59 protein-coding genes and 1 pseudogene (2 of these 60 running past the window's edge) are annotated in these 55,065 nt (G+C 72.5%); 38 read left to right on the top strand and 22 right to left on the bottom strand.

The window, feature by feature from the left end; all coding sequences use genetic code 11:
- The 3 genes in view from AC5L3X_RS20185 to AC5L3X_RS20175 are tightly spaced (at most 47 nt apart) and all read left to right on the top strand, a layout consistent with a single transcriptional unit that may run on beyond the window.
- Positions 1-34 carry the end of a glycosyltransferase family 39 protein gene (locus tag AC5L3X_RS20185; protein WP_494858751.1) on the top strand. Its footprint begins 1,403 nt before the window's first position, so only the last 34 of its 1,437 coding nucleotides appear in the window; its start codon lies off the left edge, out of view; it ends in the stop codon at positions 32-34.
- A gap of 47 nt (positions 35-81) precedes the next feature.
- Complete coding sequence (locus AC5L3X_RS20180) at positions 82-1,671, top strand: CocE/NonD family hydrolase (protein ID WP_189122896.1); 1,590 nt, start codon at positions 82-84, stop codon at positions 1,669-1,671.
- Entirely contained in the window at positions 1,653-2,711 is a 1,059-nt protein-coding gene (locus AC5L3X_RS20175; protein WP_494858749.1) for a helix-turn-helix transcriptional regulator, read from the top strand. Before AC5L3X_RS20180 ends, AC5L3X_RS20175 begins: the two co-directional genes overlap by 19 nt.
- Here the strand turns inward: AC5L3X_RS20175 and AC5L3X_RS20170 are convergent.
- Positions 2,659-3,576 (bottom strand): SDR family oxidoreductase, encoded by a 918-nt coding sequence (locus AC5L3X_RS20170; RefSeq protein WP_494858748.1) that lies wholly within the window; start codon positions 3,574-3,576, stop codon positions 2,659-2,661. The two genes, AC5L3X_RS20175 and AC5L3X_RS20170, sit on opposite strands and share 53 nt — an antisense overlap.
- Before the next feature lie 77 nt (positions 3,577-3,653).
- Here AC5L3X_RS20170 and AC5L3X_RS20165 point away from each other — a divergent pair, with 77 nt between their 5' ends.
- The gene (locus AC5L3X_RS20165) at positions 3,654-4,202 is read left to right on the top strand and encodes a VOC family protein (protein ID WP_189122899.1); all 549 of its coding nucleotides are present in this window, start codon (positions 3,654-3,656) and stop codon (positions 4,200-4,202) included.
- Entirely contained in the window at positions 4,202-4,834 is a 633-nt protein-coding gene (locus AC5L3X_RS20160; protein ID WP_494858747.1) for a carboxymuconolactone decarboxylase family protein, read from the top strand. Before AC5L3X_RS20165 ends, AC5L3X_RS20160 begins: the two co-directional genes overlap by 1 nt.
- Before the next feature lie 48 nt (positions 4,835-4,882).
- Here AC5L3X_RS20160 and AC5L3X_RS20155 read toward each other — a convergent pair whose 3' ends face one another.
- Positions 4,883-5,257, bottom strand: a complete 375-nt coding sequence (locus tag AC5L3X_RS20155; RefSeq protein ID WP_189122901.1) for a DUF6285 domain-containing protein — start codon at positions 5,255-5,257, stop codon at positions 4,883-4,885.
- A gap of 52 nt (positions 5,258-5,309) precedes the next feature.
- Between AC5L3X_RS20155 and AC5L3X_RS20150 the strand changes: the two genes are divergently transcribed.
- Complete coding sequence (locus tag AC5L3X_RS20150; RefSeq protein WP_494858746.1) at positions 5,310-6,500, top strand: acyl-CoA dehydrogenase family protein; 1,191 nt, start codon at positions 5,310-5,312, stop codon at positions 6,498-6,500.
- The gene (locus AC5L3X_RS20145) at positions 6,497-7,489 is read left to right on the top strand and encodes a phosphotransferase family protein (protein ID WP_494858745.1); all 993 of its coding nucleotides are present in this window, start codon (positions 6,497-6,499) and stop codon (positions 7,487-7,489) included. Before AC5L3X_RS20150 ends, AC5L3X_RS20145 begins: the two co-directional genes overlap by 4 nt.
- A 53-nt stretch (positions 7,490-7,542) precedes the next feature.
- Here the strand turns inward: AC5L3X_RS20145 and AC5L3X_RS20140 are convergent.
- A pseudogene (locus AC5L3X_RS20140) lies at positions 7,543-7,875 on the bottom strand (RNA-guided endonuclease InsQ/TnpB family protein); the annotation flags it as partial.
- Between the two features lie 108 nt (positions 7,876-7,983).
- Positions 7,984-8,412: a hypothetical protein gene (locus AC5L3X_RS20135; RefSeq protein WP_494858743.1), complete on the bottom strand. Its 429-nt coding sequence runs from the start codon at positions 8,410-8,412 to the stop codon at positions 7,984-7,986.
- Positions 8,413-8,566: 154 nt separating this feature from the next.
- Here AC5L3X_RS20135 and AC5L3X_RS20130 point away from each other — a divergent pair, with 154 nt between their 5' ends.
- The 5 genes from AC5L3X_RS20130 to AC5L3X_RS20110 all read left to right on the top strand — a co-directional run bounded on the left by AC5L3X_RS20130 (position 8,567) and on the right by AC5L3X_RS20110 (position 13,950).
- Positions 8,567-9,193, top strand: a complete 627-nt coding sequence (locus AC5L3X_RS20130; RefSeq protein ID WP_225262245.1) for a class I SAM-dependent methyltransferase — start codon at positions 8,567-8,569, stop codon at positions 9,191-9,193.
- Positions 9,194-9,271: 78 nt separating this feature from the next.
- Positions 9,272-10,099 (top strand): hypothetical protein, encoded by an 828-nt coding sequence (locus AC5L3X_RS20125; protein WP_494858741.1) that lies wholly within the window; start codon positions 9,272-9,274, stop codon positions 10,097-10,099.
- Positions 10,096-11,196, top strand: coding sequence for a hypothetical protein (locus AC5L3X_RS20120; RefSeq protein WP_494858739.1), 1,101 nt, complete (start codon positions 10,096-10,098; stop codon positions 11,194-11,196). Before AC5L3X_RS20125 ends, AC5L3X_RS20120 begins: the two co-directional genes overlap by 4 nt.
- A 28-nt stretch (positions 11,197-11,224) precedes the next feature.
- Positions 11,225-12,652, top strand: coding sequence for a hypothetical protein (locus AC5L3X_RS20115; RefSeq protein ID WP_494858737.1), 1,428 nt, complete (start codon positions 11,225-11,227; stop codon positions 12,650-12,652).
- Positions 12,649-13,950 (top strand): AAA family ATPase, encoded by a 1,302-nt coding sequence (locus AC5L3X_RS20110; protein ID WP_494858736.1) that lies wholly within the window; start codon positions 12,649-12,651, stop codon positions 13,948-13,950. Before AC5L3X_RS20115 ends, AC5L3X_RS20110 begins: the two co-directional genes overlap by 4 nt.
- Positions 13,951-14,036: 86 nt before the next feature.
- Here the strand turns inward: AC5L3X_RS20110 and AC5L3X_RS20105 are convergent, their stop codons facing one another.
- Positions 14,037-14,975 (bottom strand): GNAT family N-acetyltransferase, encoded by a 939-nt coding sequence (locus tag AC5L3X_RS20105; protein WP_494858734.1) that lies wholly within the window; start codon positions 14,973-14,975, stop codon positions 14,037-14,039.
- Between the two features lie 69 nt (positions 14,976-15,044).
- Here AC5L3X_RS20105 and AC5L3X_RS20100 point away from each other — a divergent pair, with 69 nt between their 5' ends.
- The gene (locus AC5L3X_RS20100) at positions 15,045-15,365 is read left to right on the top strand and encodes an STAS domain-containing protein (RefSeq protein ID WP_494858732.1); all 321 of its coding nucleotides are present in this window, start codon (positions 15,045-15,047) and stop codon (positions 15,363-15,365) included.
- Between the two features lie 12 nt (positions 15,366-15,377).
- Here the strand turns inward: AC5L3X_RS20100 and AC5L3X_RS20095 are convergent, their stop codons facing one another.
- The gene (locus tag AC5L3X_RS20095; protein ID WP_494858730.1) at positions 15,378-16,949 is read right to left on the bottom strand and encodes an MDR family MFS transporter; all 1,572 of its coding nucleotides are present in this window, start codon (positions 16,947-16,949) and stop codon (positions 15,378-15,380) included.
- 108 nt (positions 16,950-17,057) lie between these two features.
- On the opposite strand from AC5L3X_RS20095, the gene AC5L3X_RS20090 reads away from it, so the two are divergent.
- Both AC5L3X_RS20090 and AC5L3X_RS20085 read left to right on the top strand, forming a co-directional pair.
- Positions 17,058-17,603 carry a TetR/AcrR family transcriptional regulator gene (locus AC5L3X_RS20090; RefSeq protein ID WP_494858729.1) on the top strand — a complete coding sequence of 182 codons (546 nt, stop codon included), beginning with the start codon at positions 17,058-17,060 and terminating at the stop codon, positions 17,601-17,603.
- Positions 17,604-17,665: 62 nt separating this feature from the next.
- Positions 17,666-18,109 carry an ATP-binding protein gene (locus AC5L3X_RS20085; RefSeq protein ID WP_189122915.1) on the top strand — a complete coding sequence of 148 codons (444 nt, stop codon included), beginning with the start codon at positions 17,666-17,668 and terminating at the stop codon, positions 18,107-18,109.
- Here AC5L3X_RS20085 and AC5L3X_RS20080 read toward each other — a convergent pair.
- Positions 18,084-18,239 (bottom strand): hypothetical protein, encoded by a 156-nt coding sequence (locus AC5L3X_RS20080; protein ID WP_494858728.1) that lies wholly within the window; start codon positions 18,237-18,239, stop codon positions 18,084-18,086. The genes AC5L3X_RS20085 and AC5L3X_RS20080 overlap by 26 nt on opposite strands.
- 56 nt (positions 18,240-18,295) lie before the next feature.
- Positions 18,296-19,246, bottom strand: a complete 951-nt coding sequence (locus AC5L3X_RS20075; RefSeq protein ID WP_494858727.1) for a Ppx/GppA family phosphatase — start codon at positions 19,244-19,246, stop codon at positions 18,296-18,298.
- Between the two features lie 118 nt (positions 19,247-19,364).
- Between AC5L3X_RS20075 and AC5L3X_RS20070 the strand changes: the two genes are divergently transcribed.
- Both AC5L3X_RS20070 and AC5L3X_RS20065 read left to right on the top strand, forming a co-directional pair.
- Positions 19,365-20,294, top strand: a complete 930-nt coding sequence (locus AC5L3X_RS20070; RefSeq protein ID WP_494858856.1) for a formylglycine-generating enzyme family protein — start codon at positions 19,365-19,367, stop codon at positions 20,292-20,294.
- Between the two features lie 4 nt (positions 20,295-20,298).
- The gene (locus AC5L3X_RS20065) at positions 20,299-21,432 is read left to right on the top strand and encodes a UDP-N-acetylglucosamine--N-acetylmuramyl-(pentapeptide) pyrophosphoryl-undecaprenol N-acetylglucosamine transferase (protein WP_189122919.1); all 1,134 of its coding nucleotides are present in this window, start codon (positions 20,299-20,301) and stop codon (positions 21,430-21,432) included.
- A gap of 48 nt (positions 21,433-21,480) precedes the next feature.
- Here the strand turns inward: AC5L3X_RS20065 and AC5L3X_RS20060 are convergent, their stop codons facing one another.
- From AC5L3X_RS20060 to AC5L3X_RS20035, 6 genes are all read right to left on the bottom strand, one after another.
- Positions 21,481-22,368: a hypothetical protein gene (locus AC5L3X_RS20060; protein WP_494858725.1), complete on the bottom strand. Its 888-nt coding sequence runs from the start codon at positions 22,366-22,368 to the stop codon at positions 21,481-21,483.
- 54 nt (positions 22,369-22,422) lie between these two features.
- Positions 22,423-23,313 (bottom strand): hypothetical protein, encoded by an 891-nt coding sequence (locus AC5L3X_RS20055; RefSeq protein WP_494858723.1) that lies wholly within the window; start codon positions 23,311-23,313, stop codon positions 22,423-22,425.
- A 48-nt stretch (positions 23,314-23,361) separates the two neighbouring features.
- The gene (locus AC5L3X_RS20050; RefSeq protein WP_494858722.1) at positions 23,362-25,416 is read right to left on the bottom strand and encodes an MMPL family transporter; all 2,055 of its coding nucleotides are present in this window, start codon (positions 25,414-25,416) and stop codon (positions 23,362-23,364) included.
- Positions 25,417-25,539: 123 nt separating this feature from the next.
- Positions 25,540-26,190, bottom strand: coding sequence for a response regulator (locus AC5L3X_RS20045; RefSeq protein WP_494858720.1), 651 nt, complete (start codon positions 26,188-26,190; stop codon positions 25,540-25,542).
- Positions 26,187-27,287 (bottom strand): sensor histidine kinase, encoded by a 1,101-nt coding sequence (locus AC5L3X_RS20040; RefSeq protein WP_494858718.1) that lies wholly within the window; start codon positions 27,285-27,287, stop codon positions 26,187-26,189. The genes AC5L3X_RS20045 and AC5L3X_RS20040 overlap by 4 nt, the downstream gene beginning before the upstream one ends.
- Complete coding sequence (locus tag AC5L3X_RS20035; RefSeq protein WP_494858717.1) at positions 27,284-28,705, bottom strand: hypothetical protein; 1,422 nt, start codon at positions 28,703-28,705, stop codon at positions 27,284-27,286. The genes AC5L3X_RS20040 and AC5L3X_RS20035 overlap by 4 nt, the downstream gene beginning before the upstream one ends.
- A gap of 174 nt (positions 28,706-28,879) precedes the next feature.
- Between AC5L3X_RS20035 and AC5L3X_RS20030 the strand changes: the two genes are divergently transcribed.
- Together AC5L3X_RS20030 and AC5L3X_RS20025 are read left to right on the top strand one after the other, a co-directional pair.
- Entirely contained in the window at positions 28,880-29,536 is a 657-nt protein-coding gene (locus AC5L3X_RS20030; RefSeq protein ID WP_189122921.1) for a response regulator transcription factor, read from the top strand.
- Positions 29,533-30,675 (top strand): sensor histidine kinase, encoded by a 1,143-nt coding sequence (locus tag AC5L3X_RS20025; RefSeq protein ID WP_494858715.1) that lies wholly within the window; start codon positions 29,533-29,535, stop codon positions 30,673-30,675. Before AC5L3X_RS20030 ends, AC5L3X_RS20025 begins: the two co-directional genes overlap by 4 nt.
- Positions 30,676-30,749: 74 nt before the next feature.
- Here the strand turns inward: AC5L3X_RS20025 and AC5L3X_RS20020 are convergent, their stop codons facing one another.
- On the bottom strand, positions 30,750-32,606 hold the full coding sequence (locus AC5L3X_RS20020; protein ID WP_494858714.1) for a propionyl-CoA synthetase: 1,857 nt from the start codon (positions 32,604-32,606) through the stop codon (positions 30,750-30,752).
- A 62-nt stretch (positions 32,607-32,668) separates the two neighbouring features.
- Here AC5L3X_RS20020 and AC5L3X_RS20015 point away from each other — a divergent pair, with 62 nt between their 5' ends.
- The 3 genes from AC5L3X_RS20015 (at position 32,669) to AC5L3X_RS20005 (ending at position 35,382) form a co-directional block, all read left to right on the top strand.
- Positions 32,669-33,307 carry a nucleotidyltransferase domain-containing protein gene (locus AC5L3X_RS20015; protein ID WP_494858712.1) on the top strand — a complete coding sequence of 213 codons (639 nt, stop codon included), beginning with the start codon at positions 32,669-32,671 and terminating at the stop codon, positions 33,305-33,307.
- Between the two features lie 61 nt (positions 33,308-33,368).
- Complete coding sequence (locus tag AC5L3X_RS20010; protein WP_494858710.1) at positions 33,369-34,094, top strand: nucleotidyltransferase domain-containing protein; 726 nt, start codon at positions 33,369-33,371, stop codon at positions 34,092-34,094.
- Between the two features lie 184 nt (positions 34,095-34,278).
- A complete protein-coding gene (locus AC5L3X_RS20005) occupies positions 34,279-35,382 on the top strand; it encodes an ABC transporter substrate-binding protein (RefSeq protein ID WP_494858708.1) in 1,104 nt (367 codons plus the stop codon).
- Positions 35,383-35,655: 273 nt separating this feature from the next.
- Here AC5L3X_RS20005 and AC5L3X_RS20000 read toward each other — a convergent pair whose 3' ends face one another.
- Complete coding sequence (locus AC5L3X_RS20000) at positions 35,656-36,582, bottom strand: GNAT family N-acetyltransferase (RefSeq protein ID WP_494858707.1); 927 nt, start codon at positions 36,580-36,582, stop codon at positions 35,656-35,658.
- A 136-nt stretch (positions 36,583-36,718) separates the two neighbouring features.
- Between AC5L3X_RS20000 and AC5L3X_RS19995 the strand changes: the two genes are divergently transcribed.
- Together AC5L3X_RS19995 and AC5L3X_RS19990 are read left to right on the top strand one after the other, a co-directional pair.
- A complete protein-coding gene (locus AC5L3X_RS19995; protein ID WP_494858705.1) occupies positions 36,719-37,780 on the top strand; it encodes a hypothetical protein in 1,062 nt (353 codons plus the stop codon).
- A 10-nt stretch (positions 37,781-37,790) separates the two neighbouring features.
- Positions 37,791-38,312 (top strand): hypothetical protein, encoded by a 522-nt coding sequence (locus AC5L3X_RS19990; protein ID WP_494858704.1) that lies wholly within the window; start codon positions 37,791-37,793, stop codon positions 38,310-38,312.
- A 373-nt stretch (positions 38,313-38,685) separates the two neighbouring features.
- On the opposite strand, the gene AC5L3X_RS19985 is transcribed toward AC5L3X_RS19990, so the two are convergent.
- A complete protein-coding gene (locus tag AC5L3X_RS19985) occupies positions 38,686-39,474 on the bottom strand; it encodes a class I SAM-dependent methyltransferase (protein ID WP_494858702.1) in 789 nt (262 codons plus the stop codon).
- 145 nt (positions 39,475-39,619) lie between these two features.
- Between AC5L3X_RS19985 and def the strand changes: the two genes are divergently transcribed.
- From def to AC5L3X_RS19965, 4 genes are all read left to right on the top strand, one after another.
- Positions 39,620-40,144, top strand: a complete 525-nt coding sequence (gene def, locus AC5L3X_RS19980; RefSeq protein ID WP_494858700.1) for a peptide deformylase — start codon at positions 39,620-39,622, stop codon at positions 40,142-40,144.
- Between the two features lie 74 nt (positions 40,145-40,218).
- A complete protein-coding gene (locus AC5L3X_RS19975) occupies positions 40,219-40,635 on the top strand; it encodes a CBS domain-containing protein (protein ID WP_494858698.1) in 417 nt (138 codons plus the stop codon).
- A 9-nt stretch (positions 40,636-40,644) separates the two neighbouring features.
- Positions 40,645-40,983 (top strand): MmcQ/YjbR family DNA-binding protein, encoded by a 339-nt coding sequence (locus tag AC5L3X_RS19970; protein WP_494858696.1) that lies wholly within the window; start codon positions 40,645-40,647, stop codon positions 40,981-40,983.
- A 168-nt stretch (positions 40,984-41,151) separates the two neighbouring features.
- Complete coding sequence (locus tag AC5L3X_RS19965; protein WP_494858694.1) at positions 41,152-41,703, top strand: RICIN domain-containing protein; 552 nt, start codon at positions 41,152-41,154, stop codon at positions 41,701-41,703.
- A 125-nt stretch (positions 41,704-41,828) separates the two neighbouring features.
- On the opposite strand, the gene AC5L3X_RS19960 is transcribed toward AC5L3X_RS19965, so the two are convergent.
- From AC5L3X_RS19960 to AC5L3X_RS19950, 3 genes are all read right to left on the bottom strand, one after another.
- Positions 41,829-42,491, bottom strand: a complete 663-nt coding sequence (locus AC5L3X_RS19960; protein ID WP_494858692.1) for a response regulator — start codon at positions 42,489-42,491, stop codon at positions 41,829-41,831.
- Between the two features lie 6 nt (positions 42,492-42,497).
- Entirely contained in the window at positions 42,498-43,640 is a 1,143-nt protein-coding gene (locus tag AC5L3X_RS19955; protein WP_494858690.1) for a sensor histidine kinase, read from the bottom strand.
- Positions 43,641-43,800: 160 nt separating this feature from the next.
- Complete coding sequence (locus tag AC5L3X_RS19950; RefSeq protein WP_494858689.1) at positions 43,801-44,988, bottom strand: cytochrome P450; 1,188 nt, start codon at positions 44,986-44,988, stop codon at positions 43,801-43,803.
- A 74-nt stretch (positions 44,989-45,062) separates the two neighbouring features.
- Here AC5L3X_RS19950 and AC5L3X_RS19945 point away from each other — a divergent pair, with 74 nt between their 5' ends.
- Together AC5L3X_RS19945 and AC5L3X_RS19940 are read left to right on the top strand one after the other, a co-directional pair.
- Positions 45,063-45,758, top strand: a complete 696-nt coding sequence (locus tag AC5L3X_RS19945; RefSeq protein ID WP_494858687.1) for a TetR/AcrR family transcriptional regulator — start codon at positions 45,063-45,065, stop codon at positions 45,756-45,758.
- Entirely contained in the window at positions 45,751-46,356 is a 606-nt protein-coding gene (locus AC5L3X_RS19940; RefSeq protein ID WP_494858685.1) for a class I SAM-dependent methyltransferase, read from the top strand. Before AC5L3X_RS19945 ends, AC5L3X_RS19940 begins: the two co-directional genes overlap by 8 nt.
- Here the strand turns inward: AC5L3X_RS19940 and AC5L3X_RS19935 are convergent.
- The gene (locus AC5L3X_RS19935) at positions 46,353-47,396 is read right to left on the bottom strand and encodes a D-alanyl-D-alanine carboxypeptidase family protein (protein WP_494858683.1); all 1,044 of its coding nucleotides are present in this window, start codon (positions 47,394-47,396) and stop codon (positions 46,353-46,355) included. The genes AC5L3X_RS19940 and AC5L3X_RS19935 overlap by 4 nt on opposite strands.
- Positions 47,397-47,483: 87 nt before the next feature.
- On the opposite strand from AC5L3X_RS19935, the gene AC5L3X_RS19930 reads away from it, so the two are divergent.
- The 5 genes from AC5L3X_RS19930 to AC5L3X_RS19910 are packed head-to-tail and all read left to right on the top strand — an operon-like array spanning position 47,484 to position 51,203.
- A complete protein-coding gene (locus AC5L3X_RS19930) occupies positions 47,484-48,245 on the top strand; it encodes a DeoR/GlpR family DNA-binding transcription regulator (RefSeq protein ID WP_189122938.1) in 762 nt (253 codons plus the stop codon).
- Positions 48,242-49,225 (top strand): 1-phosphofructokinase, encoded by a 984-nt coding sequence (gene pfkB / locus AC5L3X_RS19925; RefSeq protein ID WP_494858682.1) that lies wholly within the window; start codon positions 48,242-48,244, stop codon positions 49,223-49,225. The genes AC5L3X_RS19930 and pfkB overlap by 4 nt, the downstream gene beginning before the upstream one ends.
- A 55-nt stretch (positions 49,226-49,280) precedes the next feature.
- Entirely contained in the window at positions 49,281-50,474 is a 1,194-nt protein-coding gene (gene mtlA, locus AC5L3X_RS19920) for a mannitol-specific PTS transporter subunit IIC (RefSeq protein WP_189122940.1), read from the top strand.
- 2 nt (positions 50,475-50,476) lie between these two features.
- Positions 50,477-50,785 (top strand): PTS sugar transporter subunit IIBC family protein, encoded by a 309-nt coding sequence (locus tag AC5L3X_RS19915; protein ID WP_358472371.1) that lies wholly within the window; start codon positions 50,477-50,479, stop codon positions 50,783-50,785.
- Positions 50,778-51,203, top strand: a complete 426-nt coding sequence (locus tag AC5L3X_RS19910) for a PTS mannitol transporter subunit IIA (RefSeq protein WP_494858679.1) — start codon at positions 50,778-50,780, stop codon at positions 51,201-51,203. The genes AC5L3X_RS19915 and AC5L3X_RS19910 overlap by 8 nt, the downstream gene beginning before the upstream one ends.
- Positions 51,204-51,216: 13 nt before the next feature.
- Here AC5L3X_RS19910 and AC5L3X_RS19905 read toward each other — a convergent pair whose 3' ends face one another.
- A complete protein-coding gene (locus tag AC5L3X_RS19905; protein ID WP_494858678.1) occupies positions 51,217-52,164 on the bottom strand; it encodes an RNA-guided endonuclease InsQ/TnpB family protein in 948 nt (315 codons plus the stop codon).
- Positions 52,165-52,319: 155 nt separating this feature from the next.
- On the opposite strand from AC5L3X_RS19905, the gene AC5L3X_RS19900 reads away from it, so the two are divergent.
- The 3 genes in view from AC5L3X_RS19900 to ptsP are tightly spaced (at most 12 nt apart) and all read left to right on the top strand, a layout consistent with a single transcriptional unit that may run on beyond the window.
- On the top strand, positions 52,320-53,324 hold the full coding sequence (locus AC5L3X_RS19900; protein WP_494858676.1) for a zinc-dependent dehydrogenase: 1,005 nt from the start codon (positions 52,320-52,322) through the stop codon (positions 53,322-53,324).
- 12 nt (positions 53,325-53,336) lie between these two features.
- Entirely contained in the window at positions 53,337-53,618 is a 282-nt protein-coding gene (locus AC5L3X_RS19895) for an HPr family phosphocarrier protein (RefSeq protein WP_189122944.1), read from the top strand.
- Positions 53,611-55,065 carry the 5' portion of a phosphoenolpyruvate--protein phosphotransferase gene (gene ptsP, locus AC5L3X_RS19890; protein WP_494858674.1) on the top strand. It continues 171 nt past the right edge of the window, so only the first 1,455 of its 1,626 coding nucleotides appear in the window; its start codon is at positions 53,611-53,613; its stop codon lies beyond the right edge, outside the window. The genes AC5L3X_RS19895 and ptsP overlap by 8 nt, the downstream gene beginning before the upstream one ends.

The raw sequence follows: 55,065 nt of genomic DNA, 5'->3' as shown, positions 1-55,065 counted from the left end.
CGACCTCTGGCCGCACTACCGGCATTTCAGCTGAACACCCCCGGCTATCGCATCCCCGCAGGCATCTGTTAGTGGTAGGACATGCGACGCGTACGGCTCCAGCGTGACCTGCCCGTGCCGATGCCCGACGGCGTGATCCTGCTGGCCGACCGCTACGCCCCCGAGGGGGTGGAGCGGCCGCCGACCATCCTGGTCCGCTCGCCGTACGGCAGGCGCGGCCTGTTCGGCTGGATGTACGGCCGGGGGTTCGCGCGGCACGGGTTCCAGGTGGTGATCCAGAGCTGCCGGGGCGGTTTCGGCTCCGGCGGGCGGCTCGACCCGCTGGGCGACGAACGCGACGACGGCCTGGCCACCCTCGCCTGGCTGCGCGGGCAGCCCTGGTACGGCGGATCGCTGGCCATGTTCGGCCCCTCCTACCTCGGCTACACCCAGTGGGCCGTGGCGGCCGAGGCCGGTCCCGAGCTGAGGGCGATGGCCACCCAGATCACCGCCTCGCAGTTCAGGGACGCCGCCTACGTGGGCGGCGCGTTCGCCCTGGAGTCGGTGCTGAGCTGGACCACGCTGACCGACGTCATGTCGCGCCGGTTCGGCGGCACCGCCGTGCTGACCGCGCCCCGGCTGACCCGCCGGGCCGTGCTGTCGGGGCGGCCGATGGCGGAGCTGGACCTGGTGTCGGCCGGCCGGCCGCTGCGCTTCTACCAGGACCTGCTGGCCCACCACGCCGATCCGGCCGCGCCGTACTGGGACAGGCGGGACTTCTCGCCCAGGGTGGGTGAGGTCCACGCGGCGGTCACCATGCTGGGCGGCTGGTACGACGTCTTCCTGCCGTGGCAGTTGAAGGACTACCTGGCGATGCGGGCCGCCGGGCACCGGCCGTACCTGACGATCGGCCCCTGGTACCACATCGACAGGCGGCACGGGCGGCCGTCGATGGCCGAGGCGCTGGCCTGGTTCCGGGCCCACCTGATGGGCGACGACTCCGGGCTGCGCGAGCAGCCGGTGCGGCTGTACGTGACGGGAGCCGAGGAGTGGCGCGACTACCACGACTGGCCGGTGCCGGGCGTGCGGACCCAGCGCTGGCACCTGCGGCCGAGGTTGGGGCTGGGCACCGGCGATCCCGTCGAGTCGGAGCCCGACCGGTTCCGCTACCACCCGGAGCATCCGACGCCGGTGGTCGGCGGGCCGGTGCTGCTGGCCGACTCCCGGCCGCGCGACCAGCGCCGCCTGGAGGCCCGGCGCGACGTCCTGGTCTACAGCTCTTCCACGCTGGACGCCGACGTGGAGATGATCGGCCCGGTCTCCGCCGAGCTGTTCGTCCGCTCCAGCACGCCGTACGTGGACGTGGTGGTGCGCCTGTGCGACGTGCACCCGGACGGCAGGTCGTTCAACCTGGCCGAGGGCGTGCGACGGCTCGGCCCCGGCGACGCCGCCGACGCCGACGGGGTGCGCCGGGTCACGGTGGACCTGTGGCCGGTCGGGCACCGGTTCCGGCGCGGCCACCGGATCCGGGCGCACGTCGCCGCGGGCGCCTACCCGACGATCGCCCGCAACCCCGGCACCGGGGCTCCGTTCGCCGACGGTGGTCCGATGGTGCCCGCCGACGTCGAGGTCTTCCACTCTCCCGCCCATCCGTCCGCCGTGCTGCTGCCGCTGTGCGCGCCGCGCGGCTGATGTCGCTGGTCCTGCTGCTGCAGGGCCGGGGCGGTATGACGGCGGCGGAGCTGGCCCGGGAGCTGGAGGTGTCGGAACGCACCGTGCACCGCGACGTGCTGGCGCTGGCCGAGGCGGGCGTGCCGGTCTACGCCGACCGGGGACGCGGCGGCGGTTACCGGCTGCTCGACGGCTACCGGACCCGGCTGACCGGGCTGGACCGGGCCGAGGCCGAGGCGTTGTTCCTGTCGGGGGTGCCCGGGGCGCTGCGCGAGATGGGGCTGCGGGAGGTGGCGGCGACCGCCCGGCTGAAGGCCGCCGCCGCGCTCTCGCCCGGCCTGCGCGACGCCCCCGCGACGGCCGCGCAGCGCTTCCACCTCGACGCCCCCGGCTGGTTCGCGGCCGGCGACCCGCCGCCCGCCGCGCTCGCGCCGCTGGCCAGGGCCGTCTGGAAGGACCGCCTGGTCACCGCCGTCTACAAGGAGCGGGCGCGGACGCTGGAGCCGTACGGGCTCGTGCTCAAGGCGGGCGCCTGGTATCTGGCCGCCCGTTCGCGGTCGAGATTCCTGATCTTCCGGGTGGACCGGTTCGGCCCGGTCGAGGTCGGCGACGCCGGCTTCGACCGGGACACCGGTTTCGACCTGGCCGCGTTCTGGGCCGAGCAGGCGAACTGGTTCACCCGGTCGCTGCTGCGGACCGAGATCACGCTGCGGCTCACCCCGCGCGGGGTGCGGCTGCTCCGCCACATCGCCGACCCGGCCGCCCTGACCGGCGCGCTCGGCTCGCTCCAGCCCGACGGCACCGTACGGCTCGCGGTCGAGTCGGACGAGGTGGCCTTCGGGCAGGTGCTGAGGTTCGGCCCGGAGGCCGAGGTGCTCGCGCCGCCGGAGCTGCGGGCCGCGGTCGCCGAGGCCGCCACCCGCATGTCCGGCCTGTACGGGACCGGTCAGGCCCGCACGGCGGGCTGGCGGTGGTCGTCCCGATCGCCGGGCCGGCCGGCTCCCGGCCTCATCGGTAGTCCGCCGGGTCGGGGGCGACGCCCTTGTCCGCGGCGTCCGTGAGGTAGCCGACGTCCGTGAGGTATCTCCACACCTGGGGCCGGCTGCCGTCCACGTCGGTGAACCCGTACGCCAGGGCCAGCTCCTCGCTGGAGACCGACCGGCCCGACCAGCGCCGCCGGTCGGGGTCGGCGGCGAGGGCGGCGACCGCGCGGCCGGTGTAGGCGGGGGTCTCGGAGACCGCGAACGCGGCGTCGGCGCCCTTGGCGACCGCCTCCCGCCAGGTGTCCTCGGTGACGCCGAAGTGCTCCAGCATCGCCTCGGAGCGCAGGAAGCCGGGCGAGACGGCCACCGCGGTGCCGCCGTGCGGGCGCAGCTCGTGGGCCTGGGCGAACGCCAGCCGGTTGACCGCCATCTTGGCCAGGTCGTAGACGAGCGACTCGCGGTAGCGGGTGACGTTGAAGTCCCAGGTGCCGTCGGTCACCTCCACGACCAGGCCGTCGCCGCCCTTGATCAGCAGCGGCAGCAGGTGGTGGCTGGTGATGATGTGGGTGTCGATGCCCAGCCTGAGCAGCCGCAGCCCCTTGTCCAGATCCTGCTCCCAGATCGGCGTGTTCCAGCTCCACAGGGAGTCGGCTCCCCAGACGTCGTTGACCAGCACGTCCAGGCGCCCCTGCTCGCTGTCGATCCGCTCGGCCAGCGCCTTGACCTGGTCGCTCTCCAGATGGTCCACCTGGACCGCGATGCCGGTGCCGCCGGCCGCGGTGACCAGCTCGGCGGTCTCCTCGATCGTCTCGGACCGGTTCATCTCCGACCGCCGCTCGCGGGTCGTCCTGCCGGTGCAGTAGACGGTCGCGCCGATCGCGCCCAGCTCGCGTGCTATTCCTCGTCCCGTGCCGCGGGTCGCTCCCGCCACCAGTGCAATCATGCGGCGAGCCTGCCCGGTAAAGAGGACATCTCATGTCATGTTTTTTGGCTGAACCCTGTGATAAGTACGTAGTTACTATGAACAGCGAATTCGAGCTTCGCGGGGTCAACCACATCGCTCTGGTCTGCTCCGACATGAAGCAGACCGTCGACTTCTACTCCGGCGTCCTGGGCATGCCGCTGATCAAGACGATCGAGCTGCCGATGGGCTGGGGCCAGCACTTCTTCTTCGACTGCGGCGGCGGCAACGCGCTGGCGTTCTTCTGGTTCCCCGACGCGCCGGAGGGCGTGCCGGGCGTCTCCGCGCCGAAGAACCTGCCCGACCGGGGCGAGCTGGTGTCGGCCGTCGGGTCGATGAACCACATCGCCTTCGACGTGCCGCCCGAGCGGATCGAGGAGTACCGCGACCGGCTGCTCGCCAAGGGCATCGACGTGGGCGTGCTGCTCAACCACGACGACAGCGAGTTCGGGGTGGCGCCGAAGATGCACGACGGGGTGTTCGTCCGGTCCATCTACTTCAAGGACCCCGACGGCGTGCTGGTGGAGTTCGCCGCCTGGACCCGCCCTGTCGGGCAGCCGGGCGACGTGCGGCACGAGCCGAGGACCGCCGCCGACAGGACCGTCTGATGCCGAGGCTGCGGCAGGTGCCGCGCGAGGAGATGACCGACCCGGTGGTCACCTTCTTCAACGACCGGCTGCTCGAGCCCGGCAGACAGGGCACGGCGACCGGCTCGCCCGGCGACTGGTGGACGGTGTTCGCGCTCGACCCGGCGATCTTCCGGCACTGCGTCAAGGGCTTCCAGCTCTACCGCGAGTCCAGCCTCGACCCGGTGCTGCGCGAGCTCGGCCAGACCAGGGCCGGATGGGCGCGGCAGAGCCAGTTCGTCTACTCCCAGCACTGCAAGCAGCTACGAGCCCTCGGACTGCCCGAGGAGAAGATCGAGGCGATCGCCCACTGGGCGGTCAGCGACCTGTTCGGCGAGCTGGAACGGGCCGTGCTCGCCTACACCGACGCGCTCGTGCTCGACGGCGGCCGGGTGCACGACGAGGTGTTCGCGGTGCTCAAGCGGCACCTGCCGGACGAGCAGATCCTGGAGCTGACCTACATCACCTGCCTGTACGAGATGCACGCCACGATGGCGCGGGCCCTGCGGCTGGAGTTCGACGACCGCCCCGACCCGATCGTGGAGGTGCCGGCGCCCGACGGATACGGCACCCGCGACATCTCCGAGGACCTGACCGGCCGCCCGGCGACCTGACGCGCCAGGGGCCGCGGAGTCGAGGTGACCCGATCCGGGCCCGGCTCGTCAGGGGCGCCCGGAGTCGAGGTGGCCGGGATTGGCGACCAGCAGCTTGGCGCGGACCGCCTGCTTCAGGAGCGGGGCGAGCGTGTCGTCGCCGTCGAGGCGGCCCTCGCGGACGGCGGCGGCCAGCTCGGCGTCGGAGCCCACGCCGAGCGCCTCCAGACGGGCGGCGTGCTCCCGCGCCTGGGCAGGCCCGAGTTCGAGCTCCCGCTCGACCATGCCCAGGACGTTGATCGCCACCCGGGCGTGGAAGCGCACCCGGCCGTCCACCGCCGGCAGCACGTCGGCGGCCAGGAAGTCGCGCACCGCGGCCACCAGCTGCGCGGCCGTGGGCACGTCGTGCGGCCCGCTCGCCGGGGACTCCTCGTCCAGCGCCATAAGGGACCCCTTATCCGTTGACCCGGCAACGATTTTCGGCTGAGATCCTCTCATGAGCTTCGCCGTTCCCGACAGCGTCCGCCCGATCCGCGACGCCGTCCACACGTTCATGACCGAGCGGGTCGAGCCGGCGGAGGCCGTGCTGCACGAGGGCGGCCCCGCGGCCGCCGAGGCGCTCGGCGAGCTGCAGCGGGAGGCGAAGAAGGAAGGCCTGTGGGCGCTCGGCCACCCGCGCGAGCTCGGCGGCGGCGGGCTGCCGTTCCTCGACTACGTGTACGTCAACGAGGTGCAGGGCCGCAGCGAGTTCGGGCAGCTCGCGCTCGGCACGTTCACCCTGCAGGACTCGCTCATGCTGGACGAGCACGCCTCCCCCGAGCAGCGCGAGCGCTACCTGGAGCCGCTGGTGCGCGGCGACATCTGGCCGAGCTTCGCGATGACCGAGCCGACCGTGTCGAGCAGCGACCCCACCCAGCTCCGGACGTCCGCCGTGCTCGACGGCGACGAATGGGTGATCAACGGGCACAAGTGGTTCACGACCGGCGCGTCACGGGCCGCGTACACGACCGTGATGTGCCGCACCGAGCAGGACGCGCCGCCGCACCTGGCCTTCTCCATGATCCTGGTGCCGACCGACACCCCGGGCTACACCATCGTGCGTGACACCCCGGTGCTCGGCCTCGACGGCGCCCACTGCGAGGTCCGCTACGAGGACGTCCGGGTGCCCGCGGCCAACCTGCTCGGCCCGCGCGGCCAGGGCTTCGTCATCGCGCAGAAACGGCTCGGGCCGGGCCGGATCTTCCACTGCATGCGCTGGCTCGGGCAGGCGCAGCGGGCCTTCGACCTGATGTGCCGCAGGCTGCACGAACGCACCGCCTTCGGCGAGCCGCTGGCCAGGAAGCAGCTCATGCGCCAGCACGTGTTCGACTCCTACACCGAGATCCAGGCGGCCCGGCTGCTCACCCTGCACGCCGCGCAGGCCGTCGACGCCGGCTCCGACGCCCGCGTCGAGATCGGCGCGATCAAGGTGGTGGGCGCGCGCACGCTGCACAACGTGATCGACCGGGCCATCCAGGTGTACGGCGCCATGGGGCTGACCGGCGACACCCCGCTCGACCGGATGTACCGCCACGCGCGGGCCGGCCGCATCTACGACGGCCCGGACGAGGTGCACGTCGACTCGGTGGGCCGGCGCGTCCTCGGCGTCTACGCGGCGGGCGGCAACTGGGAGTTCGGCCTCCGATGACCACCGCGCGTGCTCACCCGTTCGACACCTTCGACACCGAGGCGCTGGTGCGCGAGGTGTTCGGGACGGAGGCGACGGTCGCCTTCAGCGCCCGGCTGCCCGGCGGGGCGTCCCGCGAGACGTGGGCGCTGGACGCGGTCACGCCGGACGGCGAGCGGCACGAGCTGATCCTGCGTCTCGACTCCCCCGGCACGCCGCTCGACGCGGGCGCGCCGCTGGCCGCCGAGGCGACGCTGATGCGGGCCGCGCTGGACGCCGGGGTGCCGGTCCCGCGGATCGTCGCGGCGGCGGGGCCGTACATCCTGATGACGCGCGTCGCGGGTGAGACCATCCCGCGCCGCATCCTGCGGGACGAGGCGTACGCCGGGGCCCGGCCGAGGCTGGCGGCGCAGTGCGGGCAGGCGCTGGCCGCGATCCACCGGATGCCCCTGTCGGCCCTTCCCCCACCCCCGCCGGGGACGCTGGAGGAGGATCCGCTGCGGCAGTGGCGGGACCTGCTGGACCTGACGGGTGAGCCGCATCCGGTGTTCGAGCTCGCGCTGCGGCGGCTCGCGGCGAACCGGCCGCCGGGCGGGCGGCGGACGGTGGTGCACGGCGACTTCCGCAACGGCAACCTGATCGTCGGCCCGAACGGCGTCAGGGCGGTGCTGGACTGGGAGCTGGCCCACGCCGGCGACCCGCTGGAGGACCTCGGCTGGCTGTGCGTGAAGGCGTGGCGGTTCGGCTCGCCGCTGCCAGTGGGCGGGTTCGGCGGCTACGACGAGCTCGTCACCGCGTACGAGAAGGCGGGCGGGCAGCCCGTGGACCGCGAGGCGCTGCGCTGGTGGGAGACGTTCGGCGTGCTCAAGTGGGGGATCATCTGCGTCATGCAGACCATGCGGCACCTGCGCGGCGGCGCCGGGTCGGTGGAGCTGGCCGCGATCGGGCGCCGGGTCTGCGAAAACGAGTGGGACCTGCTGGAGATGCTCGGGTCAGCTTCTCAGCCTTGAAGGGCTGAGCTTGCAGCTCCTCGCCGTCGGTGGTTTCGACGGTTTGGTCCGCGTCAGGCAGCGTGACTCACTGCCCAGCTTGTGACACCGCGTGCGGCGATGTTACGAGCTGCGTTGACGTCGGCGTGCTCAGCGAAGCCGCACGACGTGCAGGCGAAGCAGGCCTGGCCGGGCCGGTTCTTCTTGTCCATATGCCCGCAGGCCGAGCAGGCCTGCGACGTGTAGGCCGGGTCCACGTGGACCACAGCGACACCGGCGCGGGCCGCCTTGTAGGCGATGAACTGGCCGAGTTGGTGAAACGACCATGAATACAACGTGACCCGCTGGGGCTCGCGGAGCCGTACCCGGTCGCGGATGCCCTGGAGATCTTCCAGGGCGATGCCGCGGCGGCGCGGCAAGCTGTCCCGCTTCGGCGGCTGAGGGCGGTGAGGCGGCTGAGCGCGGCTCGCAGGGCGCGGCAACCGCGCCGGGCGGCGACCGGGCCGGGCGGCGTTTCACTTCTTCCTGATCGCTCTCAGGCGGTGCGGCGCCAGTGCCGAGAGGACCAGCGACACCCCGATGACGGCGTACAGGCCGGTCGCGCCCGCCAGGGTGCCCGGCGGCTCGCCGGTGGACGCCGCCAGCCGCGGCAGCGCGCCCGCCAGGCCCGTCGCGGCGTCGAGGTCGAGCGCGAACAGACCGCCCGCGACGGCCAGCGGCAGCCCGCAGGTCAGCGCCGCCAGTGGCGACAGCCACGGCCAGGCGGCGAGCACGGAGACGACGGCCGCCACCACCATGAGGTGGCCGAGCCCCTGCGGTCCCGGGCTGAAGGCGGCGTGGGCGGCGCGCAGCCCACGGGCGCCGGCCTCGGTCAGGTAGTAGACGAGGGGCAGCGCGGCCAGGCCTGTCACGACGCCGATCAGATGGCGGATCTCACGGGACACGGCAGCATCGTCCCCCCTGCCGGGCCCTCGCGTGTCGCGATCCGGAGACCTGATGCGGGTGCCACCAGGACGTGGGGATGATATGTGTCGCTATATGGGGATCACACCGAACAGTGGTACAGGTTCCGGCGCCATCACCCGTGATGGCTCCGCGGTGGAGTTCTACAGACTGATGCGGCCCGACGGCGAGCCCGAGGTCGTCGCCGGGGTGGTGCCGGCGGGGGGTTCGATCCTGGAGTTCGGCTCGGGGGTGGGCCGGGTGACGCATCCGCTGGTCGAGCTCGGCTACCGGCTGGTGGCGGTGGACGAGTCGGCCGAGATGCTGGCGCACGTGCGCGGGGCCGAGACCGTTCGGGCCCGGGTCCAGGAGGTGCGGCTGGATCGCCGCTTCGACGCCGTCATGCTGGCCTCGCAGCTCGTGCAGACCGCCGACGAGCGGGACCGGCGGGGGTTGCTGGACGCCTGCGCCCGCCACGTCGCGCCGGACGGTTCGGTGCTGATCCAGTGGATACCGCCGGAGCGGCACGACGCCTGGCAGGCCGGTCAGTCCCGGACCGACGGTGACCTGACCATCGAGATGGCGGCGGTGGAGGAGGTCTCGCCCGGCCTGGTCAACGCGACCATGCGCTGCGTGTACGGCGACCGGGTGTGGACCCAGTCGTTCGCGTCGCGGCGGTTGTCGGACGAGGAGCTCGCCGACGCCCTGGCCCTGTCGGGGCTGCGGTTGGAGCGCTTCCTCACCGAGGACCGTACCTGGGTGCTGGCCGTGCCGGCCGGGTAGCGCCCTTTACGTTGTAGATTAACCGGTGTTTTTGCCGAATTACTGGTAAAAACTGGAACTCCTGTTACGCTCGCGGCCATGAGTGACCGGCTGGACGAGCTCGAGCGGCGGATCGACGGGCTCCGAGCCGGCGTGCGTAAGGCGATGCGGGTCAGGGACACCGTCACGGCCAGGGCGCTGCGGGCCGAGCTGCGGGGGGCCGAGCGGGCGTGGGACTCGCTGGTGGGCGGCGTGCCGGAGTCCGGGCCGGATGATCAGGGCGGCCCGACCGGCCGGGACGCGGGCTCTTCGCGGGGAGAAGAGTCCCGGCTCGTCACCGTGCGCGAGCAGGTGCACCAGGCGCTGACCCTGCTCGGCGCCCCCGCCCAGCCGAGGCTGATCGTCGCCGTGGGCGAGGCGTTCTTCGGCGGCGCGCTCCGGAGCAACCAGCTGACCAGCCTGCGCCGCGACGAGGAACGCTCGTTCCGCGCCTCGCCGTACGGCAGGCCCTACTACCTGTGCGCGGCGCTGACCGACCGCCTCTCCCCCGCCCGGGGGCTGCTCGCGGTCAGCACGTGGCCGCTGGCCCGCCGGATGGTGGGCCCGCTCAGCCCCCGCGTCGACTTCCTGACCTGCGCCATCGCGGTGGCGCGACGGCTGAACGACGATCCGCGGGCGGCCCGGCTGCTGACCAGGATGGCCCGCAACATCCCCGGCGGCGGCCAGGGCGACCTCGGCCCGCCCGATCCCGGCCGGGTGATCGAGGCGGCGGCCGGCGAGCTGGCCGTGCACGCCGAACGCGACACGCGGGACCGCGACACGCTGGCGAAACGCGCGACCTCGCAGCTCGGTGACACGGCCCGGCTGTTCGGCGCCGCTACGCTGAGCACCGTCGCCAGGGACACGATCACGAAGGGTGGCCGATGAACCGGCTCGACGTGTTGCGGGGCACCACGCCGCAGAAGCCGCACGACGCGCGGGCGATCGCCGCGCTCGCGGCCAACCCCGGGTGCACGCGCCGGGCGCTGATGGACGGCGCCGGCATCGACAAGGACGCCGCCGCCCGGCACCTGGGCTTTCCCGCGCCGTTCGGCCAGTCGCCGTTCGCGATCACGCGCGGCAACGTGTTCGAGGCGCTGGTGAAGGCCGACGGGTGCGCCGAGCTGCTGAGGATGCTGCGCGAGGTGCTCGGCCTGCCGATCGCCGAGGTGGCCTACCACGACGTGGAGAACGTCGGCGCGCACCTGCGCCACGCCCACACGCGGGCGCTGTTCGACCGGGCGGCCCGCGACGGGCTCGACGCGGGCACGGTCTACGACCATCCGCTGCTCAGCCTGGAGATCGCCGGGCACACCGCCTACCTGGAGCCCGACGTGGTCGCGTTCCAGATGGGCGGGAGGTTCCACATCGTGGAGATCAAGTCGTTCGCGGTGATCGACGGGCAGGCCGACCCGGCGGCGGTGGCGGCCGCGGCCCGGCAGGCGGCCGTCTACGTGCTGGCGCTGCGGCGGCTGCTCGAGGAGCTGGGCCACGACCCGCTGCGGGTGGCGCACGACGTGGTGCTGGTCTGCCCGGAGAACTTCGCCAACCGCCCCGTCGCGACGCTGGTCGACGTGCGCAGGCAGCTGGCGGTGCTGCGGCGGCAGCTGTCCCGGATGACCGGGCTCGACGGGCTGGTGGCCGAGCTGCCCGGCGACCTGTCGTTCGACCTGCTGCCGGGCGAGGACGGGCTGCCCACGCGCCCGGCCGCCGAGCTGGCCGACGCGCTGCGCCGGGTCACCGCCCGCTACGCGCCCGACTGCCTGTCCACCTGCGACCTGTGCTTCTTCTGCCGTGACGAGGCCCGGCAGGAGGGCGCCTCCGACCTGCTGGGCCGCCAGGTCCGCGACGAGCTGGGCGGCGTCGCCTCGGTCGCCGAGGCGCTTGGGCTGGCCGACGGCACCCGCGACCCGGCCGAGGGTCAGGAGGAGATCGCTCGCCTGCTGCGCAACGCCGAGCGGCTGCGCCGGGAGTGCCTGGCATGACGGTCGCGAGCGTCCGGGGGCGGCGCCCGTGAGCCTGCTCACCTCCCTGGCCCGGCTGCGGGCCCTCGACGAGGGCGTGGCGCAGCCGATCGCGACCGTCCGGCACTGCCACCTGTCGGCGCGGCCGATGGTGTTCATCCCGCTGAAGCTGTCCGGGGAGGCCGCCGCGCCGCTGGCCGCGATGCTCGGCACCGACCGCGCCGCGCCCCACCTGCTCGTCGTGACCCAGCCGCGCAACCGCGACCTGCGCTTCGCCTGGGCCGCCGAGCTGGCCGGGCTGCTGCTGCCGTACATCGAGGGGTTCCTGAGCGGCACCGAGACGGTGGAGCGCCGGGGCGCCGACCCCTACGAGCGGGTGCTGGACGCGCCGCAGCTGGTCGTGCCGAACCCGGCGGGTGTGGCGTTCACCCGGCTGCTCGGCCGGTCCACGCGTTTCCGCCGCCCCGACGGGCCCTATCCGGTGCCCGAGGGGGTGCCGGTGCTCGGCCGCTGGCTCACCTACTTCGCCGAGCGCGCCGCCTACCCGGGTTCGTCGCTCACGCTGGCGGCGACCGAGGAGCTGGGGCGGCACTGGGCGAGCGGGCAGAGCGGGCTGGAGGACGCCAACCTGGCCGCGCTGACCGGCTGGATCACCGACGGGCCGAGCGACGAGGCGGAGGACCCGCTGATCTGGCCGCCGGCCGGTCCGGCGACGGATCCGGGGTTCGACGCCGAGGTGCTGGCGCCGGCCATCGAGAGCGGGTCGGCCGAGCGGGTCGCCGAGGCGCTGCGCGGCCAGCTCGAACCCACCTGGCGGCTCATGTGGCGAGCGATCGACCTGCTCGGGGCCCTGCCCGCGGGCGCGGGTGTGGCGTCGCGGTGGGAGCAGGACCGCGGTTCGTTCAGCGGCATGGCCGCGCAGCTCGCCGAGGGCGCGCCGCCGCAGGCCCGGCGCGACGGCGCGATCGCCGCCGCCTCCCGGCTGGCCCGCATGGAACGCGCCCAGGCCGCCTACGACGTGCAGCGCGCCTACGACGACCCGCTGGTGATGGCCGAGCACCGGCTGACCGGTGAGGCGTTCGCCGGTGAGGTGGTCGAGACCGACGCCGATCGGGTCGAGGGCGAGGGCCGCTCGCGCAAGCTCCGCCCGCTGGTGGTGATCAAGACCGACGATCCCGTACGGCTCGCGCCGGGCACCGCCCTCGGCACCCCGCAGCGGCGCGAGCAGGGCGCCGAGCTGGTGTCGGCCCGCGACGGGCTGGTCACCGTGAAGATCACCAAGGGCATGGGCCGGTCGAAGACGCCGGCCCCCGGCTCGGTGCCCGAGGTGGGCGAGCGGGTCTGCTACACGTCGCTGACCGACGACTTCAAGGGCTCCCCCGGGCTGCCCGAGGCGGAGGCGACGCCGTGGACGCACGGCGGGCCGCCACCGGAGTACGTGCCCGCCGACGAGGACGCCGTGGAGGAGTGGTCGTGACCGCCGGACCCGCCGAGGAGGCGCCCCGGAGCCCCGAGCAGGTGATCCGGGACGTGCTCGCCGACCTGCCCCGGCACCGCGGCGTGGTCGTCGACTCGCCGCCGGGGGCGGGCAAGTCCACGCTGGTGGTGCGGGCGGCGGCGCATCTGGCGGCGACCGGCGAGCCGCTGATGATCGTGGCGCAGACCAACGAGCAGGTCGACGACCTCATCTCGCGGATCTCGGCCGGGCACCCCAGGCTCACCGTGGGGCGCCTGTCGGCGAGCGGCTACGTCCCGCCGCTCCGGATGCTGGAGCTGCCCGGCGTCACGGTCGGCACCCGGGTCCAGGACCTGGGCGATCCCGACATCGTCATCGCGACGGCCGACAAGTGGGCGTGGATCTCGGGCCGGACCTGGCCGTGGGCCATCGTGGACGAGGCCTACCAGATGCGCTCCGACAAGCTGCTGCGCATCGCGGGGCTGTTCGAGCGGGCGCTGTTCGTGGGCGACCCGGGGCAGCTCGACCCGTTCTCGATCGTCGACGGCGACCGCTGGTCGGGGCTGTCGTGGGATCCGCTGCAGAGCGCGGTGTCGGTGCTGCTGCGGCACAATCCCGATCTGCCGGTGCACCGGCTGCCGGTGTCGTGGCGGCTGCCGGCCTCGGCGGCTCCGGTGGTGTCGCGGGCGTTCTACCCGTTCACCGGGTTCCGTTCCGGCACCGGGCCGGGCGATCGGCGGCTGGAGCTGACCACGGGCGGCATGGGCACCGTGCACGACCGGGCGCTGGAGGAGGCGGCGCGTTCCGGGTGGGCGCTGCTGGAGCTGCCCGACCGGCACACCGTGCGGACCGACGGCGAGGCCGTACAGGCTGTGGCACTGCTGGCCGCGCGGCTGCTGCAGCGCGGCGCGGTGGCGGGCTCGGAGCAGGGCGAGCGGCCGGTGACGGCCGACCGGATCGCGGTCGGCGCGGCGCACCGCGACCAGGTGGCCGCGATCAGGGCCGCCGGGCTGCCGCCGGAGATCACCGTCGACACCGCCAACCGGCTGCAGGGGCGCGAGTACGACGTGACGATCGTGCTGCACCCGCTGTCGGGGCGGCGCGACGCGACGGCGTTCCATCTGGAGTCGGGGCGGCTCTGCGTGCTGGCCTCGCGGCACCGGCACGCCTGTGTGGTGGTGGCGCGGGCGGGCATCGCCGAGCTGCTCGACGCCCACCCGTCGGCCGAGACGGTGCAGCTGGGCGTGCCGGTGAAGTTCCCCGACGGCTGGGAGGCCAACCAGTCGGTGCTCGACCACCTGTCCGCCCACCGGGTCTAGCGGATCTCTGGCGGTCATCCGTCCGTCTCACTCGATGAAGGGATGACTCCGGAACCGAACCCCGGTCGCCTCTTGGATGAGGCCGGCTAGACGCGGCGGCGCCAGATGTCGATGACCATGACCAGGCGCATGCCCGCCGACAGGTAGAGGCCGAGGGCGGGTGTGGTGTTGTTGGAGTCGACGTGCAGGATCGTGCCCTTGCGGCCGCGCGCGGCGTCGGCGGCGAAGGCGTGCAGCAGCAGGAACCGGCCGAGGCTGCGGCCCCGGAAGGCGGGCAGCACGGCCAGCGTGTCGACGTAGCCGCAGCCCTCGTCGGGGACGAACTGGTTGTTGCCGATCACGAGTGCCGCCGGCCGGCCGTCGATCCTGGCGACGGTGAGCTGGCTCCAGTCGGTGGCGCTCTGCGCCTGCTTGCGCTCGTGCCACTGGTCGTAGCCGATCGGGACGAAGCCGAAGTGCTCGGCGAACCCCTCCTGGTGGATCCGGTGGGCCTCGCGGCGCACGTCGTCGGTCTCGCCGGTGTGCAGGGTGAGGCCGGGCGGCGGGGCGGGCGGGTCGAGCGGGCCGTCGTGGTCGATGCGCAGCCGATGGTAGCTGGTGCCGGGCTCGAATCCGTGCTCCCTGGCCACCGCCCGCCTGACCTCATCGGCCCGGTAGAGGCCGATGTCGACGGTGGCGCCGGCGTGGCCGCGTTCGCGCGCCAGCTCCCCCGCCCGGTCGAGCACGGTGCGCCACAGCTCGCCGGTCAGGTCGCCGGAAGGGTCGGCGCCCGGCCGGACGAGCACGTCGACGTCGACCAGATCGCTGTCGCCGTTGCGGCACGCCCAGGCCCACGCGATGAGCCGGCCGTCGTCGTCGTGGCTCAGCCAGGCGTCCCGGTCGAGGTCCAGCGCCGGGTCGGCGAGCTGGTCGGCGATGTCCTCGATGGGAGTGTCGACCGTACCGAGGACATCGAGGTCAGTGGCGGCCACGAGGTCGTGGATGGCGGGGGCGTCCTCGGCCCGTGGCCGTCTGATTGATTCCATGGTGGGAATTTTGCACAACACTCGACCGGAACGCCGCTGGTTTTCCCGTCGGTCGTTAGGCTGGGGGGCGTGCCTGACGAACGGCCACTGCACATCGAGATCGCGACACCGGACCCGACGACCGTCCGGGCCGCGTTGCGAGGCGATCTCGCCTATGACACGGTGGCGCAACTGGCGGCGCTGACGCCGGCCGCCGGCTACCGCCTGCTCGAGCTCGACCTGTCGGAGCTGTCGTTCGTCGACTCCTCCGGCCTGGCGGCGCTGATCCGGCTGCACCAGCAGGCCGAGCTCGCCGACGCGGCCCTGCGCGTGGTGGCGCTGACGCCCCACCTGCGCGGCATGCTGCGCATCACCGCGCTCGACCAGTTGCTGGCGCTGCCGCCGCCCTGACCGGGCCGCCGCTCAGCCGGCCGCGGGGGTGACCCGCTCCTCCTCGCCGGGCGGCGCGACCGGCGCGCCGCGCAGCGGGATCTCCTTGACGAACACCGCCAGCAGCGGCACCGCCACGGCGAACAGGATGGCCCAGCCGAAGACGCCCGAGATCGACGAGGCCAGCGATTCCAGGATGCCGGTGCGTACCTGTGGCCGCATCTGCGCCAGCGCGGCCGGGTCCATCCGGCCGCCGCCCTTGACGGTCTCCTCCGCCGCCTGGGCGCCGAACCTGGTGGTCAGCTCCCGCTGGAAGCCGTGGTTGAAGATCGCGCCGAACAGGGAGACGCCGAACGAGCCGCCGATCGACCTGAAGAACGTGCTCGCGCTGCTGGCGACGCCGAGGTCCTTCTGCTCGACGCTGTTCTGCGCGATCAGCATCGTGGTCTGCATGAGGAAGCCCATGCCGAGGCCGAGCACGGCGATGTGGACGCCGGTCAGCCAGCTCGGCGTGCTGGCGTCCATGGTGGACAGCAGCCACATGCCGAGCGTCATGACGACGCCGCCGATGATCGGGTAGATCTTGTACGTGCCGGTGGCGGTGATGGCCCGGCCCACGAAGAGTGAGACGACCATGGACGCCGCCATCATCGGCAGCAGCAGGAGGCCGGAGTTGGTGGCGGTGGCGCCCTGCACGGTCTGCTGGAACAGCGGCAGGAAGTTGATCACGCCGAACATGGCGAAGCCGAGCAGGAAGCCGATGGCCGAGATCAGCGTGAAGTTGCGGTCGCGGAACAGGTTGAGCGGCATGATCGGCTCGATCGTCCGGCGCTCCACCTGGACGAACAGCGCCATCGTGACCACGGAGACCGCGACCAGGGTGAGGATCTGCCAGGAGCCCCACGGGTACTCGTTGCCGCCCCAGGTCGTGACCAGCACGATCGCGGTGATGCCGATCGACAGCAGGATCGCGCCCAGCCAGTCGATGCGCACCCGGTCGCGACGCCGGGGCAGCTTGAGCCGGACCGCCAGCAGGGCGATCGCGATGGCGCCGATCGGCAGGTTGACGTAGAAGGCCCATCGCCAGTCGAGGTAGTCGGTGATGAAGCCGCCGACCAGGGGGCCGGCGATCATGGCCAGCGACATGACCGCCGCCATGATGCCCTGGTACTGGCCGCGCTCGCGGGGCGGGACCAGGTCACCGATGATGGCCATGACGTTGACGATCAGGCCGCCGGCGCCGAGGCCCTGCAGGGCACGGAAGGCGATCAGCTCGGCCATGCCGCCGTCGGGGCCGCCCAGCAGGGCCGAGCCCGCCATGCCGCAGAGCGCGGAGCCCACCATGAAGATGACGATGGAGACCATGAAGATGGTCTTGCGGCCGTAGAGGTCGCCGATCTTGCCCCAGATCGGCGTGGAGACGGTGGTGCCCAGCACGTAGGCGGTGACGACCCAGGACAGGTGTGACAGCCCGCCGAGCTCGCCGACGATGCGCGGCATGGCCGTGCCCACGACCATGTTGTCGAGCATCGCGAGGACCATCGCGAGCATCAGCGCGGGTAAGACGACCATGACTTCGCGGCGGCGTCCGACTGCCTCGTCCACGACTTCCCCCCTGTGAGACGGCTGTGAGATGGCGCTTACTTGCCGACCGGCAAGCCCCCGATAAACTAGATACTTACTTGCCGGCCGTCAAGTCGAAATAGGTGCACAGTGCGGGAAGACACGCGGACCCGAATCCAGGAGATCGCGCTCAGGCTCTTCACCGAGCAGGGCTACGAGGCGACCTCCTTGCGGGAGATCGCCGAGGAGCTCGGCGTGACCAAGGCCGCGCTCTACTACCACTTCAAGACCAAGGACGACATCGTGGCCGGCCTGGCCGACCAGCGGGTGGCCGAGATCGAGGAGTTGCTGGCCTGGTTCAAGGAGCAGCCCCGCACTCCGGAGGCGCGCCGCGAGCTGCTCCGGCGCTACGCGGCCCAGCTGAAGCGGACCCGCTTCGTGGAGGTCAACCGGTTCCTGGAGCGCAACCAGACCGCGATGCGCGACCATCCGAAGCTCCTGCGGATGCGCGAGGCCATGCTGGAGCTGACCGGGCAGCTCAGTGGGCCCGGTGATCCGCTCGCCACCCGGATCAGCCGGTCGATGGCGCTGTTCACGTTGCACGCCGGCAAATGGCTGACGCACGACGAGACCGTGTCCGAGGACGAGATCATCGAGGCCTCCATGGAGGTGGCGCTCCGGCTGCTGGAACCGTGACCGTGATTCGAATAGCCGATCGTGGGCAGGCTGTTTCACGCATCCGAACGGGAGGAGAGGCAGTGGAGGCGACGATAGCGCTCCGGCTACCCAGGGATGCGGCGAGCGTCCCGCTGATCAGGCAGATCTTCGAAGGCGCACTGCGCACTCTGGGGGTCGATCCGGCGGTCCGCGACGACATCGAGCTCATGCTCACCGAGGCGTGCGCCAACGTGATCAGGCACGCCGCACCCAGCGACGAATACACCGTGAGCGCCGGAGTCTATGACGATCTGTGCGTGATCAGGGTCATCGACACCGGGGGCGGCTTCGACCCCGGCAAGATCGGCGAGGCGCTGGCCGGCGCCGAGCACGGCAGGGGGCTGCAGATCATGCGCGCGCTGGCCGACGACGTCCGTTTCACCAGCAGGCCCGAGCACGGGGCGATGGTCTGCCTGGAGAAACGGCTGACCTTCGTGCCCGGTGCCGCGGGGCCACACCTCATGACGAGCGACCACTCCGCATGACGCCCTGCCGGGTCGTCCCCGCCACCACGGCGAGCGCGACCAGCACGACGACCGCGACGACGAAAAGGGCCATGAACATCAGGGAGAAGGCGATCGCCAGCGAAGCGATCATGCCGAGGATGGCCAACATCAGCCCATCACTTCCCCACGACCAGGACTTATACCTCTTTTGAGGATATGTCAGGGTTACCGGGGGGCGAGGTCGAGACGGCTCGGCAACAGGTCCAGGCGGCGCAGGATGACGCCCTCGCGCAGGGCCCACGGACACACCTCGAGCCGGTCGACCTCGAACAGGTCCATGGCCGCGTCGGCGACCACGGCCCCGGCCGCGAGCTGTGCGGCCCGCCCCTCGGACACCCCTGGCAGCGCGGCGCGCTCGGCCGCGGCCATCGTGGTGAGCTTGGCGGCCCAGTGGGCCATGTCCTGACGTGACAGCGAGCGCGAGACGTAGAAACCGTCGCCGGACGGGGCGGCCCCAGCGATCCTGGCGAGCTGCTTGAAGGTCTTGGACGTGGCCACGGCCCGGGTAGGCCGGCCGAAGCGCACCACGTCACCGACCTCGCGGGCGACCTCCGCCCGCACATGCCTGCGCAGGCCGCGCACCTCGTCGGGCGTGGGCGGGTCGCCGGCCAGCCATTCGCGGGTCAGCCGCCCGGCGCCCAGGGGCAGCGACACGGCGACGTCCGGCTCCTCGTCGTAGCCCGCCGCGATCTCCAGCGAACCGCCGCCGATGTCGAAGGCGAGCAGCCGTCCCGCGGACCAGCCGAACCAGCGGCGTACGGCCAGGAAGGTCAGCCTGGCCTCGTCACGGCCCGACAGGACCTCGATGTTCACCCCGCTGCGCTCGTCGATCCGGGCCAGCACCTGCTCACCGTTGGCCGACTCGCGCACAGCGGAGGTGGCGAAGGCCAGGAAGTCCTCGACGCCCTTGTCCTCGGCGATGCGCACGGCCTCCTCGACGAACGCGCCGAGCAGGTCGATGCCCTCGGCGGACAGCGCGCCCGCCGCGTCGAGGTGCTCGGTCAGCCGCATCTCCTCCTTGTGGGAGTAGGCGGGGATGGGGCGGGCGCCGCGGTGGGCGTCGACGACGAGGAGGTGGACGGTGTTAGAGCCGATGTCCAGCACGCCGAGTCGCATGGGACGACGCTACCGGTCAGCGGACGGCACGGCGAAACCGGGCATGACCGGCATCGAGGGGGACGACGTCATGGCCGAGCGACTACCCTTCCAGGTGGTCACCACACATAAGGGGGGCATGGTGGGCGCGTGCTGCGGTCCGAGCAGGAGCACCGCCGCTCCGCCGTACCCGGGCGGGGAGCAGTCGGATCCGCCGGTGCCGGGCCCGGAGCGGCGGGAGCCACCGCGCGGGATGGCCCGGGTGCCCGGCGGGACGTTCCTGATGGGCGGCGACGACCCCGACGGCTGGCCCGAGGACGGCGAGGGGCCGGTGCGCGAGGTTCGGTTGACGGCGTTCCTGATCGACCCGGTCTGCGTCACCAACGCGCGGTTCGCCACCTTCGTCAAGGAGACCGGCTACGTCACCGAGGCCGAGCGGATCGGCTGGTCCTTCGTGTTCCGGCGGTTCGCGGGGCGCGGCGTCATGGACGCGAGGGTGCCGGGGGCGCCCTGGTGGGTCGGCGTGGAGGGGGCGACCTGGCGCTCTCCCGAGGGGCCGGGCTCCTCCGTGGGTGACCGGCAGAACCATCCGGTGGTGCACGTGTCGTGGCACGACGCCCACGCCTACGCCTCCTGGGCGGGCAAACGGCTGCCGACCGAGGCCGAGTGGGAGATGGCGGCGCGCGGCGGGCTGGAGCGCCGGAGATACCCGTGGGGCGACGAGCTGACGCCGAAGGGGCGGCAGCGGTGCAACATCTGGCAGGGCCCGTTCCCGTCGGCGCCGAGCAGGGGCACGATGCCGGCCAAGTCGTTCCAGCCCAACGGCTACGGCCTCTACAACGTCGCGGGCAACGTCTGGGAGTGGACCGCCGACTGGTGGGGCACGACGTGGGAGGCGTTCGCCGAGAACCCGGCCGGGCCGGCCGAGGGCGCCGCCAAGGTGCTCCGCGGCGGTTCCTACCTGTGCCACGACTCCTACTGCAACCGCTACCGGGTCGCCGCGCGCACCGCCAACACCCCCGACTCGTCGACCGGGCACACGGGTTTCCGCTGCGCGGCCATACCCTGATCGCATGTCACGAACTCTGCGACTGTTGATCACCGGAGGCGGCACCGGCGGTCACACCTATCCGGCCCTGACCACCCTGTCGGCCATCCAGCGACGTCAGGTGGCGCACGACGTGCTCTGGGTGGGCACGGCCGGCGGCCTGGAGGCCAGGATCACCGCCGAGCACGGCATCCCGTTCAAGGCGATCACCACCGGCAAGCTGCGCCGCCGGCCCAACCTGCGCGAGCTCGGCACCAACCTGGCAGACGTGTTCCGCATCCCCGTGGGCGTGATCCAGGCGGTGGTCCACGCCGCCCGCTACCTGCCCGACGTGGTGCTGTCGACCGGTGGGTACGTGGCGGTGCCGATCGGGGTGGCGGCCAAGCTGATCCGGCGGCCACTGGTCATGCACGAGCAGACCACGGTGGTGGGCCTGGCCAATCGGATGCTGGCCAGGCTGGCGACCCGCATCGCGCTGTCGCACGAGTCGTCGCTGGAGCACCTGCCGGCCTCGGCCAGAGGCAAGGCCGTCGTGACCGGCAACCCGATCAGGCCCGAGCTGCTGCACGGCAGCCAGGCGGCGGCCTACGACCTGTTCGGGCTGACGTTCGAGGTGCCGCTGATCTACGTGACGGGCGGCGCCCAGGGCAGCAAGCAGATCAACACGCTGATCGCGGAGATCCTGCCCGGACTGCTGCCGCACGCCCAGGTGGTGCACCAGTGCGGGCCCGCCTGGATCGACCAGATGCGCGCCATCCAGCTGCCGCCCGAGCTGGCCGACCGCTACCACCCGGTGCCCTACGTCGGCGCCGAGCTGGCCGATCTGTACGCCGCCGCGGACGTGGTGATCGCGCGCAGCGGCGCCGGCACGGTGTCGGAGCTGACCGCCATCGGCCGGCCGTCGGTGCTGGTCCCGCTGATCCCGACGGGCGGCGACGAGCAGCGCAAGAACGCCGCCTACCTGGTCTCGGCGGGCGCGGCGCGGGCGTTGCTGGAGCCGCGTCCCACCGCGGACCTGCTGCTGGCGGAGCTGATGCCGCTGCTGGCCGATCCCGGGCTGCGCGGGTCGATGGCCGACGCGGCGCGCAAGCTGGGCCGGATCGACGCGGCCGACGTCCTGTGCGACGTGCTGCTCGACGCGGCCGACTGGCCGCGCTAGCAGGAGGCTCGGAGGGCGCGACGGCTCGGACCGCCTCGTGGGCGTAGCTCAGGGGGCGAGGTGGCGGAAGGCCTCGTGGGCGGAGCTGACGCTGTCGCGCAGCGCCCGCTCCAGCAGGTCGGCCTCCTCGCCCAGCCTGCCCAGCTCGGGGACGGCCGCGTCCCCGGCCCCCGACTCGGCCAGCAGCTCCTCGTAGCGCGGCAGCCTGACGTTGAGCTGCTCGATCTGGTGACGCGCCCGATAGGCCCGCTCGGCGTCGGCGACGTGCCCGGCGTAACGTTCCAGGGCCTCGACGCGCGCCAGCACCGCGCCCTCGCTGCTGTCGAGGGCCCTGGCCAAGGGATCGGCCACGGCGGCGACCTCGGGCGTCACCCCCTCGGCGACGACCTCCTCGTGCTCGGCCCGCAACGCCGACAGCTTGGCGAGCAACCGGGCGATCTCCCACTCCTGCTCCGGCAGCATCACCGCGTTGCGCGCCTGGTCCAGCAGCCCTTCGGCGTTGACCCGGGAGACCAGCACCGACTCGATCGCGGTCTGCGCGCGGTTCATGAGCGCGCGGGCCGCGTCGTCGAGCTCCTCGCGCAGCACGAACCGTCCCGTCAGCCGCCGCGCGTTGTCGTAGACCTTGAGCTCGGCCAGGCGCCGCCGTTCCCGTTCCGCGTCGGGGCGTGGTCTGAGCAGCACGGTGACGACGAGCAGCGCGGCGCACATCATGATCAGCACGAACGGGGTGTACAGTCCGCCGCGGAAGAAGTCGAGCGCGGTGGCGGCTGCCGCGAGCGCCACCGCGACGGCGGTCAGCGGCGCGGCGGGGCCGAGGACGGGCACGTGCCGCCGGTGCGGGGGCGCCCACCCCGCGCGCATCCTCAGCAGGACCTTGCGATGGTCACGTAAGAGCTCGGCGATCTCGTCGGGCACCGCCGGATCAACTACCACCTTCGCATGACGGCCGGGCACATTACGGATCCTATGTAGCGGTCTGTCCCGGTGTCAGCCCTCCAAGTAACGGAACGCCTCGTGCGCGGAGCTCACGCTGCGCCGCAGCACGCGTTCCAGCGCGTCGGCGTCCTCGGCGAGCCGTTCGATCTCGGGCACGGCCAGCGCGTCGGCGCCGGACTCGGCCAGCAGCTCCTCGTAGCGCGGCAGCCGGGAGCGCAGCTCCTCGATCTGGCTCCGGGCGTGAAAGGCGCGCTCGGCGTCGGCGACGTGGCCGGCGTAACGTTCCAGCGCCTCGACCCGGGCCACGACGGCCGCCTCGCTGTTGGCCAGGGCCCTCTCCAGGGGCTCGACCACGGCGGCGACCTCGGGGGCGACGCCCCGGGCCAGCAGCTCGCGGTGCTCGGCGCGCAGCGCGGACAGCTTGGCGAGTAACCGCGCGATCTCCCACTCCTGCTCCGGCAGCATCACCGCGTTGCGGGCGCCGTCGAGCAGGCCCTCGGCGTTGACGTGGGAGCGCAGCACCGAGCCGATGGCCTGCTGCGCCCGCGAGAGCACGGCCGCGGCCTCCGCGTCGAAGTCCTCCGGCAGCAGGTAGCGGCCGTCGTACCAGCGGGCCTGCTCGTAGACGCCGCGCTCGCGGGGCCGGGCGGTCACGGGCAGCTCGTTGAGGGAGGCCATCTTGACCAGGACGACCAGGACGAACATGCCCAGCAGCACGAACCCGACCGGGGCCGCCGGCGACTCCAGCAGCACCGCCATCACGGCGAGCACCAGGGGCGTGGCCGCCAGCAGCATCACGCTGGAGGTGCCGCGCCGCCGGCGCTCGGCGGGCGGCGCGGCGGGCGGCACCCAGCCGGCGCGGAACCTGGACAGCAACGGGGCGTTGGCGCGCAGCACTCCGGAGACCTCCCGGGGCACTCCGGGATCCACCACCACACCCACGCTCTGCCCTGGCACCCTGGCGCCCCCAACGCTCGCGATGTCCGGATCCTACGGAACATTTCGCTCGGGCGTCAGCCTCCTGGAGGACACTCCGGGAAACCACCAGTTGCGCTCGCCGAGCACCTCCATGGCGGCGGGCACCAGGACCAGGCGGACCACGGTGGCGTCGACCAGCACGGCGGCGGCGAGCCCGACCCCCATGATCTGCAGCGCGCGGTCGTCGAACGCGCCGAACGCGGCGAACACGCAGAACATGATCGTGGCGGCGGCGGTGATGACCCGGGCCGTCCTGGCCAGCCCGGCCGTGACGGCCCGCCCGTTGTCGCCCGTCCGCTCGTACTCCTCCCTGATCCGGGAGAGCAGGAACACCTCGTAGTCCATCGACAGCCCGAACGTGATGACGAACAGCATCATCGGCACCCAGGCGTCGACGGGACCGGCGGTGCCGCGGCCGAGCACGTCCCACTGGAAGACCGCGACGATCACCCCGTACGCGGCGCCGATCGACAGCAGGTTCACCACGATGGCCTTCACCGGCAGCAGCAGGCTGCGGAACACCGCCATGAGCAACGCGAACGAGGCCAGCAGCACGGCGGCCACAGTCCACGGCAGCCTCCCGGCGGAGAACTCCGCGAAGTCGCCGGCGGCCGCGGTGGAGCCGGTCACCAGCACGGGCGCGGGCAGTTCGGCGCGCAGGCGGTGGATCAGCCCGGTGGTGGCCTCGTCCTGCGGCCCGCCGGTGGGCACGACCAGCGCGGCCCGCTCCCCCACGGCGTACGCGCGCGCCACCCCGGGCGTCCGGCGTGCCTGCTCGACGACCTGCTCGACGGCGATGGCGCCGCCGTCCGGCACCGCGTCCGGGCCGGCGATCGCCAGCACCAGCGGGCCCTGCGCGCCGGGGCCGAAGCCTTCGGCCAGCAGGTCGTGGGCGCGCCTGGTGGTGTCGGTGACCGGCCGGTCGCCCGCGTCGGACCAGCCGGCGCGCAGCTGCGTCGCGGGCAGGGCCAGCACGAGGAGCAGGCCGAGCGCCAGCAGGCCGGCTGCCCACGGCCGGCGTCGCACGACCCTGCTCCACCGCGAGGACAGCGGCTCCTTCCCGGTACGGCGAGGCAGCGCGAATCTGTCGATCCCGGTGCCGACCATCCGCAGCAGCGCGGGCAGCAGGGTCAGGGAGGCGAGCATGACCATGAGCACCCCGCAGCCCGCGGCCAGGGCGACGCCGCCACCGAGGGAGGGGCCGAGGAACAGGATGCCCGCCCCGGTGACGATCACGATGATCCCGGCGAACAGCACGGACCTGCCCGCTGTGCGCATGGCCTGTTCGACCGCCTTCTGGACGCCGAGCCCCTCGTCGAGGCAGGTGCGGAACCGGGTGACGATGAGCAGCGCGTAGTCGATGCCCACGCCGAGTCCCAGCATGACCGTGAGGTAGACCGCGAAGCCGGGCGCCGGCACGACGTTCCGCAGCACGCTGAACAGGGCGACGCCGCCGGCCACGCCGATGACGCCGATGATCAGCGGAAGGACCGCGGCGACCAGTGACCGGAACGCCACCAGCAGCACCACCGCGGCGGCCACCAGCCCGACGCCCTCGACGGCTCCTCCGGGCGTGAAGTCGGCCAGGTCGTCGCCGGACAGCTCCGCGGTCACCCCGGGCGCGCGGAAGCCGTCCCGCAGCTGCCTGATCCGCTCGGCGGCGCCGGTTCCGGAGAAGGTGAGAGGGATGGTGCCGATCGTCCCGTCTGGGGAGATCCGCTGGTACAGGTCGTCGTCCCCGTAGGGCCTCTCGGCCGGCGTGGCCGGCCGGTCGGCCGTGCCGGCGCGGACGCCGGGGACGCTGTTCAGCCGGTCGGCCAGTCCGGCCACCGCCTGGCGCACCAGCGGGCCGCCGACGCCGGACGGGGCGGAGATCACGAGCGTGCCCGGTGGCTCGGCCGGCAGGTCGCCGAGCAGCTCGGCGGCCCGATGGCTCTCGAAGGCGGGGAGCGTGAAGTCGTCGTTCGCCGGGCCGGGCCAGGCGGTCGCGGCGGCGACCAGCGCGGCCGTCAGCGTGAGCCAGAGCATCAGGACGAGGCGCCGGTGACGGGTACAGAAGGCGATCATGCTGCCGACGGTAGGAACCAGGAACCCGCCGGGTCGTCCACCCACCGCGGGTGACGCCGTACACCGTGCGCGGTATCAGACGCCGTATCAGGCGCGGTGTCAGGCGCGGCGTCAAACGCCGTGTCAGGCGCGGCGGCCGGGGCGGACGAGGCCGGTCTCGTAGCCGAGCACCACGAGTTGCGCCCGGTCGTGTACGGCCAGTTTGCTCATCATGCGGTTGACGTGCGTCTTGACCGTGGCCGGGCTCATCACCAGCCGCTCGGCGATCTGGGCGTTCGTGAGCCCCTGGGCGACCCGGGTCAGCACTTCGCGCTCGCGGCCCGTCAGCGGGGCCAGGCGGTCGGCGCCGACCGCGCCGGGCCGGGCGGCGAACTCCTCGATGAGCCGTCGCGTGACGCCCGGGGAGAGCAGCGCGTCGCCGCGGGCCGCGACCCGCACGGCGTGCCGGATCTCGGCCGGTTCGGCGTCCTTGACCAGGAAGCCGCTGGCCCCGCAACGGAGCGCCTCGTAGACGTACTCGTCGAGGTCGAAGGTGGTGACCACGACGACCCGCGTGCGGCCGGAGGCGATCCGGCGGGTAGCCGCCAGGCCGTCGAGGCCGGGCATCCGGATGTCCATGAGCACCACGTCCGGCGAGAGCCCGCCGGCCAGACGCACCGCCTCGACGCCGTCCGCCGCCTCGGCCACGACGCTCAGGTCGTCCTCGGTGTCCAGCAGGGCCCGTAGCCCGGCCCTGACCAGCGGCTGGTCGTCGGCCAGCAGGATCGTGATCACGCGGGCAGCCTGGCCACGACGCGGAACCCGTGCGAGGGGCCGTCGCCGGTGGTGAGCCGCCCTCCGACGGCGGCCACGCGTTCGGCCATCCCGGTCAGGCCGTGGCCGTACAGGTGGCCGTCCGGGGCGTCACCGTCTCCGTCGTCGTCCACCTGTACGGTCACGGCGTCCGGCTCGTAGGTCAGGGTGACCACCGCCCGGGTGGCGGCCGCGTGCCGGATGGCGTTGGTCAGCGCCTCCTGCACCACCCGGTAGACGACCAGGTCGACGGCCGGCGGCAGCGGGCGCCGGTCACCGACGACGGACAGGCCGACGGGCAGCCCTGCCGCGTCCAGCAGGCCGGGCAACCGGCCGGTGCCGGGCGGCGGCTGCCGCGAGCCGGGGCGCAGGACGCCGAGCACGCCCTTCATCTCGGCCAGGGCCTGGCGGCTGGCCGTGCGGATGACCTGGAGGGCGGCGCGTGCCTCCGGCGGGCCGCCCGCGCGCTCGACGGCCTCGGCGGCGACGGCGGCGTGCAGCGCGATCACCGACACCGTGTGGGAGGTGACGTCGTGCAGCTCTCTGGCGACGCGCAGCCGCTCCTCCTGGGCGCGGCGCAGCGCCTCCTCCTCACGGGTGCGTTCGGCGTCGGCGGCCCGCCGCTCCACCTCGGCCGTGTAGGCGCGCCTGGCCCGCGAGACCTCGGCGGGCTGGGCCACGACGAGCACGAGCAGCGCCCAGATGACCACCCCGGCCACCCGGTCCGCCTCCGGGTGCGGCGCCACCGCGACGGCGGGCAGGCCGATGAGGAACGCCGCGCCCGCCCAGCCGGCCGCCCGCCTGCCGGCGGAGATGGTGGCGAACATCGCGACCAGGGCGGGCGCGGGCCAGAGCGCGTAGGCGTAGCCGCGCGCGAAGCAGACCGCCGCCACCCCCGCGCTGACGGCCAGGGCGAGCTCGGGCCGCCCGGGCAGCCAGGCCAGCCCGAGCGCCGACAGGACCAGCAGCGCGTGGCCGGGCAGGTCGAGGGCCGTGGCGGACGGCTGATTGCCGTACGCCAGGAACGTCGAGTAGACGACGATCACGGCCATGCCGCATACCAGCGCGAACGTTCTCACACCGGCACACGGTAATCCGCTCGCCTCCCTGGCGCGATACCGCCGGCGCGGTACCCGTGTACGGCGAGCGCGGCAGCGACGCAGGCGAACGGGATGGCGGGCAGCACGTATCGGTGGTCGAAGTCGAGCGCCGCCACCGGCGCGACGAGCAGGAACATGGAGAACGTCCACGGCAGCAGCGCCGCGCGGCGCCGGCCGATCGAGCCCGCGCCGCCGGCCAGCAGCAGCACGCCGAAGAGGGTCCCGTGCAGGAACCACGGATAGGGGTAGGCGGCCAGGATCGTGCCCCACGGCTCGACCGAGCTCATGCCGCGGATGCCGGTGTCGTACTCCCGGCGGACCTTCCCGATGAGCCCGTGCTGCTCCGGCAGCGTCCACGAGCCGTGCGGGAAGGTGGACATGGGGGTGACCCGGTCCGGGTGCGGCACCGGCTCCCAGGTGAAGGCGAGCGAGGTGTTCACGGCCACCTCGCGCAGGTAGTCCAGCGGCTGGGCGGCGATGGCCCGCAGGGCGAAGCTCCTGGCCAGGTCGTTGTAGGCGAACCGGTCGCCGGGCAGCCGGTTGAGGGAGGCGCCGGGCGCCCAGACGTACTCGGAGGCGGCGTCCACCACGGTGCCGTTCGGGCAGAGCACGGCCTCCTTCGCGGGCGGGCGGATGATCGAGCAGTCGGCGAAGGTCATGGTCCGCGCCCACAGCGCGACGCCGTCGGAGCCGCTGAGCGCGAACCTGCCGTGGTGCTGGGCGTACCAGCCGCCGTAGGCGAGCAGCGGCAGCGCCCCTGCGAGCGCCGCGGCCACGATCCTGCGCCATCCCGTCCTCCGGAGGAGCAGGTAGAGCACGAGCAGCCCGAGCAGCGGCACCGCGGCCGTGCGGGTGAGACCGGCCAGCGCGAGCAGCAGCCCGGCCAGCGCGGCGGCCCGGGTGGAGACCCGCTCACGCCACATCACGACGAGCAGCGCCGCCACGACCAGGAAGATGACCTGCAGGTCGGACAGGATGGCGTGCTCCAGCCGCACGAACGACGGGTCGAACAGCACCGGCACCGTGGCCAGGCTCGCGCCCCAGCCGGGCAGCGACCGGCGGCGCAGCAGCACGTAGATCATCACGCCGATGCCCAGCCCCATCGCGTGCTGCACCCCGGCGACCACCTCCACGCTGTGGAAGGGCCGCAGCAGCCACAGGAACCAGGAGTAGCCCGCCGGGTGCAGGGCCCCCTGCGGTCGCATATGGACGGCGGTGTCGAGGTAGGTGAAGGAGTCGTACCAGTAGAGCTGCGCGGTGTCGTACCCGAGCATGACGAGCACGCGCAGCGCGGCGGCCAGTGCGAGCACGATCGCGAACAGCCGGTGCCCCTGGCGCTCGCGCGCGGTCACGCCGCGCGTGCGTGAACGGGCGAACGCCGTGAGGGTGGTGGCCATGGTGGTCCCCCGGTGACGGGGCCGGGCGGATCCCGGCCGTAGGGGACGAAGTCCAGCGAGTTCGCGATAACGTCGGCGTCACCGATTGTGGTTATGCCCGCGTTATGTCGGTGTGGGCACACTGGCGGACTCATGATCTTTGGGGCCAGGTTGTGTGTTCTGTTGGGGGGCCAGGTGCGCGTTCTGATCGCCGAGGATGAGCGGATGCTCGCCGACTCGATCGCCGAGGGGCTGAGAGGTGAGGCGCTGGCCGTCGACGTCGCCTACGACGGTGAGGCGGCGATCGAGCGGCTCGGCGTCCACGACTACGACGTGCTGATCCTCGACCGCGACCTCCCGCTGGTGCACGGCGACGACGTGTGCGGCACGGTCGTCGAGCGAGGGTGGCCGGTCAGGGTGCTGATGCTGACCGCCGCGGGCGACGTGCGTTCCAGGGTGGCCGGGCTGTCGCTGGGGGCCGACGACTACCTGCCCAAGCCGTTCGCGTTCGAGGAACTGGTCGCGCGGGTGCACGCCCTCGGCCGCCGGGCCAGGCGGGCCGACCCGCCGATGCTGGAGCGGGCGGGGGTCCGGCTGGACTGGGCGCACCGGCAGGTGTTCCGCGAGGGCCGGTACGTGCCACTGGCCCGCAAGGAGTTCGGCGTGCTGGCCGAGCTGCTGCGCGCCCAGGGCGCGGTCGTCTCGGCCGAGGAACTACTGGAGAAGGTATGGGACGAGCACATCGATCCGTTCACCAACACGGTCCGGACCACGATGACCAAGCTGCGCAAGAAGCTGGGCGAGCCGCAGGTCATCGAGACCGTGCCCGGATCCGGTTACCGGATCCCATGAGCCTGCGCCTGCGGTTCGCGCTCACCTGCGCCGTGGTCTTCCTGTTCGTCGGGACACTGCTGCTCGCGGCCCTCTATCTCGTGGTGCGGCAGAGCCTCGAACCCCGCCGGGGGCTCGGCCAGCCGGAGTACATCACGCTGGACATCGGACAGTACTGGCGGGGTGATCTCGGCTACGCGGTGGCCCAGCAGCGGGTCAGCCAGGTCCGCGGCATCTACCAGAACGACACCCTGCACACCGTGCGCACCCTTGGCTCGTTCGCGGTCCTGGCGGGCGCGGCGGGCGCCTTCGGGCTCGGCTGGCGGACGGCGGCCTGGGTGACGCGGCCGATCAAGGACGTCACCGAGACCGCGCGCCGCGTGGCGCAGAGCCACGACCTGACCGAGCGCATCGGCTACGACGGGCGGCGAGATGAGGTGAAGGAGCTGACCGACATCTTCGACACCATGCTCGACCGGCTGGCCCGCTCGTTCGACGGGCAGCGGCGGTTCGTCGCCAACGCCTCCCACGAGCTGCGCACGCCGCTGACCATCAACAGGACGCTGGTGGACGTGGCGGTGCGCCGCCCCGACGCGACCGACGACGTCAAACGGCTCGGCGAGTCGCTGCTGCTGGTCAACACCCGGCACGAACGGCTCATCGACGGGCTGCTGGCGCTGGCGGAGGGCGAGCAGGCGGTGCTGGACCGGCGGCCGTTCGACCTGACCGACGTGGCCGAGCACGTGCTGGACCAGGTGGCCGCAGAGGCGGCCGAGCGGGAGGTGACGATTCACCGGCTGCTCGACTCGGCGCCCACCACCGGGGAGGCGGTGCTGGTGGAGCGGCTGGTGCAGAACCTCGTGGAGAACGCGATCCGGCACAACCATCCCAAGGGCGAGGTGTGGGTGACGACCCGGCAGCGGGCCGAGCGGGTGGAGCTGGTGGTGGCTAACACCGGGCTGCAGGTGCCGCCGTACGAGATCGAGGCGATCTTCCAGCCGTTCCGGCGGCTGCACGGCGACCGGCTGCGGTCCGACCGGGGCAGCGGGCTCGGGCTGTCGATCGTACGGGTCATCACCGAGGCGCACGGCGGCACGGTCACCGCCCGGCCCCGTGACGAGGGCGGGCTGACGATCACCGTGGAGCTCCCGGCCGCCTAGCGATCTTCGGCCCGGGCGCGCGCCCGGGCGGCGTCGCGTCCGCCGCGTCCGCCGTCGCCGGTGCGCGCCACATGTCAGAGCGCGTCGGCGATCTCCGTCAGCGCCGCCGGGTCCTCGATCGTGGACGGGGCGCGGTAGTCGCGCCCGTCGGCGATGTCGCGCATGGTGCCGCGCAGGATCTTGCCGGACCGGGTCTTGGGCAGCCGGCCGACCACCACGGCCCGGCGGAAGGCGGCGACCGGGCCGATCCGCTCGCGGACCAGCGCGGTCAGCTCCCGCTCCACCTCGGCCGGGTCGCGGTCGGCGCCCGCCTTGAGCACCACGAAGCCGACCGGGAGCTGCCCCTTGAGCTCGTCGGCGACGCCGATCACCGCGCACTCGGCCACGTCCGGGTGGGCCGCGATGACCTCCTCCATCTGGCCGGTCGACAGCCGGTGACCGGCCACGTTGATGACGTCGTCGATGCGGCCCATCACGTAGAGGTAGCCGTCGTCGTCGAGGTAGCCGCCGTCGCCCGTCAGGTAGTGACCGGGGAAGCGCGACAGGTAGGACTCGGTGAAGCGGGCCTCGTCGCGGAACAGGGTGGGCAGGTTGCCGGGGGGCAGCGGCAGCCTGATGGCGACCGCTCCCTCCGTGCCGGGCGGGCACTCCTGGCCGGAGGAGTCGAGGATGCGCACGTCGTAGCCGGGGACGGGCCTGGTGGGCGAGCCGGGTTTGATCGGCAGCGCCTCGATGCCCACGCAGTTGGCGGCGATCGGCCAGCCGGACTCGGTCTGCCACCAGTGGTCGATGACCGGGATGCCGAGCAGGTCGCTCGCCCAGTGGTAGGTGTCGGGGTCGAGCCGCTCCCCGGCCAGGAAGAGGTAGCGCAGCATCGACAGATCCCACTTGCGCGCGAAATTTCCGGACGGATCCTCTTTCTTGATTGCCCTGATCGCGGTCGGCGCGGTGAACAGGGTCCGCACCCCGTGCATGGCCACCACCCGCCAGAACGACCCCGGATCCGGCGTGCCGACCGGCTTGCCCTCGTACAGCACGGTCGTGCAGCCGGCCAGCAGCGGCCCGTAGACGATGTAGGAGTGGCCCACGACCCAGCCGACGTCGGAGGCGGCCCAGAAGACCTCTCCCGGGGCGGCGCCGTACACGTGGGACATGCTCCAGTGCAGCGCCACCGCGTGACCGCCGTTGTCGCGGACCACGCCCTTGGGCGCGCCGGTGGTGCCGGAGGTGTAGAGGATGTAGAGCGGGTCGGTGGCGGCCACGGCCACGCAGCCGGCGGGCTCGGCGTCACGCACGGCCGACGCCCAGTCGAGGTCGCGCCCCTCCACCAGCGCCGCCGGCGCCTGGGGCCGCTGCAGGATCACGCAGCGCCCGGGCCGGTGCCCGGCCTCCTCCAGGGCGGCGTCCAGCAGCGGTTTGTACGCGACCACCCGGGACGGCTCGATGCCGCACGACGCCGACAGCACCACCACGGGCCTGGCGTGGTCGATCCGCACGGCCAGCTCGCTGGCGGCGAATCCGCCGAACACCACCGAGTGCACGGCGCCCAGCCGCGCGCAGGCCAGCATGGCGATCACCGCCTCGGGCACCATCGGCATGTAGATCACCACGGTGTCGCCGGTGCCGACGCCCAGGTCGCGCAGCAGGCCGGCGGTCCGCGCCACCTCGTCGAGCAGCTCGGCGTAGGTGTAGGCACGGACGGTGCCGGTGACGGGGCTGTCGTAGATCAGCGCCGTCCGGTCGCCGTGGTCCGCCTCGACATGCCGGTCGAGGGCGTTGAAGCAGGTGTTGAGCCGCGCGTCGGGGAACCAGCGCCCGTCACGCAGGACCGTCGCGGGCGCCACCTCCCAGTCGATGCCCGTGGCCGCCTCCGCCCAGAAACGCTCGGGCTCGTCGATGCTGCGCCGGTAGACGGCGTCGAAACCGCTCACATGTCGATCAGACCAGCGCCGCCGCGGTACGCGCAACCCCCCGCGCCTGCCAGGGTGAGAGGGTGAGCGATGATCTGATCTTGTCCGTGGTGACGGGCTCGCGGGCGTACGGCCTGGAGACCGGCGGCTCCGACACCGACCGGCGCGGGGTGTTCGTGGCGCCCACGCCGGACTTCTGGCGGCTGACCAAGCCGCCGACGCACCGCGACGGCCCGCTGCCCGAGCAGTTCTCGTGGGAGGTGGAGCGCTTCTGCGTGCTCGCCCTCGACGCCAACCCGACGGTGCTGGAGTGCCTGTGGTCGCCGCTCGTGGAGGTCGTCACCCCGTCCGGGGAGCGGCTGCGGGAGCTGCGGGGGGCGTTCCTGTCGCGGCGCGCGCACGAGACGTTCGCGGGCTACGCCGACGCCCAGTTCCGCCGCCTCGACCCGGCGGCGCCCAGGTGGAAGCAGGCCATGCACATGATCAGGCTGCTGCTCGGCGGGCTGCACCTGGTCCGGCACGGCGACCTGGAGGTGCGGGTGGGCCCGCACCGCGACCGGCTGCTCGCCATCAGGCGCGGCGAGGTGCCATGGGCCGAGGTCGACGCCTGGCGCCGCGCCCTGAACGCCGAACTGGCCGCCGCCGACAGCGTGCTGCCGGCCGCGCCCGATCGGGCGCGGGTGGAGGATTTTCTCGTCGACGTTCGCCGGGACCATCTGTGACCCTGCCTGCCGGGCTGCCCGCCCGGCCGCCCATCGGTTGCCCGGCTCGTTGCCCGGCTGGTTGGCTGAGATCCCCGGCGAGCAGCCGCATCCCCTGGTGTTCGCGACGGTCAGCGGGGCGCACCTGTACGGCTTCCCGTCCGCCGACTCCGACGTCGACCTGCGGGGCGTCCACCTGCTGCCGGTCGAAGAGGTCGTCGGGCTGCGCACCGGCCCCGGCACGCTCGACCGCACGTGGACCCGCGACGGCGTCGAGGTCGACCTCGTCACGCACGACCTGGCGAAGTTCTGCGGGCTGCTGCTCAACCGCAACGGCTACGTGCTGGAACAGCTCCTGTCGCCGCTGGTCGTGGCCTCGTCGCCGCTGCACGAGGAGCTGATCGCCCTCGCGCCCGCCTGCCTGACCCGCCACCACGCCCACCACTACCTCGGGTTCGCCCGGACGCAGTGGCGGCTGTTCGGGAAGACGGGCGAGCTGAAGCCGTTGCTCTACACGTTCCGGGTGCTGGCGACGGGCATCCACCTGATGCGCACCGGCGAGCTGGTCGCCGACCTGACCCGGCTGTTCCGGTACGGGCCGCCGTACCTGCCGGAGCTGGTCGTCGCCAAGCGTGAGGCCGAGCACGGGCGGGCGCCGCGCGTGCCGGCGGCCGATGACGACGTGGCGCGGCTGACCGCCGAACTGGAGGCGGCCAGGGACGCGTCCCGGCTCGCCGAAACGGGCACGGCCACCGGGGCGCTGCACGATCTGGTGGTGCGCGCCCGGCTCGGCCGGTCCGCTACCTGACGTGGCGTCCCGAATCCGGTGCGGGCCATCCATGACGTGACGCGATGTCCGGGCCGGATCTGTCGCGGCGTCCGGGCCCGACCTGACGCCCGCGTCCGGGCCCGACCTGACGGACCGCCGTTGGGCAATACGCTGCGATTCGGGCAAACGGCCACCGAATCGTCACACGGGAGAACGCCAACGCATGGATACGCCACCTGGAGCCGAGCGGACCGACGGATCATCCGTCCGAATCGGAGCTCTCGTTCCGTTGACTCGGCCCGGCTGGGTCGAGGCGGGCCGGCACGTGCTCGCTGGACTCGAACTGGCCGTTCGCGACGTCAATGACGCCGGCGGGATCGTCGGAAAACCAGTCGAACTGGTGGTCCGAGACACCGCGGCCGATCCGCGGAAGGCCGCGGCGGCCGTGGACGAATTGGCTCGCCTGGGCGTGGCCGCCTTGGCGGGGGAATACCACAGTGTCGTCGCCCGCGCCGCCGCCGCCAGGGCCGACGCTCTCGGCCTGCCGTTCCTCTGCTCGTCGGCGGTGCTCGACGCGCTCACCGAACAGCCCACGGAATGGGTCGCGCGCCTCGCCCCGGCGCAGTCCCACGGCTGGCAGATCTACGCGGACTTCCTCCTCCGCGCGGGCCACAGCCGGATCGCCGTAGCGGCCGAGCCGAGTGTCTACTGGGCGTCCGGGGCCCGTATTCTGCGGGACTATCTCGCCCCACGCGGCGGCACCGTCATCGAGCTCGACATGCGCGCGCTCACCCCCACGGCCGTGTGCGACGAGCTCGTCGGCGAGCGCGCGACAGCCCTCCTGCTTCTGGTCGGCCTCCCGGAGCCGGCGGTGTCGATCGTCAGGTCCGTCCGCCGCGACCGGCGTCTCGCCGAGATCATGATCGGTGCTCCGGCCGGGCAACCGGAGTTCGCCGAATGGGCGAGGTCGCTGGGCGACGAGGGCGCCGCGATCCCGTTCCTGCGCTACCTGCCCGAGCGCCTCAGCCCACTCGGCGCACGAGTCGAGACCGCCCTCCGCGAGCGGCTGGGCGAAGCGCCCTCCTTCGTCGCCTTCGAGGGCTACGACACGGTCGCCGTCCTCGCCGACGTCCTGCGTTCGCACGGCGCGGACCATGCGCGGATCGCCGAATCCTGGCCGCGCGTCGCGGTCGAAGGCACCCGTGGGCGGATCCGGTTCTCCCGGACGCCGGGCATCAGCGTCTGGCAATGGGCTTGGACCCCGGTCCAAGTCGTTGATCGGGATCCGGCAGAACCCGGTCGCTTTCGGATCCTCCACTCCGGCTGAGAGCGTGGAGGTCTGACCGCCCGGATCTGTCCGAACGTGATACCAGGGTCGTGGCGCCCGTGCCGGTCTTGGCCGCTCGTTGATGGCTGCGACCGGCACGGGCGGGTGATGGCGAACGGCGAGCTTGGCGGGCCGTGTGGCGGCCGGCGCCGGTGGCGCCTGAGCCGGGTGATCCCGCACTCGTGATCACCTACGGCCCTGATCCGCTTTCGCGGCAGGCTCTCCAGTCCGCTCCTAGTGGGCGTGATGGTCCGTGGTCACGACTGTGGACCTTCACGGCTGTGCGGACAGGACCAGTCTGATGGCGAAGATGTCGTAGCCGGCTCGGTCGAAGGCCCGGGCCATCGGGACGTTGGTGACATCGGTGTCGGCGACGATCCGGGCGGCGCCGCGCTCGGCGTGGAAGCGGGTGATCTCGGCCAGCAGGTCGTCCGCGTAGCCGTGGCCGCGATGTTCCGGCACCACGCCGAGGTAGCCGACGACCGGGCCCTGGTTGTTCGCGGACGGCAGCGCGACGCCCACGAGCTCGCCGTCGAGGGTGCAGGCGAGCCGCCACCACGCGCGGTCGCCCGGCATGCTCCGGTAGTCGGCCACGTCCGCACGCGCCTGCGCGTCGCCGTCCATCGTGATCAGCGCCTGCCGGGTGTGCGCGTCGAGCGAGCCGACGGCCACCCGGCGGAACGCCGCCACGAACGCCTCGTCGTCGGGGTCCGGACGGAAGACGAGCCGGTCCGCCGGCCCGGGCAGCGGCGCGCCGGTCGTCCACTGGTAGCGGAGCCGTTCCAGCTCCTCGGTCAGCCCGGCCCGGTGCCCGGCCTCCTGACGCCAGGCGATGGCAGCCGACGACCTCGGGTCGTCCCGCCAGCCCGTCCGCAGGAACACGTGGTACGCGGGCGCCTCGCCGTACGCCTCATGGGCGTGTCGCAGCAGGTCGGCGGCGAGGCCGACGCGGTCCTCGACCGACGGGTGGACGTAGAGGCAGTCGAGCGCGAGCGGCCGGTCACCGTCGGGGAAGCCCCACCAGACGGCGCGGGCCCTGATCTCGCCGTTCTCCTCGGCGATCCAGACCCGCTCGTGCCGGTACTGGCGGTCTTTCAGGAAGGTGAGCAGGCGGTCGGGGTGGGCCCAGCTGATGGACTCGTCGACGACGCAGCCGAGCAGGCGGTCGAGGTCAGACTCGACCGTGGGACGGAAAAGCACGGTTCCTCCGAAGAGTGGAAACGGACGCGGTGAGCGTCCGGTCGTTGCGGGACATCTCAGCGCCTCCTTTCTTCCGACTTTTCGGGTACGGCCGACTTTAGGCTAAACCCGGCAGGGGTGCGACAGGATAAGTGCCGTGGGCACCTATGACGACACCCTCCCCCTCCAGCCACCCATTCGCCTGCCGGCCACGCCGGAACTGGCCGCGGCCGTTCGCGCCACTCCCCTGGCCGAGGCTCTGCTCCGCTCTGCCGATCCCGCCGCCTCGGCCTCTGGGCCCGGACTGCCTGACACCGTGGAGGTCGACGAGCTGGGTGGGGCCGAGATGATCGAGGTCCTGCGGCACGGGGACGACGAGGAGGTGCTGCGGGTCTGGGAGGACGTTCGCCGACGGGTGCTCGGCGAGGCGCACCTGGTGCGGGTCGTCCGGCTGTTCCTCGGCCGCGAGGCGGCGAGTGAGACGGGGAGTGAGGCGGCCGGCGAGACGCCGGGCACCTCGGCGGGCGGGGTGCCCGGCGAGCTCGTCTCGCTCGGCCTGGCACGGCCCGCGGAGCCGCCCACGCTGACGCCGCTCGGGCTGTGGGCCGGGAGGCAGGTGATCGCCGAGGTGACCGGGCAGGAGATTCCCGTGATGGGGTCGCTCGCCACCGAGGACGCCGCCGCGCTGCTGCACTGCCTGCGCTGCTACCCCGAGCGCGAACGCCTCGAAGAGCTCACCGGCTGGCTGGCCACCCGCGAGAGGGGCAAGGCGGCGGAGGAGATCGGCGCCGCGCTCGTCGAGGCGAGCCCGCTGGGCCGGGCGATCGGCGTGGAACTGCTCGCCACCGACCTCGGCGACGAGGGCCGCGAGGTGCTCGACCGGCTGCTCGGCACGCCCCGGGTGGGAGCCGTGATCGGCGCCCGGCTGGGCCGCGACGATCGCCACCCGGCGCCCGACGAGATCGCCTGGGTGCTGGTGGACATGGCGGCGACGCTGCTGGAGTTCGGCGGGGAGTCGGACGAGGTCGTCGAGTCGGTCGGCATGGGCATGGCGCCCGAGGACCAGGCCGGCACCATCGCGCTGCTGGCACTCGGCGATCATCCGTGGACCGGGCAGGTGCTGCGCGTGTTCATCGACCGGCATCCGGACGCGCAGGTGTCGGCCGCGGCCCGCAAGGCGCTGCGCCGGCTGCACGGACTCGCCCAGGCTCGCGGGTAAGGTCGGCGAGATGACAAAGCACACGATCACCCCGCAACCCGGCGTCATCCTCGGCGACACGTACACCTGTGACTGCGGCCTCCACCTGGCCGACCGCATGACGGCCGAGGTGCACGCCGCCGAGCACCAGCAGTGCACGGTCTGTCTCGGGTCGGCCGAGGAGCTGCTGGCGCCGGATCTTTCGCGTGGCTGTACCGCCTGTGCCGGGACCGGTGGCCGGCGTGAGCAGATCACCTGGCAGCTGGCCTACACCGAGGCCGAGCAGCTGATCACCATGAGTGTCGTGCGGGGTGTGGTGGGTGAGCTCGACGGGCCCTTCCATCTGTCGCAGGTCGCCGATCTGGTGCGGGCCGGGCTCGGGCTGCCCGCCGGGCGGTTGCCCGTCGGGCCGCGGGTGCGGGATCTGTTGCTGGAGTTGCAGGCTGCCGGTGAGATCGCCATGTTGTCCGCGCCTGATGAGCTCATCGACGGCACCGATGTCGTGCTTTATCGGGATCCGCAGTGGCAGCGGGTGCGGTCCTTGGGGGTTTGACGGGGTTGTGCGGGCTTGTGCGGGCTTGTGCGAGTGCCGCGGAGGCGGGTGGGCGTTCCGGCCGACCGCGATTGCCCGGGGTCTGGTGATGTTCGCCTTCGGCCTTGTTCCGGGCGCGGGGGTACCTGGCACGGTCTTAAGTCGGCCGGAACGCCCACCCGCCTCCGCTTCACTGCCCCCGCCGTCCTGTCTGCCCGCCGCAGAACGGGCCGGGGTCCGTCGCCTGGCTTCTCGCCGATGCTGAAGCGCCCGTTTCCGGCCCTTGGCCTGCTCGCCGTAGCTGAAGCCGTCACTTGCCGGCACAGTGCGGGCCGGGCGCCGTATTTCTACGTTTGATGACATCCTCAGAGCGCAGGTCGATCCAGCGAACAGGTCAGGCCGTGCAGAGGATCTCGCCGTGGAGGATGGAGAGCCAGCCGTCGGGAGTCTCGGACCACTGGAGCCAGGCGTCGGAGATGCGGCGCAGGGTGGCGGGGGTGGCCGCGCCGGAGGCGAGGGCCTGATCGGCCAGGGCGGAGTGCAGGATTCGGTCGGCCCACATGCCGCCCCACCATGCCCGGTCTTCCGGAGTGGCGAAGCACCAGGTCGATGAGGTGGCGGTGGGGTCGGTGAAGCCGGCGGCACGGGCCCAGGAGAGCAGTCGCCGACCGGCGTCCGGCTCGCCGCCGTTGGCCCGGGCGAGCCGCTGGTAGAGCGCCATCCACTCGTCCAGCGCCGGGAGGCGGGGATACCAGGCGAACGCGGAGTAGTCGCTGTCCCTGGCCGCGACCAGGCCACCCGGCCGCGTCACGCGGCGCATCTCGCGCAGGGCCAGGACCGGGTCGCCCAGGTGCTGCAGGACCTGGTGGGCGTGGACCACGTCGAAGGTGTCGTCGGCGAACTCCAGTGCGTGCGCGTCCGCGACGGCGAAGCCGGCGTTGGCCGTGCCCGCGAGCCCGGCCCTGGTGAGCGCCAGCGCCTCCTCGGTCACCTCGCACGCCGTCACGTGGCTCACCCTGGTCGCCAGATCGGCCGTGATCGTGCCGGGGCCGCTGCCCACGTCGAGCAGTCTCGTCTCCGGGGTCAGGTGGGGCAGCAGGTAGGCGGCCGAGTTGGCGGCGGTGCGCCACCGGTGTGAGCGCAGCACGGACTCGTGGTGGCCATGCGTGTATACAGCGTCCATCAGAACTCCCTGTCCCGGTAGGTGCCAGGACTCTACTCCTTGTCTCAATATAAGAGAAGATTTGTATCAATATACGAGAACATGGCGGTGTCCTGCTACGCCGTAGACTTGCGGCGACACAGCCCCAACCGGAAAGGCGTTGGTCGTGGGAGAGGTCCGGCCGATCGTTCACGTGGGCGACCCGGTGCTGCACGCGCCATGCGAGCCGGTGACCAGGTTCGACGACGCTTTGACGGCGCTGGTGGACGACATGTTCGCGAGCATGTACGCGGCCGAGGGCGTGGGGCTGGCGGCCAACCAGATCGGCGTGGCGCTGCGGGTGTTCGTCTTCGACTGCCCCGACGCCGACGACGAGCACCACAGGGGCGTGGTGGTCAACCCGTCGCTGGAGCTGCCTGCGCTGGGCCGGCGCCGGCTGGACACGGGCGAGGAGGGCTGCCTGTCGGTGCCCGGCCAGTACGCCCCGCTCCCCCGTCCCGACCACGCCGTCGTCCACGGTTTCGACGCCCAGGGCGCCCCGGTCACCGTCGAGGGCACCGGCATGCTGGCCCGCTGCCTCCAGCATGAGACCGACCACCTCGACGGCCACCTCTACATCGACCGCCTGCCGGCCAAGCGCCGCAAGCAGGTGCTGGCGGCGTACACGGAGTCACGCGCCCAGAGTGTCTGACTGACCCTCAGCAAACCGGGTAGAAGGGTCCGATCGATGACAAATCGACCGGACCCGCACTCAGGAGGACTCTCATGGCGGACACCGTGGCAGACGTGATGACGGCCCACCCCGCGACGGTCGAGGCCGACCAGTCCGTCGCCGTGGCGGCGGCGCTGATGCGCGACAACGACACGGGCGCCGTGATCGTCAACGACAACGGCCGGATCAGCGGCATCGTCACCGACCGCGACATCACCGTCCGGCTGGTCGCCGACGACAAGGGCCCCGACACGCCCGTGCGCGAGGCCTGCACGCCGGCGGTCGAGGTGGTCGGGCCCGACACCACCATCGACCAGGCCGTCCAGCTCATGCGGAGCCACGCCGTGCGCCGGCTGCCGGTCGTGGAGGACGGACGCGCCGTCGGCATCGTCAGCCTGGGCGACCTCGCGATGGAACGCGACCCGAAGTCCGCCCTCGCTGACATCTCGGCCGCCGAGGGCAACACGTAGATTGTCCGCGTGGTCACAGTCGAGGACGTACGACGGCTCACGTCGACCTTCCCCCGCTCCTCGGAGCACCTCATCAGAGACCGGATCAAGTTCCGGGTGGGCTCGATCGTCTATGTGGCGTTCTCACGCGACGAGTCGGTGATGGGGTTCGCGTTCCCCAAGGAGGAGCGCGCCGCGCTGGTCGCCGCCGAGCCGGACAGGTTCCTGCTGCCGCCGGAGTCCGAGCTGCGCTACAACTGGCTGCTCGTACGTCTGGCCGCCATCGACGAGCAGGAGATGCGCGAGCTCGTCCTGGAGGCGTGGCGCATGGTGGTGCCGAAGAAGGTCTACGCCGCCTACGTCGGCTGAGCCGCGGTCAGCCGCGCGCATCCGGACCGATGAGGCAGATCTTCGAGCCGGCCGCATCAGCGGCAGGGCAGAGCGGCGATTCAGCGGCCCGGCCGATGTGCGCCACCCGGCGGCGAACGGATAGTGGGGACGCACGTTCCCCGCAAGATCCTCCAGAAGGAGAGGTCCATGCCCAAGCCGTTACGCATGATCGCCCTCGCCGTCATGGCGACGGTCCTGGCCGCGACCCCGGCAGCAGCCACCGCCGACCCTGCTCCCGAGCCCGTGCCATGGGACGAATCCGCACTTCAGGCCGCCGGATGGTACGTGATCAAGAACGACAACAGCGGCCTGTGCCTCGACGTCGAGGGCGCCAAGACCGGCAACGGCGCCCAGGTGATCCAGTACCAGTGCAACGGCAACTACAACCAGCTCTGGTACATCGCCGGCGACGGAGCGATCAAGCCCAGGCACGTCTCCTCGCTCACGAGGTGCCTGGCCATCGGCAACAGCAGCCAGGCCAACGGTGCTCCCGCCATCATCTGGGACTGCCTCGGCAGCCCGGGCCAGAAGTGGGGCTTCTACCACCTCGGCGGCAACGTCGGCAAGATCGTCAACGTGAACTCCCAGCAGAAGTGCCTGGCCATCGGCAGGAGCGTGGTCACGAAGGCCGACGCCGTTCTCTGGGAATGCATCGCCACGAGCCCGGGCCAGAAGTGGCGGTTCTACCGCAAGAACTGACCCCGCGCCGAGGCTCTCCGGCGGACCTCCCGGGCCTGCGCCCCGCGCAGGCCCGGGAGGCGCTGAGGAGCGGGCATGCCGTTCCTGACGTCTTGTCCTGCCGGTCATCGGGGGGGCCGCCGCACTCAGCCGGGCTTGATCAGCCCGTTCTCGTAGGCGAAGATCACGGCCTGCACGCGGTCACGCAGCCCCAGCTTGGCCAGGATGTGGCTGATGTGCGTGCGGACGGTGCCTTCCGAGAGGAACATCCGGGCCGCGATCTCGGCGTTGGACAGGCCCATGGCGATCTCGGCGAGAACTTCGCGCTCGCGGCGGCTCAACAGCCCGGCACGCCTGTCGGAGGCGTGCGCCGGGCGCGATGGCTGATGGGTGACGAAGTGGGAGACCAGCAGCCGGGTGGCCGACGGCGCCAGCACGGACTCACCGCGGTGCACGATCTTGATCGCTTCGGTGAAGGCCTGCGGCCCGGTGTCCTTGAGCAGGAATCCGCTCGCGCCGGCCTTGAGCGCGCCGAAGACGTAGTCGTCGAGGTCGAAGGTGGTCAAGATCAACACCTTCGGCCCTTCCGTGGCGCAGATCCGTTTGGTGGCCTCCAGCCCGTCCATGCCGGGCATGCGGATGTCCATGACGACGACGTCGGTTTCGACCTCGGCCAGGAGTTCCAGCGCCTGCTTGCCGTCCGCGGCCTCGCCGACCACGGTGATCTCGGGCTTCCTGCGCAGCACCAGCCGGATGCCGGTGCGGACCAGTTCCTGATCGTCGACGAGCAGCACCCGAATGGTGGTCATGGCGTCCTACGCCCACGGCAGTGTCGCATCGACCTGAAAACCTGCCCCTTCCAGCGGGACGGCGCGGCTGGTCCCGCCGAACATGGCCGCCCGCTCCCGGATGTTGACCAACCCGTGCCCAGGCCCGCCCGGCTGGGCCGGGCCGCCGGAGCGGCCGCCGTCGTCGCGTATGCGCAGGTGCAGCCCGTCGTCGGCATAGCGGAGCATCACCTCGGCCGTGGCCTCCTTCCCGGCGTGCTTGAGGGCGTTGGTCAAAGCCTCCTGCACGATCCGATAGGCCGCCAGCCCCAATCCCGGCGACACCGGGCGGACGGGCCCGTCGATCCGTAACCGTACTTTCAGCGGCAGCCGTTCTACCAGGGTGTTGATCGCCTCGATGCCCGGCTGCGGCGCCATCGGCGCCTCGCGCAACATGCCGACGACCAGCCGCAGCTCAGCCAGCGCGGCCCGGCCCAACCGCCCGATCGCCCCGATGGCCCCGTTCACCTCCGCCAGGTCCGCGTCCAGCAGCGCGGCCTCGGCGCCGTCGGCCTGGATCACCATGGCGCTGACGTTGTGGGCCACGGCGTCATGGACCTCGCGGGCGATTCGCACCCGTTCCTCGGCCACCGCCCGGGCGGCGGACGCCTCCTGCTCGCGCCGCAGCTGCTCGGTCAGATCCACCAGTTGCTGGTTCCGTACGGCCAGCAGACGCATGCCGGTGGCGAAGACCAACACCCAGCCCACCACGAACGTCGCGTTGCCCAGGGCCGACCAGAACGCGCCGGGCAGCCACGTGTTGGCATGCGTCCACTCGATCAGCACCAGGGCGCTGCCGAGCGCCACCGCCCACGGCGGACGGTGCACGGTCACCGAGTACAGCGCCAGCAGCGGGCCCATGTTGTTCTGCCCGTAGTGGTAGCCCAGCTCGTGATAGGTCATCGCGGCAGCGCAGGAGACCAGCAGCACCGTCACCGGCCAGCGGCGGCGCCAGATCAGCGGCAGGTTGACCAGTGCGCTGACCGCCAGGCCGAGCGCGTCGGGCGGCCGGTCCGGCGGCTGGGGTTCGATGAGGGGGAAAACCCACGACCCGACGGTCAGCATGACCGCCACCACCCCGTCCACCAGCAGCGGGTGGCGCCGGGCCAGGGACACGGCCTTAGCATGCACTCGCGCATGCTAGGCGCCCACCGCCATGATCACATCAGCCGCGCGGCAGATCCTCGGGTACGCGTCCTGACGGATGAGCCGGTGTTGGAGCCCGCGAGTGAGACCACGGAGGTCCACGATCGCCTTCGGGCGGGACGGTCAGGGGTTCGGCTCCGTTGCGTCACCAGGTGACCGGCAGGGCGGCCACGCCGTAGATGGTGGCCCGTGGCCGCAACGGCACCTCCTCGGCGGGTACGGCCAGCCGCAGCGTGGGGAAGCGGCGCAGCAGCGCCGGATAGGCCAGCCGCATCTCCAGGCGGGCCAGTTGCTGGCCGAGGCACTGATGGATGCCGTGGCTGAAGCCCAGCTGCTGCCCGGCCTGGCGGGTGACGTCGAAGCGGTCGGGGTCCGGGAAGCGGGCCGGGTCCCGGTTGACGGCCGGGAGGGAGATCGTCACGGTCTCACCGGCTCTGATCGTCTGCCCGGCGAGCGGCACGTCGGCCCTGGCGACCCGGATCGGGCCGATGTGCGTGATGCTGAGGTAGCGCATCAGCTCCTCGACCGCGCTCTGCGCGACGCCGGGATCGGCGCGTACGAGGTCCGCCTGGTCGGGGCGGCACAGCAGCAGGAACGTGCCCAGGCTCAGCATGTTCGCGGTCGTCTCGTGCCCGGCGGTCAGCAGCAGCGTGGCCGCCCCGGTGAGCTCCTCGTGGTCGAGCTCGCCACCGGCGACCAGCTCGCTGAGCAGGTCCTCGCCGGGGTCGGCCCGCTTGCGCCCGACCAGCTCGGAGAGGTAGGCCATCAGCTCGGCGCCCGCGGCGCCCCGCTCTTCGATGGAGTTGTCGAGGTTCACCGCCCGCGCGGTGGTGTCCTGGAAGCGCGAACGCTCGGCGTACGGCACGCCGAGCAGCTCGCAGATCACCAGCGACGGGATCGGCAGCGCGAACGCGCGAACGAGGTCGGCGGGAGCTCCGGCGTGGGCCATCTCGTCGAGCCGGCCGTCGATGATCTCCTGGATCCTGGGCTCCAGTCGCCGCATCTTCCGCATGCTGAAGTGCCCGGTCAGCAACCTGCGGTAGCGGGAGTGCTCGGGGTCGTCCATCGCGATGAAGAAGCCCGGCGGGATCACCAGATCCGCCAGCCCCTCGGGGGGCGCCAGTTCCTTGATCGGCGGCGCGGCGCCCTGCGAGGTGTTGCTGAAACGCGGATCGTCGAGCACCGCGCGTGCCTCGGCGTGGCCGGTGACCAGCCAGCCGGGCCGCCCGTCGGCGTAGGTCATCGGGTGCAGCGGTCCGTGGAGCTCTTTCAGTACGGCCGGAGGCTGGAACGGGTCATCGCGTTCCAGCGGCAGCGTCTTGAGGGTTTCCATACCTGCCAGAAAAGCGCACAGACTGCTAAATAGCAACGTCTGCATAAAAGCAGGGGGTGCGGTAGGGTGGCGTCGTGGAAGGTCATCGCGAACGCAAGAAGGTCCGCACCCGGCGCGCGCTGCTGGAGGCCGCGGTGCGACTGTTCAGCGAGCGCGGCTACGAGCAGACCACGATCGCCGAGATCGCCGCGGCGGCCGACGTGGCGCCCCGTACCTTCTTCGCGTACTTCACCAGCAAGGAGGATGTGCTCTTCCTGCACGCCGAGGAGCGCGAGCGGACCATGCTCGACGTGGTCGCCGGACGGCGACCGGGCGAGCCTCTGGGGGCTCTGCTGAGCCGGATGTTCGAGGCCCTGGTACAGAGCCTGGCCGAGGACGACGAGTTGGACTTCGCACTGTCACCACTGCGGGCGCGGCTGATGTTCACCGAGCCCGCGCTGCGGGCGCGCGGGCTGGCGCTCATGATGGAGGCGCAGCCCCGGGTGGCCGAGGCCCTGTGCGAGGTCTATCCCGAGCTGGATCCCGTGTCGGCCGGGGCGGCGGTCGGGAGCTTCATGGGTGCGCTGGCCGTGGCGGGGCTGGTCGCCCAGCAGCAGGGCGGCTCGAACGAGGACACTCTGGCCGCCGGGCGGCGGGGGATCGAGATCGCGCTCAACGGGCTGTCGAGCCTCGACGGTCGTGACATGCGGCCGGGCTCCGGCGCATCACCCACGGCGGTCGCGCGGATTGATTCGGCCGCCGACTTCCACCACTATCGTGATCATGACTGATCGCGACTGGCTGGACTGGCACGACGACTACGACCGGCCCGGTTCTCCCCTGCGTGAGCGGCTGCTCGTCGTGCGGCGGTGGATCCGGCAGGCCCTCGACGAGGGGGCTGAGAGCGTGGTCAGCCTGTGCGCCGGGCAGGGGCGCGACCTGCTGCCGGTGCTCGCCGAGCATCCCGGGCGCGGCCGGGTGCGGGCCCGGCTGGTGGAACTGGACGAGCGCAACGTCCGGCTGGCACGCGCCAACGCGCCCGAGGGCGTCGAGGTGGTGTGCGCCGACGCCGCGCTGACCAGCGCCTACCTCGGCGCCGTGCCCGCCGACCTGGTCATCGCGTGCGGCATCTTCGGCAACCTCGGCGACGACGACGTCGAACGCACCGTGACCGTGCTGCCCCAGCTGTGCGCGCCCGGCGCGACCGTGATCTGGACCCGGCACCGGCGCGAACCCGACCTGGTGCCCTCGGTCCGCGCGTGGTTCGAACGCGAAGGGTTCGAGCATGTCCACCTGGAGAGCGGCGACGGCTTCTGCGTCGGCGTGCACCGCTACACCGGGCCGCCGAGAGGGCTGGAGCCGGGCGGGCGGATGTTCACCTTCCGTTAGGAGGCGTTCCGGTAGAGGGCGGCGGTCAGTTGGGTGATCCGCCGGACCGAGGCGTTCCACGTGCCTGCGGCGGGGTGGGCGGTCAGGACGGCGATGACGAACCGGTCGTCCCCGCCGGCCAGGCCGGTCGTGTGCAGCACCGGACGGCCGTAGTCGGGGACGCCCGTGCCGGCGGCCCGCCGCGCGACCAAGGAGATCGACCCACCCGAGATCGGAGCGCCCACGACGGCCGGACCGTCCGGGATCGGAGCGCCGGGGATGGCCGAGCCGTCCACCGCCGGCCCTGCCGGGACGGCCGGTCCTGCCTGCCCGGCAGGGCGGCAGCGGATCGTGGGGACCGCGCCGAAGCCCGACCAGCCCTGCTTGACCGCCCACGGCCGGGGGACGGCGCGCGGGATGCCGAAGGTCTGGTCGAAGCCGTCGGTGCCGCACGGCGTGGCCTTGCGCAGGTGGCCGAGGATGGTGTCCCTGACCCGGGGCGCGGCCCGGTCGAGCAGGTAGCGGTAGGTGCGCACGATGTCGTACGCGCTCAGTGAGGTGTAGCCCCAGAAGCCGGGGTGGGTGGCGGGCGGCGGGGCGGTGTCGGACAGGCCGAGCCTGCGGGCCGTCCGCACGATGATGGCGCCCTTGCCGTTGCGCGACCACAGGCTCGTGGCCGCGTCGTCGTCGCTGGACCGCAGCATGATCCTGAGCAGCCGGGCGTCGGCGGCGGGGACGGTCTTGCGCGACTCCAGGTGGTCGATCGCGATCAGGATCTTGACCACCGAGGCCGAGCGGTATCTCCGGTGCGCGTTGCGGTGCGCCACGATCGCGCGCTGCCGCCGGTCGAAGACGACCCAGGCCGCGGTGGTGCCGGCCGGGACGCGCGGCGGCCGGGCCGACGGGGTGGCCGCCGCGCCGGGCGCCGGGACGCTCACCTTCTCGCTCGACGCGGGGGTACCGCCGGCGGCCGGGGCGGGAGCGGCGGCCTGAGGGGCGGCGACGCAGCCCGCCGCGAGGGGCACGGCCGCCGCCATGGCGGCCCACGGCTTGATTCGCATCCGACATACCTACCAGACCCTTGACCTAGCCACAGAAACGGGTATAAACACAGGGGAAACCAACTGAAACGGCGGTGAATCAACATCATGTACGCCGAGGAGCGGCAGCAGGAGATCCTCCGCAGGGCGCGGGCCGCGGGCCGGGTCGATGTGGTGTCCCTGGCCGACGAGCTCGACGTGACGACCGAGACGATCCGCCGCGACCTCACCGTGCTGGAGCGGGCCGGCGTGCTGCGCCGGGTGCACGGCGGCGCCATCCCCGTGGAGCGGCTGGGGTTCGAGCCCGCGCTGGCCACCCGCGACGAGGTGATGACCGCGGAGAAGGAGCGCATCGCCAAGGCCGCGCTGGCCGAGCTGCCCGAGGACGGCTCGGTGATCATCGACGCGGGGAGCACGACGGGCCGCCTGGCGCAGGTGCTGCCCGCCGACCGGGAGCTCACGGTCGTGGTCAACTCGCCGCCGCTGGCGACCGCGCTGGCCACCCGCGGCAACCTGAACGTCATCATGCTGGGCGGGCGGGTGCGTGGGCGGACCCTGGCCACGGTCGACGACTGGGCACTGCAGCCCCTGGCGCACCTGCACGTGGACGTGGCGTTCATGGCCACCAACGGCTGCTCGGCGGCCAAGGGCCTGACCACGCCCGACCCGGCGGAGGCGGCGATCAAGCGGGCGATGGTCCGGGCCGCGCAGCGCTGCGTGCTGCTGGCCGACCACACGAAGTTCACCAACACCTACCTGGCCAGGTTCGCCGCGCTGGGCGAGATCGACGTGGTGATCAGCGACACGGGGCTGGACATAGCGCTGGCCGCCGACCTGTCGGCGGCCGGCCCCGAGGTGGTCCGCGCATGATCCTCACGCTGACGCTCAACCCGAGCCTCGACCGCACGATCGAGATCGCGACGCTGGCCCGGGGCGCCGTGATCCGCGCCGCCGCCGCCCGCCTCGACCCCGGCGGCAAGGGCGTCAACGTCTCCCGCGCCCTGCTGGCCAACGCGGTCGCCTCGCGGGCCGTGGTGCCGTTCGGCGGCGACGAGGGCAGGCAGCTGGTCCGGCTGCTCGCGCTGGAGGGGCTCGACATGGTGACGGTGCCGGTGGCGGGCACCACCCGGTCCAACGTCACGCTGGCCGAGCCGGACGGCACGGTCACCAAGATCAACGAGCCGGGCACGGCCCTCACGCCCGCCGAGCTCGACACGGTCGCCGACGCCGTGCTGGCCGCCGCGCACGAGGCCGACTGGGTGGTGGCCTCGGGCAGCCTGCCGCCCGAGGTGCCCGCCGACGTCTACGCGCGGCTGTGCCGCAGGTTCGCCGGGGCGGGCATCCACGTCGCCGTCGACACCAGCGGCCCCGCCCTCGTCGCCGCCCTCGGCGCCGGCCCGGCCCTCATCAAGCCGAACCTCGACGAGCTCGCCGCCGCCACCGGCCTGCCGATCCTCCGCGTCGGCGACGTGGTCGAGGCGGCGGACCTGCTGCGGGCGGCGGGCGCGCGCACCGTGCTGGCCAGCCTCGGGGCCGACGGCGCCGTCCTCGTCCAGGACCGGGACGTCTGGTACGGCGAGGCCGCGGTGAGCGAGCCGCGCAGCTCGGTCGGCGCCGGTGACGCCATGCTGGCCGGGTTCCTGGCCGGCGGCGGCCGGGGCGAGGCCGCCCTGGTGGAGGCGCTGGCCTGGGGCGCGGCCGCGGTCCGCCTGCCCGGCAGCCGGATGCCCGGCCCGTCCGACATCGACCGCGCGCGCGTGCGCACCGGCCCGCCCGACCTGACCCGCCCGCTGACCACCTGCCACCCCGCCCCCGGACGGGAGCCGCTGCCACCCGTGCCGGCTCCCTGACCTCCTCGACTCCCCTCCCGGAGAGCCTGCTCACCCCCCTGAAGGAGCACGTGCAATGGCCGACACCTACACTCCCCCGGTCTACGGATCCGGAGTCAAGGCCACCGTCCAGCGAATCGGCGGCCATCTGGCCGGCATGATCATGCCGAACATCGGCGCGTTCATCGCCTGGGGCCTGATCACCGCGCTGTTCATCCCGACCGGATGGCTGCCGAACCCGGCCATGGAGGCCATGGTCGGCCCGATCGTCAAGATCCTGCTGCCCGTCCTGATCGCCTACACCGGCGGCCGGATGGTCCACGGGCAGCGCGGCGCGGTGGTGGGCGCGGTCGCCGTGATGGGCGTCGTGGTGGGGTCGGACGTCCCCATGCTCCTCGGGGCCATGATCGTCGGCCCCCTGGCCGCGTACATCTTGAAATATGTCGACAAGTTCACCGAGCAGCGGACCAGGGCCGGGTTCGAGATGCTGGTCGACAACTTCACCGCGGGCATCGTCGGCGGCGCCATGGCCGTGGCCGGCGTCTGGGGCATCGGCCCCATCGTCCGCACGATCACCACGGGAGCGGGCAACGCGGTCGGCTGGCTGGTCAACAACGACCTGCTGCCCATCGCCTCCGTCCTCATCGAACCGGCCAAGGTCCTGTTCCTCAACAACGCCATCAACCACGGCGTGCTCGGCCCGCTCGGCATCGCCGAGGCCGCGCAGACCGGCAAGTCGATCCTGTTCATGCTGGAGTCCAACCCCGGTCCCGGTCTCGGCCTGCTCCTCGCCTTCCTGCTGTTCGGCCCGCGTTCGCTACGCCCGAGCACGCCCGCCGCGATGATCATCCACTTCTTCGGCGGCATCCACGAGATCTACTTCCCGTACGTGCTGATGAAGCCGCGCCTCATCCTCGCCGTCATCGCCGGCGGAGCGGCCGGGGTGTTCACCTTCCTCATCACCGGCGCGGGGCTCGTCTCGACGCCGTCGCCGGGCAGCATCTTCGCCTACGTGGCGGTGACACCGAGGGGCGGCTGGCTCGGCATGCTGGCCGGGATCGTGATCGCGACCGCGGTGACGTTCGTGGTGGCGGCGGTCCTGCTCGGCTTCGGCCGGGGCGAGAAGGAGCCGCCCGCCGAGGCCGGCCCCGAGCCCGCCGAGTCCGCGCCGGTCACCCCGGCCCCGCAGCCCGAGCGGAGCGCGCTCACCAGCGAGAACGGCGAGGCCGCCGAAGAGTCGCCGGCCCGTCCCGTAGTCAAGGAGGCATGACCATGGCCGGTATCGACAGCAAGGACATTCGCAAGATCATCGTGGCCTGCGACGCCGGCATGGGCAGCAGCGTGATGCTGGCCAGCCAGCTGCGCAAGCAGCTCAAGGCGAGCGGCGTCGTGGTGGAGCACACGCCGGTCAACTCCATCCCGGACGACGCCGACGTGGTGCTGTGCCACGCCGGGCTCGCCGACCGGGCCCGGGCCTCCGCCCCCGGGAAGGTGCTGGTGCCGTTCCAGATCTTCCTCGGCGACCCGGCCGTGTCGAAGCTGATCGCCACGATCAGGAACGGCGGCGTCGTCGATGCGTGACGACCTGCTCGACCTGCGCGCCGTGCTGCTGCACGAGCGGGCGGCCGACCGCGACGAGGCGATCCGCCGCTGCGGACGCGCCCTGGTCGACGTCGGCGCGGTCACCGAGCCGTACGTCGAGGCCATGCTCGAACGCGAGCGGACCCTGTCCACGTACGTCGGCGAGGGCGTCGCCATCCCGCACGGCACGGCGGCCGCCAAGGAGGTCGTCCGGCACGACGCGATCTGCGTCGTGCGCTTCCCCGAAGGCGTCGACTGGGACGGCGAACGCGTGACACTGTGCGTGGGGATCGCGGCCAAGGGCGACGGGCACGTGCCGCTGCTGGCCGCGCTCGCCGACATCCTGCTCGACCCCGAACGCGCCAGAGCCCTCCGCGAGGCGACGGAGGTCCACCAGGTGGTAAAGGAGCTCATTTGACTTCTTCCCCTGCCTAAAGGCGGGAGATTCCAGTCCTCACGGGCTGGGGTTCCTGTTTCACAGCCGACCGCACTCGGGAGGGCCCGGAATGTCTAACATCAGCTTCGCAGGCGGACACCGCTTGACCAGCGGCCAGGATGTTCTTGGCGGCGTTGGTGTCCCGGTCGTGCCGAGCGCCGCAGGACGGGCACTGCCACGCCCGAGTGGACAGGGACAGTTCGGCGAGCGGGTGCCCGCACGCCGAACACGTCTTGCTGGAGGGGTACCAGCGGTCGATCACGATCAGCTGTCGACCGTGCTTGGCGGTCTTGTACTGCAGTTGCCGCCGGAACTCGCCCCATCCGCAGTCGGAGATCGCCCGTGCGAGGGAGCGGTTGCGGACCATGTTCTTGATGGCCAGGTCCTCGATGACGATCAGATCGTGGTCGGCCACCAAGCGGGCGCTGGTTTTGTGCAGGAAATCGGCGCGGGCGTCACGGACCTTGGTGTGGGCACGGGCGAGTTTCGCCTTGGCCTTGGCCCAGTTGGCCGGGGCGACGCCGGGCCAAGTCCACACGAACGTCAGCGGCTCGTCCATCTTGGCCAGACGCAACCGGCCCTCGCGCCAGCGGAACGCCGAGCGGGTGTAGGTCGCAGACTGCTTGCCATGCCGGGACTTGAAACGAGGGTGGCGGGCGCGACCGGCGAAGAAGTTCGCAAACGCCGCGTACTGATGGCGCAGCGTCTGCTGCAACGGCACCGACGACACCCTGAACACGAAGGCACATTCCGGGTCGCGTTTCAACGCGGTCAGGTAGCGGTCGGTCTGGGCGTAGGACGTGGTCAGGGCTTCGGTGCGGTAGCGCTGACGCCGCCAGGCCAGAACCTGGTTCCACACCAGGCGTACGCATCCGAACGTACGGTTCAGCACCGCCACCTGTTCGGGGGTGGGGTAGACCCGCGCCTTGTACGCCGTACACATGTTCGTATGTTCCGCATCGTCAAGAAATCTGTCAGCGAAAGAGAGAGGGTCATGAACACTTCGCGTTCCGGGCGGTCCTGGCTCGACCCGGGCCGCCCCCTGCGGGGTCCGGATTCCCCCCAGCCTGACGGCCGAGGCATCCTCCGGAGGTTTTGGTGAAGGTCGCCAGATTCCACGCTCCCGGCGACATCCGCGTGGAGGACGCGCCGGAGCCCGTCGCCGGGCCGGGCGAGCTGAAGATCCGGGTGCGCAACTGCTCGACGTGCGGCACCGACGCCAAGATCTTCAAGTTCGGCCACCACCACATCCGCCCGCCGAGGGTGATGGGCCACGAGATCGCCGGCGAGGTGGCCGGCACCGGCGAGCGGGTGCAGGTGATCGCCGCGATCCCGTGCGGCGCCTGCGCGGAGTGCCGCCGCGGCCGTCTCACCGTCTGCCCGGACCAGGAGTCGATGGGCTACCACTACGACGGCGGCTTCGCCGAGTACCTGATCGTGCCCGCCAAGGTGCTGGCCGTGAACGGCGTCAACGCCATTCCCGACGGGGTCGGCTTCGCCGAGGCGTCGGTCGCCGAGCCGCTCGCCTGCGTGCTCAACGGCCAGTCGCTGGCGGGTGTGGGCGAGGGCGACGACGTGGTCGTCATGGGCGCCGGGCCGATCGGCTGCCTGCACGTCCGGCTGGCGCGGGCGCGTGGCGCGGCCCGGGTCTTCCTGGTCGACGTCAACGCCGAACGGCTGGCGATGGCCGCCGCCCTGGTGTCGCCGGACGCGCTGATCGACTCCGACCCGGTGGAGCAGGTGCTCAAGCTGACCGGCGGCCGGGGAGCCGACGTGGTGATCACCGCGGCGGCCTCGGGCGCGGCCCAGGAGCAGGCCGTGCGGATGGCGGCCCGGCAGGGGCGCGTCAGCTTCTTCGGCGGCCTGCCCAAGGACGACCCGTACATCAGGCTGGACTCCAACCTGGTCCACTACCGTGAGCTGACCATCGTCGGCGCGAACGGCTCCAGCCCCGCGCACAACGCCGAGGCCCTGCGACTGATCGCCGGCGGCCTGGTGCCGGTGGCCGACCTGATCACCCACCGGCTGCCGCTCTCCCAGGTGCTCGACGGGATCGACCTCGTCAGCCGGGGCGCGGCCATCAAGGTCACGATCGAGCCCTGAGGAGGGTTGGCGATGGCACAACGAACGGTCACCGTGGCCTCGGCCAGCGGCCTGCACGCCCGTCCGGCCAAGCTGTTCGTGCAGGAGGCGGTGCGGCTGGGGGTGCCGGTGCGGATCCGGGCCGGCGAGCGGACGGTCCCGGCCACCAGCATGCTGGGCGTGCTGTCGCTGGGCGCGGTCCAGGGCACCGAGGTGACGCTGGAGTCCGACGCGCCGGGCGCCGGCGAGGCCCTCGACACGCTGGCCGCCCTGCTCTCCCGCGACCTGGACGCCGGGGAGGCGCTCGATGCCTGACCCCGACCGGCCGGACCGGGGCACGTCGGTGGCCGGTCCCGGCCCGCGGAGCCTGATGGGGCTGGGGGTCAGCCCCGGCCGGTCGGCCGGGCCGCTGATCCGCATGGCCGGGCCGCCGGCGCTGCCGGCACCGCGCGCCGTCGCCGACCCGGCGGCCGAGGTGGCGACGATCGCCAAGGCGCTGGAGGCGGTGGTGACCGATCTGCGGCGGCGCGCCGGGGAGACCACCGACGCCACCGCGGCCGAGATCCTCGACGCGCTGGCCATGATGGCCGACGACCCGATGCTCCGGGAGGAGGCCGAGCAGCACGTCCACGACGGGCACGACGCCCCGCACGCCCTCGACACGGCGTTCACCCGCCACCGGGAGACCCTCGCCGCGCTCGGCGGCTACCTGGCCGAGCGGGCCGCCGACCTCGACGACCTCCGGCACCGGGCGGTGGCCGCCGCGCTCGGCCTGCCGATGCCCGGCGTCCCCTCCCCCGGCCACCCGTACGTGCTGGTGGCCGAGGACCTGTCGCCCGCCGACACGGCCGGGCTGAGCGGCGAGGTGCGCGCCCTGGTCACCTCGCTCGGTGGGCCCACCAGCCATACCGCCATCCTGGCGCGGGGCCGCGGCCTGCCCGCGGTCGTCGCCTGCGCCGGCATCCTGGACGTGCCGGACGGCACGGTCGTCTCGGTCGACGGCGGCACCGGCGAGATCGGCCTCGGCCTCACCCCGGAGGCGGCGGCCGAGGTCGTCGACGGCGACCGGCGCGAACGCGAACGCCTGGCGGCGAGCGGCGGCCCCGGCCGGACGGCCGACGACCATCCGGTGAAGCTCCTGCTCAACATCGGCTCGGCCGCCGACCTGCGGCCCGACTGCGAGGGGGTGGGGCTGTTCCGCACGGAGTTCCTGTTCCTCGATCGCCGGCAGGCTCCGGGCTTCGAGGAGCAGGTGGCCGCCTACGCCGAGGTGTTCGCCGCGACCGGGCACGTGGTGGTGCGCACGCTGGACGCGGGCACCGACAAACCGCTGCCGTTCCTCGGCCTGCCGCCCGAGCCCAATCCCGCCCTGGGCGTCCGGGGCCTGCGCGTGGACCGCGTGCTGCCGGCCGTGCTGGACACCCAGCTCGACGCGATCGCCGAAGCGGCCCGCGTCACCGGCGCCGCCCCGTGGGTGATGGCCCCCATGGTCACCACGGTGGCCGAGGCGGCCGGCTTCGCCGGTCGCGCCCGCTCCCGGGGCATCACCCGGGTCGGCGTCATGGTCGAGGTCCCGGCCGCCGCCCTGCAGGCGCGCGAGCTGCTGGCCGAGGTCGACTTCCTCAGCATCGGCACCAACGACCTCAGCCAGTACACGTTCGCGGCCGACCGCCAGCACTCCGGCCTCGCCGACCTCCTCGATCCTCGCCAGCCGGCCCTCCTCAGGCTCATCGCGATGTGCGCGGACGCGGGCCAGGCGGCG

It is taken from the genome of Nonomuraea sp. CX421 (assembly GCF_059358955.1).
This window is presented reverse-complemented; position numbering and strand designations above follow the sequence as displayed.

Coding starts and splice junctions, on each gene's coding strand:
- AC5L3X_RS20070 (WP_494858856.1), top strand. CDS start 19,365: ATGGTGGGCGCGTGCTGCGGTCCGAGCAGGAGCACCGCCGCTCCGCCG.
- AC5L3X_RS20180 (WP_189122896.1), top strand. CDS start 82: ATGCGACGCGTACGGCTCCAGCGTGACCTGCCCGTGCCGATGCCCGAC.
- AC5L3X_RS19990 (WP_494858704.1), top strand. CDS start 37,791: ATGACAAAGCACACGATCACCCCGCAACCCGGCGTCATCCTCGGCGAC.
- AC5L3X_RS20155 (WP_189122901.1), bottom strand. CDS start 5,257: ATGGCGCTGGACGAGGAGTCCCCGGCGAGCGGGCCGCACGACGTGCCC.
- AC5L3X_RS20165 (WP_189122899.1), top strand. CDS start 3,654: ATGAACAGCGAATTCGAGCTTCGCGGGGTCAACCACATCGCTCTGGTC.
- AC5L3X_RS19930 (WP_189122938.1), top strand. CDS start 47,484: ATGTACGCCGAGGAGCGGCAGCAGGAGATCCTCCGCAGGGCGCGGGCC.
- AC5L3X_RS20075 (WP_494858727.1), bottom strand. CDS start 19,246: ATGCGACTCGGCGTGCTGGACATCGGCTCTAACACCGTCCACCTCCTC.
- AC5L3X_RS19975 (WP_494858698.1), top strand. CDS start 40,219: ATGGCGGACACCGTGGCAGACGTGATGACGGCCCACCCCGCGACGGTC.
- AC5L3X_RS19915 (WP_358472371.1), top strand. CDS start 50,477: ATGGCCGGTATCGACAGCAAGGACATTCGCAAGATCATCGTGGCCTGC.
- AC5L3X_RS19935 (WP_494858683.1), bottom strand. CDS start 47,396: ATGCGAATCAAGCCGTGGGCCGCCATGGCGGCGGCCGTGCCCCTCGCG.
- AC5L3X_RS20080 (WP_494858728.1), bottom strand. CDS start 18,239: ATGTTGGCCATCCTCGGCATGATCGCTTCGCTGGCGATCGCCTTCTCC.
- AC5L3X_RS20005 (WP_494858708.1), top strand. CDS start 34,279: ATGGATACGCCACCTGGAGCCGAGCGGACCGACGGATCATCCGTCCGA.
- AC5L3X_RS20105 (WP_494858734.1), bottom strand. CDS start 14,975: ATGGAATCAATCAGACGGCCACGGGCCGAGGACGCCCCCGCCATCCAC.
- mtlA (WP_189122940.1), top strand. CDS start 49,281: ATGGCCGACACCTACACTCCCCCGGTCTACGGATCCGGAGTCAAGGCC.
- AC5L3X_RS19895 (WP_189122944.1), top strand. CDS start 53,337: ATGGCACAACGAACGGTCACCGTGGCCTCGGCCAGCGGCCTGCACGCC.
- AC5L3X_RS20025 (WP_494858715.1), top strand. CDS start 29,533: ATGAGCCTGCGCCTGCGGTTCGCGCTCACCTGCGCCGTGGTCTTCCTG.
- AC5L3X_RS19905 (WP_494858678.1), bottom strand. CDS start 52,164: ATGTGTACGGCGTACAAGGCGCGGGTCTACCCCACCCCCGAACAGGTG.
- AC5L3X_RS19910 (WP_494858679.1), top strand. CDS start 50,778: ATGCGTGACGACCTGCTCGACCTGCGCGCCGTGCTGCTGCACGAGCGG.
- AC5L3X_RS20120 (WP_494858739.1), top strand. CDS start 10,096: ATGAACCGGCTCGACGTGTTGCGGGGCACCACGCCGCAGAAGCCGCAC.
- AC5L3X_RS20050 (WP_494858722.1), bottom strand. CDS start 25,416: ATGATCGCCTTCTGTACCCGTCACCGGCGCCTCGTCCTGATGCTCTGG.
- AC5L3X_RS19960 (WP_494858692.1), bottom strand. CDS start 42,491: ATGACCACCATTCGGGTGCTGCTCGTCGACGATCAGGAACTGGTCCGC.
- AC5L3X_RS19940 (WP_494858685.1), top strand. CDS start 45,751: ATGACTGATCGCGACTGGCTGGACTGGCACGACGACTACGACCGGCCC.
- pfkB (WP_494858682.1), top strand. CDS start 48,242: ATGATCCTCACGCTGACGCTCAACCCGAGCCTCGACCGCACGATCGAG.
- AC5L3X_RS20170 (WP_494858748.1), bottom strand. CDS start 3,576: ATGATTGCACTGGTGGCGGGAGCGACCCGCGGCACGGGACGAGGAATA.
- AC5L3X_RS19965 (WP_494858694.1), top strand. CDS start 41,152: ATGCCCAAGCCGTTACGCATGATCGCCCTCGCCGTCATGGCGACGGTC.
- AC5L3X_RS19985 (WP_494858702.1), bottom strand. CDS start 39,474: ATGGACGCTGTATACACGCATGGCCACCACGAGTCCGTGCTGCGCTCA.
- AC5L3X_RS20145 (WP_494858745.1), top strand. CDS start 6,497: ATGACCACCGCGCGTGCTCACCCGTTCGACACCTTCGACACCGAGGCG.
- AC5L3X_RS20150 (WP_494858746.1), top strand. CDS start 5,310: ATGAGCTTCGCCGTTCCCGACAGCGTCCGCCCGATCCGCGACGCCGTC.
- AC5L3X_RS20035 (WP_494858717.1), bottom strand. CDS start 28,705: ATGGCCACCACCCTCACGGCGTTCGCCCGTTCACGCACGCGCGGCGTG.
- AC5L3X_RS20125 (WP_494858741.1), top strand. CDS start 9,272: ATGAGTGACCGGCTGGACGAGCTCGAGCGGCGGATCGACGGGCTCCGA.
- AC5L3X_RS19950 (WP_494858689.1), bottom strand. CDS start 44,988: ATGGAAACCCTCAAGACGCTGCCGCTGGAACGCGATGACCCGTTCCAG.
- AC5L3X_RS20065 (WP_189122919.1), top strand. CDS start 20,299: ATGTCACGAACTCTGCGACTGTTGATCACCGGAGGCGGCACCGGCGGT.
- AC5L3X_RS20160 (WP_494858747.1), top strand. CDS start 4,202: ATGCCGAGGCTGCGGCAGGTGCCGCGCGAGGAGATGACCGACCCGGTG.